54 protein-coding genes and 1 riboswitch are annotated in these 57,671 nt (G+C 62.1%); of the genes, 38 read left to right on the top strand and 16 right to left on the bottom strand.

What is annotated here, in order from left to right:
• Positions 1–31 precede the first annotated feature (31 nt).
• The 11 genes from B5D49_RS11210 to B5D49_RS11160 form a co-directional block, all read right to left on the bottom strand.
• Positions 32–1,333, bottom strand: coding sequence for an SPOR domain-containing protein (locus B5D49_RS11210; protein WP_159447213.1), 1,302 nt, complete (start codon positions 1,331–1,333; stop codon positions 32–34).
• Between the two features lie 44 nt (positions 1,334–1,377).
• Positions 1,378–2,319, bottom strand: a complete 942-nt coding sequence (locus B5D49_RS11205; RefSeq protein ID WP_234990712.1) for a type II secretion system F family protein — start codon at positions 2,317–2,319, stop codon at positions 1,378–1,380.
• 10 nt (positions 2,320–2,329) lie between these two features.
• Positions 2,330–3,355, bottom strand: a complete 1,026-nt coding sequence (locus tag B5D49_RS11200; RefSeq protein ID WP_078717791.1) for a type II secretion system F family protein — start codon at positions 3,353–3,355, stop codon at positions 2,330–2,332.
• A gap of 23 nt (positions 3,356–3,378) precedes the next feature.
• Positions 3,379–4,806 carry a CpaF family protein gene (locus B5D49_RS11195; RefSeq protein WP_078717790.1) on the bottom strand — a complete coding sequence of 476 codons (1,428 nt, stop codon included), beginning with the start codon at positions 4,804–4,806 and terminating at the stop codon, positions 3,379–3,381.
• Positions 4,803–6,014 carry an AAA family ATPase gene (locus B5D49_RS11190; protein WP_078717789.1) on the bottom strand — a complete coding sequence of 404 codons (1,212 nt, stop codon included), beginning with the start codon at positions 6,012–6,014 and terminating at the stop codon, positions 4,803–4,805. Before B5D49_RS11190 ends, B5D49_RS11195 begins: the two co-directional genes overlap by 4 nt.
• Positions 6,015–6,076: 62 nt before the next feature.
• Positions 6,077–6,382 (bottom strand): hypothetical protein, encoded by a 306-nt coding sequence (locus B5D49_RS11185; RefSeq protein WP_078717788.1) that lies wholly within the window; start codon positions 6,380–6,382, stop codon positions 6,077–6,079.
• Between the two features lie 19 nt (positions 6,383–6,401).
• On the bottom strand, positions 6,402–7,838 hold the full coding sequence (locus B5D49_RS11180; protein ID WP_078717787.1) for a type II and III secretion system protein family protein: 1,437 nt from the start codon (positions 7,836–7,838) through the stop codon (positions 6,402–6,404).
• Positions 7,839–7,850: 12 nt separating this feature from the next.
• Positions 7,851–8,678, bottom strand: a complete 828-nt coding sequence (cpaB, locus tag B5D49_RS11175; protein ID WP_078717786.1) for a Flp pilus assembly protein CpaB — start codon at positions 8,676–8,678, stop codon at positions 7,851–7,853.
• Positions 8,679–8,700: 22 nt separating this feature from the next.
• Entirely contained in the window at positions 8,701–9,282 is a 582-nt protein-coding gene (locus B5D49_RS11170) for an A24 family peptidase (RefSeq protein WP_078717785.1), read from the bottom strand.
• 153 nt (positions 9,283–9,435) lie between these two features.
• Positions 9,436–9,618 (bottom strand): Flp family type IVb pilin, encoded by a 183-nt coding sequence (locus tag B5D49_RS11165; RefSeq protein WP_078717784.1) that lies wholly within the window; start codon positions 9,616–9,618, stop codon positions 9,436–9,438.
• 317 nt (positions 9,619–9,935) lie between these two features.
• Positions 9,936–11,327 (bottom strand): sigma-54-dependent transcriptional regulator, encoded by a 1,392-nt coding sequence (locus tag B5D49_RS11160; protein ID WP_078717783.1) that lies wholly within the window; start codon positions 11,325–11,327, stop codon positions 9,936–9,938.
• A 277-nt stretch (positions 11,328–11,604) separates the two neighbouring features.
• Between B5D49_RS11160 and B5D49_RS11155 the strand changes: the two genes are divergently transcribed.
• The 7 genes from B5D49_RS11155 (at position 11,605) to B5D49_RS11125 (ending at position 22,692) form a co-directional block, all read left to right on the top strand.
• Positions 11,605–12,018 carry a TadE/TadG family type IV pilus assembly protein gene (locus B5D49_RS11155; protein WP_078717782.1) on the top strand — a complete coding sequence of 138 codons (414 nt, stop codon included), beginning with the start codon at positions 11,605–11,607 and terminating at the stop codon, positions 12,016–12,018.
• On the top strand, positions 12,015–12,422 hold the full coding sequence (locus B5D49_RS11150; protein WP_078717781.1) for a TadE/TadG family type IV pilus assembly protein: 408 nt from the start codon (positions 12,015–12,017) through the stop codon (positions 12,420–12,422). Before B5D49_RS11155 ends, B5D49_RS11150 begins: the two co-directional genes overlap by 4 nt.
• Positions 12,415–13,620 (top strand): pilus assembly protein TadG-related protein, encoded by a 1,206-nt coding sequence (locus tag B5D49_RS11145; RefSeq protein WP_078717780.1) that lies wholly within the window; start codon positions 12,415–12,417, stop codon positions 13,618–13,620. Before B5D49_RS11150 ends, B5D49_RS11145 begins: the two co-directional genes overlap by 8 nt.
• Positions 13,621–13,779: 159 nt before the next feature.
• Positions 13,780–17,388 carry a PAS domain S-box protein gene (locus B5D49_RS11140; RefSeq protein WP_144019439.1) on the top strand — a complete coding sequence of 1,203 codons (3,609 nt, stop codon included), beginning with the start codon at positions 13,780–13,782 and terminating at the stop codon, positions 17,386–17,388.
• Positions 17,385–18,803 carry a sigma-54-dependent transcriptional regulator gene (locus B5D49_RS11135; protein WP_234990710.1) on the top strand — a complete coding sequence of 473 codons (1,419 nt, stop codon included), beginning with the start codon at positions 17,385–17,387 and terminating at the stop codon, positions 18,801–18,803. The genes B5D49_RS11140 and B5D49_RS11135 overlap by 4 nt, the downstream gene beginning before the upstream one ends.
• A 251-nt stretch (positions 18,804–19,054) precedes the next feature.
• On the top strand, positions 19,055–20,287 hold the full coding sequence (locus tag B5D49_RS11130) for a PP2C family protein-serine/threonine phosphatase (protein WP_144019437.1): 1,233 nt from the start codon (positions 19,055–19,057) through the stop codon (positions 20,285–20,287).
• 146 nt (positions 20,288–20,433) lie between these two features.
• Complete coding sequence (locus tag B5D49_RS11125) at positions 20,434–22,692, top strand: methyl-accepting chemotaxis protein (RefSeq protein ID WP_078717777.1); 2,259 nt, start codon at positions 20,434–20,436, stop codon at positions 22,690–22,692.
• 359 nt (positions 22,693–23,051) lie between these two features.
• Here the strand turns inward: B5D49_RS11125 and B5D49_RS11120 are convergent, their stop codons facing one another.
• Positions 23,052–23,501: a hypothetical protein gene (locus B5D49_RS11120; protein WP_078717776.1), complete on the bottom strand. Its 450-nt coding sequence runs from the start codon at positions 23,499–23,501 to the stop codon at positions 23,052–23,054.
• Positions 23,502–23,700: 199 nt separating this feature from the next.
• A riboswitch (SAM riboswitch) is annotated at positions 23,701–23,800 on the bottom strand.
• A 215-nt stretch (positions 23,801–24,015) separates the two neighbouring features.
• Between B5D49_RS11120 and ffh the strand changes: the two genes are divergently transcribed.
• From ffh to B5D49_RS11065, 11 genes are all read left to right on the top strand, one after another.
• Entirely contained in the window at positions 24,016–25,548 is a 1,533-nt protein-coding gene (gene ffh / locus B5D49_RS11115; protein ID WP_078717775.1) for a signal recognition particle protein, read from the top strand.
• 85 nt (positions 25,549–25,633) lie between these two features.
• Positions 25,634–25,873, top strand: coding sequence for a 30S ribosomal protein S16 (gene rpsP / locus B5D49_RS11110; RefSeq protein ID WP_078717774.1), 240 nt, complete (start codon positions 25,634–25,636; stop codon positions 25,871–25,873).
• Between the two features lie 90 nt (positions 25,874–25,963).
• A complete protein-coding gene (locus B5D49_RS11105; RefSeq protein ID WP_078717773.1) occupies positions 25,964–26,197 on the top strand; it encodes a KH domain-containing protein in 234 nt (77 codons plus the stop codon).
• Between the two features lie 27 nt (positions 26,198–26,224).
• Complete coding sequence (gene rimM / locus B5D49_RS11100; protein ID WP_078717772.1) at positions 26,225–26,794, top strand: ribosome maturation factor RimM; 570 nt, start codon at positions 26,225–26,227, stop codon at positions 26,792–26,794.
• Positions 26,795–26,845: 51 nt separating this feature from the next.
• Entirely contained in the window at positions 26,846–28,132 is a 1,287-nt protein-coding gene (gene trmD / locus B5D49_RS11095; RefSeq protein ID WP_078717771.1) for a tRNA (guanosine(37)-N1)-methyltransferase TrmD, read from the top strand.
• 29 nt (positions 28,133–28,161) lie between these two features.
• Positions 28,162–28,512: a 50S ribosomal protein L19 gene (gene rplS, locus B5D49_RS11090; protein WP_078717770.1), complete on the top strand. Its 351-nt coding sequence runs from the start codon at positions 28,162–28,164 to the stop codon at positions 28,510–28,512.
• Positions 28,513–28,668: 156 nt separating this feature from the next.
• Positions 28,669–29,319, top strand: a complete 651-nt coding sequence (locus B5D49_RS11085; RefSeq protein WP_078717769.1) for a ribonuclease HII — start codon at positions 28,669–28,671, stop codon at positions 29,317–29,319.
• Positions 29,316–29,714: a YraN family protein gene (locus tag B5D49_RS11080; RefSeq protein WP_078717768.1), complete on the top strand. Its 399-nt coding sequence runs from the start codon at positions 29,316–29,318 to the stop codon at positions 29,712–29,714. The genes B5D49_RS11085 and B5D49_RS11080 overlap by 4 nt, the downstream gene beginning before the upstream one ends.
• 137 nt (positions 29,715–29,851) lie before the next feature.
• Entirely contained in the window at positions 29,852–30,481 is a 630-nt protein-coding gene (locus B5D49_RS11075) for a VPLPA-CTERM sorting domain-containing protein (RefSeq protein ID WP_078717767.1), read from the top strand.
• 332 nt (positions 30,482–30,813) lie between these two features.
• The gene (locus tag B5D49_RS11070) at positions 30,814–32,334 is read left to right on the top strand and encodes a sensor domain-containing diguanylate cyclase (protein ID WP_234990708.1); all 1,521 of its coding nucleotides are present in this window, start codon (positions 30,814–30,816) and stop codon (positions 32,332–32,334) included.
• Between the two features lie 280 nt (positions 32,335–32,614).
• On the top strand, positions 32,615–32,980 hold the full coding sequence (locus tag B5D49_RS11065) for a hypothetical protein (RefSeq protein WP_078717765.1): 366 nt from the start codon (positions 32,615–32,617) through the stop codon (positions 32,978–32,980).
• Between the two features lie 95 nt (positions 32,981–33,075).
• On the opposite strand, the gene B5D49_RS11060 is transcribed toward B5D49_RS11065, so the two are convergent.
• From B5D49_RS11060 to B5D49_RS11045, 4 genes are all read right to left on the bottom strand, one after another.
• Complete coding sequence (locus tag B5D49_RS11060) at positions 33,076–34,335, bottom strand: TRAP transporter large permease (RefSeq protein WP_078717764.1); 1,260 nt, start codon at positions 34,333–34,335, stop codon at positions 33,076–33,078.
• A complete protein-coding gene (locus B5D49_RS11055) occupies positions 34,332–34,904 on the bottom strand; it encodes a TRAP transporter small permease (protein WP_200806798.1) in 573 nt (190 codons plus the stop codon). Before B5D49_RS11055 ends, B5D49_RS11060 begins: the two co-directional genes overlap by 4 nt.
• A 9-nt stretch (positions 34,905–34,913) precedes the next feature.
• Positions 34,914–35,909 (bottom strand): TRAP transporter substrate-binding protein DctP, encoded by a 996-nt coding sequence (dctP, locus tag B5D49_RS11050; RefSeq protein ID WP_078717763.1) that lies wholly within the window; start codon positions 35,907–35,909, stop codon positions 34,914–34,916.
• A 92-nt stretch (positions 35,910–36,001) separates the two neighbouring features.
• Positions 36,002–36,877: a TRAP transporter TatT component family protein gene (locus tag B5D49_RS11045; protein ID WP_159447212.1), complete on the bottom strand. Its 876-nt coding sequence runs from the start codon at positions 36,875–36,877 to the stop codon at positions 36,002–36,004.
• 134 nt (positions 36,878–37,011) lie between these two features.
• Between B5D49_RS11045 and B5D49_RS11040 the strand changes: the two genes are divergently transcribed.
• The 20 genes from B5D49_RS11040 to B5D49_RS10945 form a co-directional block, all read left to right on the top strand.
• Positions 37,012–38,172 (top strand): (Fe-S)-binding protein, encoded by a 1,161-nt coding sequence (locus B5D49_RS11040; RefSeq protein WP_159447211.1) that lies wholly within the window; start codon positions 37,012–37,014, stop codon positions 38,170–38,172.
• 66 nt (positions 38,173–38,238) lie between these two features.
• Entirely contained in the window at positions 38,239–39,573 is a 1,335-nt protein-coding gene (locus B5D49_RS11035) for a hypothetical protein (protein WP_078717760.1), read from the top strand.
• Between the two features lie 99 nt (positions 39,574–39,672).
• Positions 39,673–40,836, top strand: coding sequence for a THUMP domain-containing class I SAM-dependent RNA methyltransferase (locus B5D49_RS11030; RefSeq protein ID WP_078717759.1), 1,164 nt, complete (start codon positions 39,673–39,675; stop codon positions 40,834–40,836).
• Position 40,837: 1 nt separating this feature from the next.
• Entirely contained in the window at positions 40,838–41,116 is a 279-nt protein-coding gene (locus B5D49_RS11025) for a hypothetical protein (protein ID WP_078717758.1), read from the top strand.
• Between the two features lie 115 nt (positions 41,117–41,231).
• Positions 41,232–41,480, top strand: coding sequence for a hypothetical protein (locus B5D49_RS11020; protein WP_078717757.1), 249 nt, complete (start codon positions 41,232–41,234; stop codon positions 41,478–41,480).
• The gene (locus B5D49_RS11015; protein WP_234990706.1) at positions 41,477–41,953 is read left to right on the top strand and encodes an acyl-CoA thioesterase; all 477 of its coding nucleotides are present in this window, start codon (positions 41,477–41,479) and stop codon (positions 41,951–41,953) included. Before B5D49_RS11020 ends, B5D49_RS11015 begins: the two co-directional genes overlap by 4 nt.
• A gap of 189 nt (positions 41,954–42,142) precedes the next feature.
• The gene (gene rsmI, locus B5D49_RS11010; protein ID WP_078717756.1) at positions 42,143–42,979 is read left to right on the top strand and encodes a 16S rRNA (cytidine(1402)-2'-O)-methyltransferase; all 837 of its coding nucleotides are present in this window, start codon (positions 42,143–42,145) and stop codon (positions 42,977–42,979) included.
• A gap of 26 nt (positions 42,980–43,005) precedes the next feature.
• On the top strand, positions 43,006–44,058 hold the full coding sequence (bioB, locus tag B5D49_RS11005) for a biotin synthase BioB (RefSeq protein WP_078717755.1): 1,053 nt from the start codon (positions 43,006–43,008) through the stop codon (positions 44,056–44,058).
• Complete coding sequence (locus B5D49_RS11000) at positions 44,055–44,600, top strand: biotin transporter BioY (protein WP_078717754.1); 546 nt, start codon at positions 44,055–44,057, stop codon at positions 44,598–44,600. The genes bioB and B5D49_RS11000 overlap by 4 nt, the downstream gene beginning before the upstream one ends.
• A gap of 154 nt (positions 44,601–44,754) precedes the next feature.
• Entirely contained in the window at positions 44,755–45,525 is a 771-nt protein-coding gene (locus B5D49_RS10995; protein WP_078717753.1) for a PTS system mannose/fructose/sorbose family transporter subunit IID, read from the top strand.
• 102 nt (positions 45,526–45,627) lie between these two features.
• Positions 45,628–45,945, top strand: coding sequence for an HPr family phosphocarrier protein (locus tag B5D49_RS10990; RefSeq protein ID WP_078717807.1), 318 nt, complete (start codon positions 45,628–45,630; stop codon positions 45,943–45,945).
• Positions 45,945–47,729, top strand: a complete 1,785-nt coding sequence (gene ptsP / locus B5D49_RS10985; RefSeq protein ID WP_078717752.1) for a phosphoenolpyruvate--protein phosphotransferase — start codon at positions 45,945–45,947, stop codon at positions 47,727–47,729. Before B5D49_RS10990 ends, ptsP begins: the two co-directional genes overlap by 1 nt.
• Positions 47,730–47,741: 12 nt before the next feature.
• On the top strand, positions 47,742–48,227 hold the full coding sequence (gene smpB, locus B5D49_RS10980; protein ID WP_078717751.1) for an SsrA-binding protein SmpB: 486 nt from the start codon (positions 47,742–47,744) through the stop codon (positions 48,225–48,227).
• A 248-nt stretch (positions 48,228–48,475) separates the two neighbouring features.
• Entirely contained in the window at positions 48,476–49,888 is a 1,413-nt protein-coding gene (locus B5D49_RS10975) for an FAD-binding oxidoreductase (protein WP_078717750.1), read from the top strand.
• The gene (locus tag B5D49_RS10970; protein WP_159447210.1) at positions 49,885–51,141 is read left to right on the top strand and encodes a (Fe-S)-binding protein; all 1,257 of its coding nucleotides are present in this window, start codon (positions 49,885–49,887) and stop codon (positions 51,139–51,141) included. Before B5D49_RS10975 ends, B5D49_RS10970 begins: the two co-directional genes overlap by 4 nt.
• Positions 51,142–51,161: 20 nt before the next feature.
• Positions 51,162–53,720, top strand: coding sequence for a preprotein translocase subunit SecA (gene secA / locus B5D49_RS10965; protein WP_078717748.1), 2,559 nt, complete (start codon positions 51,162–51,164; stop codon positions 53,718–53,720).
• Between the two features lie 269 nt (positions 53,721–53,989).
• Complete coding sequence (locus tag B5D49_RS10960) at positions 53,990–54,655, top strand: outer membrane protein (protein WP_078717747.1); 666 nt, start codon at positions 53,990–53,992, stop codon at positions 54,653–54,655.
• 256 nt (positions 54,656–54,911) lie between these two features.
• The gene (gene argJ / locus B5D49_RS10955) at positions 54,912–56,096 is read left to right on the top strand and encodes a bifunctional glutamate N-acetyltransferase/amino-acid acetyltransferase ArgJ (RefSeq protein WP_078717746.1); all 1,185 of its coding nucleotides are present in this window, start codon (positions 54,912–54,914) and stop codon (positions 56,094–56,096) included.
• Positions 56,097–56,139: 43 nt separating this feature from the next.
• A complete protein-coding gene (locus tag B5D49_RS10950) occupies positions 56,140–56,769 on the top strand; it encodes an HD domain-containing protein (RefSeq protein ID WP_078717745.1) in 630 nt (209 codons plus the stop codon).
• 222 nt (positions 56,770–56,991) lie between these two features.
• Positions 56,992–57,671 (top strand): MlaE family ABC transporter permease (locus tag B5D49_RS10945; RefSeq protein ID WP_078717806.1); only part of this gene is annotated, 680 nt, incomplete at its 3' end.

The raw sequence follows: 57,671 nt of genomic DNA, 5'->3' as shown, positions 1-57,671 counted from the left end.
GGCCGGGGAGCGCGGACGGCCGCGGGTGGGTTCAGAGTGCCCGACGAACCGGGGGGGATGGCCGAGGGGCGGTCTCGAACGATGTGACGAACAGGCGTTGCGGGTCATCCAACCCAAGGATGCCGGCCACGCGGGCAAGCTGTGCGCGAACCTGCTCCGGGTCGGCATGGCAGCCGGTCAGTACGCGGAACCAGATGCCCTTGGACGCGAGGTCGGTGCGGAGAACCCGGCATTCCAGCCCCAGCGTTGCCAGACGGTCGGCTTCAGCCCGGGCTGCGGACTCGGTCGGAAAGGAGGCCACGAGAATGCCCCAGGACCGGAGGGCTTCGGCGGGATGAATGTCTGCATTTCGTGGGGCCGAGGTCAGGGCCGGAACCGGCTGTAGCGGTTCGGAAGCCGCGGCTTGCGGCTCCTGCTCCGGACTGGACGCAAAGCGCATGGCCATGCGCGCCTGCTTGAGGTTTTCAAAGGCCTTGGCATAGTGGGTGGGGGATTGTTCCAATGCCTTGCGGAAGCAGTGGACCGCTTCTCGGAATTCACCCTGGAGAAGCAGGACGTATCCCAGATTGTTGTAGGCACCGGCCTCATCCCCGGCGTAGCGGAAGGCTTCCAGGGCTTGGTCGTGGTGGCCCATGCGTGCGAGCACCAGACCGAGATTGTTGTAGGTTTGCTGCTTGGGAGCGCCCGCGAGCAGCGCCTTGCGGAAGGCGTGCAGAGCGGTCTCGTGTTCCCCGAGCATGAGCCGGGCCATGCCCAGACTGTTCAGGGTCTCCGGCTGATCCGGCTGACGTTCCAGCGCGCGTTCCAGGGCGACGATGGCCTCCCGGGGCTGGCCTTCGCGGCTGAGCAATACACCCAGGAGCTGATACGCCCGCCAGTCCGCATCGTCAGAGGCCGTGGCCCGCTCCAGGTGGGTGCGGGCTTCGGGGTGCAGCCCGGCGTGCAGATACACCGCGCCCGCGCCCAGATTGGCCAGAACATGGTCCGGGTTTATGCGCAGCACGGCGCGAAACTCCGCGAGCGCGGCCTCGTGCCGTTCCTGGCGCAGCAGCACCCGGGCCTTGCGGGCGCGCAGATCCAGTCGGGCGGGATCGTCTTCCGGAGCACCGGCCAAGGCGTCCAATGCCTGCTGAAAATGCAGATACGCGGCCTGGTCCCGGCCCTCCTCGAGCAAGCGGTCCCCCAGGCGGCGGCGTTGGTCCGGGGTGAGTTCATTTCCGGACTGCGCCAGGCCGGGCATGGCGAGATCCTCCGCATCCGTTGTCATGGTCGCGCAGCCGTGCAGCGCGGCCAAAAGCAGCAGACCGATCAGGCTGATGAGGGTGGTACGCATGGCGCCTCCTTGATGGCGTTTCATTCGTTCAATCGGTGCGGCGTTCAGCGCATCCGGCTCATGACGTCCAGCATGCGGATGCCCGCCGGACCCATGATGGCGATGAACAGGGCGGGAAGGATGCAGGTGATCATGGGGATGAGCAGCTTGACGGGCAGCTTGGCCGCCTTTTCTTCCGCGCGCTGGTGCCGCTTGGTTCGCAGGGCGTCGGCGTAGACCCGCAACGTATGCGCCACGCTGATGCCGAAAATGTCTGCCTGGATGAGCAGGGTGGCCAGGCTGTTGAGGTCGTCCAGGCCCACGCGTCTGGCCAGTCCGCGCAGGGCGTCCTGCCGGGGGCGTCCGGCCCGGAGTTGCAGCGTCAGGGTCCGCAGCTCGTGGGCCATGATGGGAGCGGAATCGTGCATTTCGCGGCTCACGCGGTACACGGCCTGATCCAGGCCCATGCCTGCCTCCACGCAGACCACCAGCAGATCCAGGGCATCGGGCAGTTCGTCCCCGGCCCGTTGCTGCCGCGCCTTGACCTTGCGTTGCAACCACATCTCCGGCCCGAGCAGGCCCACGGCCGCGGGCAGGGCCACGCAAACGATGGTCCAGTGCAGGGGCAGTTCCGGCAGCACCAGGATGCGCAGCAGCAGTCCGCCGCCGGCCAGAAGCAGGGTCAGCCCCGCCTTGACGCCCTGAAAAACCAAAGGCGCTCCGGGGGACCGCAGCCCCGCATGGGTCAGGGCCAGCCGGGTGCGATCCACACGGTCCGCTTCCTTTGGTCCCAGGGCGCGGCCAAGCCGGGCCAGCCATTGGGCAACGTGTTGGGCCATGGTGAGCCGCTTTTGCTTGGCATTGCCCTCTCCGGGCGCGGCCTTGTTCAGCCGCTGGCGCAGTTCGGGGGTGCGGCTTCGGAAAAATACGGGAAACAATGCCGAGCAGAGCAGTAAAATGGAAAGCCCGCCCAGGATGGCGATGGTCACGGGAAGGGATACGTTCACGATTTCCTCCTCAGACCTTGATCTTGATCATGCGCCGGATCACCAGCACGCCGAGACCCATGCTTACCAACGCGCCCTGGATCAGGGTGCGGCCCGTTTCCGTGGTAAACAGCGTGGTCATGTATTCCGGGTTGAGCAGGTAGAGCACGCCGGAAATGAGAAAGGGCAGCGCCAGCAGAATCCAGGCGGACAAGCGGCCCTCGGCCGAGAGCACGCGAACGCGGCCCTGGAGCTTGAATCGTTCGCGTACCAGCGTGGCGATGTTGCCCACGATTTCCGCGAGATTGCCGCCGGTTTCGCGCTGCACGTTCACGGAAACCACGAAGAACTTGAGGTCGTCGCAATCCACGCGGTTCAGAAGGTTTTGCATGGCTTCTTCCACGGACACGCCGAAATTGATTTCCTCCATGGTCACGCGGAATTCACCGCCGATGGGATCGTCAAATTCATCGGCCACCATGCGCAGACCGCCCGCAAAGGTGTTGCCCGCCTTCATGGCCCGGGCCACCAGGTCCAAGGCTTCGGGCAATTGTTCCTGAAAGCGGCCCATGCGCTTGGCCTTGCGCCGCCGCAGCCACCAAAACGGCATCCAGGCGGGACCGGCCACACACACGCCGAGCAGCAGCACGCCATCCGTGAGCAGCAGACCAACATACAAACCGCAGACGCCCAGCAACAGGCAGAGCAGCAGGTAGCTACCGGGGTTGGCCGGGGAGCGGCCCTGGTGGATCAGGTCGCCCAGGGCGTGCGCCCAATGGGTGCGGGAGAGTAGGGAATGCAGCAGGGGAACGTCACTCATGGAGGAACGGCGTACAATGTCCGCGGAAAGATCCTGGGGGTCGGCATCGGGCAGGGCCATGGCCAGCGCGTCCAGACGTTCGCGCACGGCCCGTCCCGAGCGGTCGCCCATGCGCCGGACCAGGGTCATGCCGCCCAGCGCGAGCAGCAGAACCAGGGCCGAAAGCAAGGGCACGGCCACTTCGGGCGTGAGCAGGGTGCGGATGATATCGGTCAGGATGGACGGGTCGCTTTGCATGGTTCCTCCTTGTTGTGCCACGGTCAGAGTGCGCCGCCGCTTTGGAACATGCCGGGATCCAAAGGAATGCCCTTGGCTTCCAATGTCTTGGAAAACGCGGGGCGAATGCCCTCGGCGCGGAACGCGCCGCGCACCTTGCCGTCCGGACCCACGCCGGTCTGCGCGTAGGTGAAGATGTCCTGGATGGTGATCATGTCGCCTTCCATGCCCGTGATTTCCGTGAAGTGCGTGACCTTGCGACTGCCGTCCATGAGCCGGGACGCCTGGATGATCACGTCCACGGCCGAGGCGATATAGCGCCGCAGGGAAACGTCCGCGATCTTCAGCCCGGCCATGGAAACCATGGTTTCCAAACGCATCAGGCAGTCGCGGGGCGTGTTGGCGTGGATGGTGGTCAGGGAGCCGTCATGCCCGGTGTTCATGGCCTGGAGCATGTCCAGCGCCTCGGAGGAGCGCACCTCGCCTACGATGATGCGGTCGGGCCGCATGCGCAGGCAGTTTTTGACCAGATCCCGCTGGGTGACCTCGCCCCGGCCCTCTATGTTGGCGGGCCGCGTTTCCAGGCGCACCACATGTTCCTGCTTGAGTTGCAATTCCGCTGCGTCCTCAATGGTCACGATGCGTTCGTCCGTGGGAATGAACCGGGACAGGCAGTTCAGCAGGGTGGTCTTGCCCGAGCCGGTGCCGCCGGAGATGATCACGTTCAACCGGGCGCGCACCGCGCCTTCCATCAGTCTGGCGATCTGCGGGGTTAGGGAGCCGAAAGCGATAAGGTCTTCCACTTCCAGCGGATCCTTGGAAAATTTGCGGATGGAAAGGGATGGGCCGTCAATGGCCAGGGGCGGGATAACGGCGTTGACGCGGGAGCCGTCCTCCAGGCGGGCGTCCACCATGGGGGAGGATTCGTCAATGCGGCGGCCCACGCGGGACACAATGCGGTCGATGATCTTCTTGAGATGGTCGTTGTCCTTGAAGCGTGCGCGAGTGCTTTGCAGCTTGCCCCCGCGTTCCACGTAAATATGGCAGTAGGAGTTCACCAGGATGTCGTTCACCGTGGGATCCTGGATGAACGGTTCCAGCGGTCCCAGACCCAGCACCTCGTCCTGGATTTCCCGGATGAGCAGGTCGCGTTCGGCGCGGTTCAGGGGGGCGCCGGAAAAATCCTCGGCCAGCACGCGGCGGGACAGCCGGGCCACTTCGGTGCGGACTTCGTCCGCGGCCAGGGTTTCCAGCAGGCCCAGGTCCAGCAGGTCGATGAGCCGGGCATGCAGCTGGGTTTTGATTTCATAATACTGGTCGGACTGGGCCGGGCTTTCGGCCGGAGGCGGCGTGGCCTTGGGGCGCGAAGTCGGCAGAAGGGGCGCAGTGGACGCGGTGCTGGCGGCCGGGCGCGGCGGTGTGGGTTCCCGGCCGGGGCGCATGGTGCGTTGCAGACGGTCGGCCAGGCTCATGACGAAACCCCCAACCGACCGGAAACGGAAGGATCGGCTTGCTTGGCGGACTTGCGGCGCAGCAGCCCGAGCAGGCTCCGGACGGGGGCGGACGTGGGCGCGGAGCGGCGGGATAATCCTGCGGCCAGCTTTTGAATGGCCCTGGTCAAGGCGGACTTGGGCGCGGCCTGGAGCAAAGGGCGGCCCTGGTTCATGGCGCCGAGCGCGGCCGCGTAGTCATCGGGCAGGAGCGCGAACACCCGCTTTTGGAGAATTTCCTCCATCTCCCGGGAGCCGATGTCCCCATGCCGGGGGTGACGTGCGCTGATGACATGGGTCTTTTGTTCGGCCTGGCCCTTGCGGAGCGTGTCCAGCTGCTGCTTGGCCCGCGCCAGGCAGGGCAGCGAAGGATTCATGACCAGAAGCACGCGGTCCGCAGCTTCCGGCACCGAGGGCAGCAACCGGTCCAGGTGCGCGCCGCCGTCCACCACCACCTGGTCAAAACCAAGGGCCAGTTCCTGGAGAATGCGGCCCAACCCCTGGGACAGCGCCGCAGGATCCGCGGCCAGGGAAGGTGGCAGGGCGTGGCCCGGCGAGGCCAGCACGGCCGGGCCGTTTTCCGAGCGGGCCAGCAGGCTGTCCAGATAAGTGGTGTCCACGCGGTCCAGGTTTTGAATGGCGTCGCCCCACGTGTAGGCATATTCCATGTCCAGGAACAAAGGAATTTCCCCCATGGATCGGCCCAGATCGACAAGGACCGTGCGTTCACCGCGAGCATGCAACGCGCAGGCCAGGTTTACGGCCAGGGTGGTGACGCCGGTTCCGGCCTTGGCTCCGAGCACGAGGCGCACGCGTCCGCCCGCGCACTCCCGGGGTTCGACCGGAGCGCCTTGCCGGGCCTGAAAGCGCTTGACGGCCCGTACTAATTCCTGTTCCGGCACGGGCAGGGGAAGAAATTCATGGATACCGGCGCGCATGGCCTGGATCAGAAAATCCGGGGACGGTTCCGCGCAGGTGAGAAAAACCTCGCCGCGTGTCTGGCTCGTAAGCGTGCGTCCCAGGCGCAGGAAATCCTGCTCGCTCTCCGGGGTCACTTCGTAGATGAGGATGTCCGAGGCTTGCGGCTCGCGTTGCAGGCTCGCGCCGGGAATGCGGGACACGGCCTTTTCCAGGGCGTGCCGGGCCGGTTCATGGCGGACCGCCAGGGCGATGCGGATGGATTCGGACATGCGTTCCTCGCTGGTTCGGGTTGTCGGTATCGGCAGTGGTCGGTGCCGCTGGTCATGCCGGACTATTGCTTGGTTCCCACTTCAAAGAGGCTTTGCAGGTCCACGGCCTTGACCTCCCGCGCCGGTTGCGGCGTGTTCTTGTAATTTTCCATGGACTTGGCAGCCCAGGCACCGTCCAGCCCTTCCAGGGGCCGGTCGTCCCCGGCGTCCGGGTTCAGGGACTGGGAGCGCAGGGCATAGCTGGTGGACTCGCCAAATGCCGCGCCGCTGCGGTGGCCCGAGGCGCACCCCGAGACCAGGAGCAGGGCCAGGACCAGGCCGAGCACGCAACGTTCGGCAGTGGTGGAATCGGTGATGCGTATGGGCATGGGCTTGTCTCCGGTTTTTTTAGTTGGAAAGGGTGTGGCCAAAGGGACCGTCAAACCCGGTGTCCGCGTCGGGTACGGGCGCGGGCGTGCGTGCCGCTTCGGAATCGTATCCATCGGTCATGCCGAAGAGATAGAATTCCAGGTCGCTGGGATCGTTGAATCCGTCCGTGGGCAGGCTTTGTCCGGCCATGTTCGTGGGCTTGGCCAGATGCGGCGTGACCAGAATGACCAGCTCGCTCTGTTCCTTGAGATAGTCGCTGGACCGAAAGAGCATGCCCAGAACGGGCAGTTCCCCCAGGCCCGGCACCTTGTGGATGTTTTCGCGCACGTTGTCCTTGAGCAGTCCGGCCACGGCAAAGGTCTGGCCGTCGCGCAGCTCGATGGTGGTGGAGGCGCGACGGGTGGTCAGGGCGGGAACCGTGATGGATTCGATGGTCACGCCGTGGTCTGGATCCAGTTCCGAAACCTCGGGGCTGACCATCAGGTTGATGCGTCCCTCGCCCAGCACCGTGGGTGTGAATTCCAGCCACACGCCAAAGGGCTTGTATTCGATGGCCAGGGTTCCCAGACCGGACGGAACCGGGACTGGAATCTCGCCGCCGGCCAGGAAGTTGGCGGTTTCCCCGCTGAGGCAGACCAGATTGGGTTCGGCCAGAATCTTGGCCAGGCCGTTGGTCTTCAGCGCGTCCAGGAACAGATCAAAGGCCGTGGCACCGGCCACGGAACCGGAAATCCAGCCGGAAACGTTTTCGCCCAGGGTGCTGACCCCGTCGCTGATGCCGGTGAGGTTGTTCAGCAGGCTGTAGGCCACGTTGCTTCCATCCGTGAAGCGGAAGTTGAAGCCAAGACGACGGGTTACAGAGCGGGACATTTCCGCGATGCGCACTTCCAGCATGACCTGGTGAACCCCGCCCACCTGAAGCAGGTTGACCACGTGTTCCGGGGCAAAGTTTTCAGCCAGGGTCAGGGCCGTGTCCAGGTTGGCGGTGCTGGAAACCGTTCCGGCCAGGGTCACGCTGGAGGCCGTGGGCAGTACCTTAATGCCGGTTTCCGCGGGCAGCACCTGGTGCAGCATGCGCTTGAGTTCGGTCACGTCCGCATTCACGGCCAGGTCGTACACGCGCAGGATGCGTTCCTTCCCGCCCCAGAGGGTCAGGGTGGTGGTGGAGGGAGCCTTGCCGGAAAGATAGATTTGACGGGGGGAAACCACGATTACGTCGGCGGCTTCCGGGTTGGCCAGGGAAACGCGGGTCACGTCGCGGTCCGTGCGCAGGATCGTGGACTGGCCCACGGCAAGCTCCAGGGCCACGGTGCGTTCCATAACGGCGCCCGTGTTCGGCGCGGCCGGAGCCGCTTCCGGCGTCTGTGCCCGGGCCGGTGCAACGGCGCAGACCAGCAGGACCAGGAGCACAGGGGCAATCCGCCGGATGATGAAGTGGATGGAATGAATGGACATGAGGCATTCCCCCTAAAATTCCACGCGGGAACGTTCCCCGCCCGTGATAATCTCCACCGAGGTTCGGGACCGGGAACGTCCGGTGCTGGGCTTGGGTGCGGCGGCCGGGCGCAGGGAGGCCAGGGCCGCGTCCACGTCCACGCCCTGGGTGAGCACGCCGTCCGTGTCCGCGCCGTTGCGCAGGGCAAAGTGCAGGGTTCCCTGACTGGCGGCCAGGGCCAGGCGTTCGCTTTGATCCGGGGTCACTTCCAGGGTGTACACGTCCACGGAGGCCGGTTGCGCACCGTCCTGCGGGGACTGCCATTCCTGGCCCGTGGCCAGCACCAGCACGTTTTCCAGCACGATCTTGGTCACGGCGCGGGAGGCGTTTTCCCCGGCCATGAGCGTGACCAGCACGTCCACCCGGTTGCCGGGCCGTACGAATCCGGCCAGACCCATGACCTTGTTGCCCTTGACGGCCATGGCCCGGTGTCCCGGCGCGATCAGGGCGCTGACGCCGCCTTCGCCGGAGCCGGAGTCCGTGAGCCGTTGCCGGGTGACGGGTTCGTTGGCAGCCAGGGACGAGGCCAGCACGCGGCCCAGCAGGGGTTCGGCCTGCTGAAAGGTTCCCGAGGGCAGGCTCTGGGGCAGGAACGGGGCGGAATTGAGATGGTCCGTGGTCAGGGTGGTTCCCCGGGGCAGGTCGCGGGATGCCACCATGACGTTTGTGGTGGCGGGGCGCTGTCCGGCCGGGTTCTGGGGCGCGGCCTGGCGCATCCATTGATGCAGGAGCAGGCCCGAACCTCCTGCCAGGGCCAGGGCCAAAATGATTTGTAAAATGGTTCGTGCGGTGCGGCTCATGGGAATCCCCTTTTACGGCCCGTTAAAACAAGGCGGCCGTAAGGCCTTGGTCGTTCATGCCACGGAGCAAAGCCACGGCGGTTCCCGCGGCAATGGCGAGTCCGTAGCAGAGCCGGGGCAGGGCTTCGCCGCCCTGTACCGGGGCGTAGCGGCCCTTGTGGGACGCGCCCAGCAACCAGAGCGCGGTCCAGAAATTTTGCAGGATGCGGACCAGCATGCCGCGATGTCGGAAGAGCAACACGGCCAGGGCATAGGCTCCACCGGCCAGGCTGGTATAGAGGAAGGTATCCACGGTGAGCCGCCAGCCCAGGCACGCGCCGATGGCGGCCAGGAGCTTGACGTCGCCGCCGCCCATGACGCCGAAGAGATACGGCAGGAGCATCAGTCCCAGACCAACGCCCAGCCCGGCAAGGCTGAAGCGCAGTCCGTCCAGGGCGTGCGGCAGGGCCGAAGAGGGGAAAAACAGAGGGAGCAGGGTGTGGAAGCCCAGTCCCGTGAGCGCGATGGTTAGGTTCAGCGCGTTGGGAATGCGTTGTTCCTTGAGGTCGGTGTAAACGGCGACGCATAGCGCGGCACCAAGAAATACCAAAAGATAGGAATGCATGATTTCCCCCCCGGGAAAAGCGCGGCAAGCGGGCCGCTTCTGTTGCCTTGACGTGGCCGGCGTGCCTGGGCGCCCCCTCCCCGGGGCACCCGGCCGGGGTCCGTTTTGTTGTGCGGACCCCGGCCCGGCATGCTCTCCATGTCGTGGCTGCGGCTACTCAGCTGCGCCGGCGCCGGACATGTCGTCGGCAACGCCCTGGAAGGTGTCGCGGACGCTGGTACCCAAAGCCGTGACCGCGCCCACGATGAACGCAGCGATGAGGGCGGCGATAAGGCCGTATTCCAGTGCGGTGGCTCCCTGCTCGTCCTTCATCAGATTCTTGATACGGTTCAGCATGTCTCTCTCCTTCAAGATAGGGTTTGATGCATGGCATCATGGTTGTTCATGGAACTGACTCTGCTTGAGCAACCACTGTGCCAACGGCGTTCACAGCGAACAGCCTTGCGTCTAACGCACTTGTTTCGCAGTAGAAAAAAAACTGGAAGCGCGGCGCAAGAGTCGGAGAAAGCCTGTAATGGGGGCGTTCACTCCACGAAATGTGGGGCCGGGGAGATCACGGCAAGAGGGTAGGGAATGTTTTCGTCAAAACGGCAGGGGCTTAGTCGATCCACAAAAAATGGATAGACAGATACACGATGGTTGGACCTGAAGGATCAGTTGTGTGGATTGTTCGGGTCGATGTTGTGTTTTTGCAGCTTGTTCCAGAGATTTTTGGGGGTCACGCCCAGCTGCTTGGCCGCCTCGGTCTGCACTCCTCCGCTGCGGCGCAGAGCCGAGACAATGAGACCGCGTTCATATTCCATGAGCGCTTCCTTAAGTTGCAGGGATTCGTCCGGGAGCAACGGCGTCTGGGTCTGGCCCGGCTCCGCGGGAACACGTTGCAGGGCCGAGTCCACGTCGCGGTCCGTGATCAGGTCGTTGGTACAGAAAATGGCGGCACGTTCCAGGGTATTGGCCAGCTGGCGCACGTTGCCGGGCCAGTGGTGGCGCATCAGGGCTTGGGTTCCGGCCTTGGATACGCCGCGCACGTCAATGCCCAGCTTGCGGTTGATGGTCTGGAGAAAATGCTCGCACAGTTCGGGAATGTCCTCCAGGCGGTCGCGCAGGGGAGGCAGTTCAATGGTGGCCACGTTGAGCCGGTAAAAGAGGTCCGAACGGAACTCCCCGGCCTCCACGCGTTGGGCCAGGTTTTGGTTCGTGGCCGCGATGATGCGGGCGTCAAAGGCGATGGGTTTGTGGCCGCCCAGCCGTTCCACTTGTTTTTGTTCCACGGCGCGCAGTAGTTTGGGTTGCAGATGCAGGGGCATGTCCCCGATTTCATCTAAAAGGATGGTGCCTTCCGAGGCCAGCTCGAATTTTCCTTTTTTTGTTGAAGTCGCGCCGGTGAATGCGCCTTTTTCATGGCCGAACAACTCGGATTCCAGCAGGTTTTCCGGGATGGCCGCGCAGTTGAGCTTGACAAAGGGACCAGAGGCCCGGTCCGAAAGGGCGTGGATGGTGTCGGAGATGAGTTCCTTGCCCGTGCCTGTCTCGCCGGTGACCAGCACGCCCGCGTCCAGGGGAGCCACCTTTTCCACCAGCTCCACCACGCGGCGCATGGCCGGGCTTTGTCCGATGATCTTGGCGGACGGTCCGGTATCCTCCAGGGAGCGGCGTAATCGGCGCACTTCGTTTTGCAGCCGCCGTTTTTCCAAAACGCGGCGGATGACCACTTCCATTTCCGCCAGGCTGAACGGCTTGGTGAAGTAGTCGTAGGCTCCGTGTTGCAGGGCTTCCACGGCGCTGTCCCGCGTGGAGTGCGCGGTCATGACGATGATGTCCACCAGGGGATCGGCCCGGCGGATATGCTCCAGCGCCTCAATGCCGTCCATGCCCGGGAGCCGCACATCGTGCAGCACCAGGTCGTAGCCGCCCCGGCCAACCATGTCGATGCCGGTTTCCGCGTCTCCGGCCTCGGCCACTTCCCAGCCTCGTTCTTCCAGCGCCTCGCGCAGCATGCTGCGGAACGCGGTGTCGTCATCCACCACCAGAATGGTTTCCGCCATGTCGTCCCCCTTGGAACAGGAGTACAGGAATAATGGGGTGGAATCCACTTTTTGTGGAGAAGAAAGCGGCTGATCGGGGTATTTTGCGCGGCTTGCAAACAGCAGACGCGTCGGAATTTGGGGGGAATCATCTGCAAAAACAAAATGTTATGCAGTATGCAGAGAAGGAAGAGCGCACGAGGAAAATCCTGGCACGAGGCTTGCTTTTAAACCGGTGGAAGTATCCCACAAGTGAGGAAATCGACCTAACTGGTCAAATAACGAGACGGGAGAGAGCATGCAGAGCGGAGCGGCACACAAGACAACGGCACGGGCCGGGCGCACCCAGCGGGGCGCGGTGGCCGTGGAAGTGGGGTTCCTGCTTCCTTTGGTGCTGCTGGCGCTGCTCGCCATGATCGATTTCGGCCGCTACCTCTGGGTGCATGACGTGGTCGGCGAGGCGGCCGCGCAGAGTTTGCGCATGGCCGTGCTCACGGAAACGGACAATGCCCAGGTGGCTGAAGCGGCCCACCGGGAAATCGAGCGCGGCGGCCTGCATGCGCCCGCGTCCGTAAGCATCGGTCCCCGGGAGCCGGGTACCTATACGAACGTTTCCGTGAGCGTGGATTTTTCCTTTTTGTTTTTGCCGGACATTTCCAAGGCCAGCTCCTGGGTCGTGACCGCCTCGGCCGAAGGGATTTGCGAACGATGAACAGCACGCGTCGCCATACAACCGGGCCGCAGCATGACGGGCGGCAGGGCATGGTCACCCTGGAAGTGGCCGTAATGCTCTGTGTTTTCCTCCTGCCCTTTATTTTCGGTGTCGTGGATGCGGCCCGGTTCGTTTCCGCGGGCGGCGCGGTGTCCCGTGCGGCGCGCGAGGCCGCTGTTTGGGCGGCGCGGGGCCGGGATGCCGAGTCCGTGGCCCTGGCTTCGTTGCGTGCCTCGGGCCTGGACCAGGCCCGCGCCCAGGTGGTGCTGCTGTCCAACGGTTCAGAAAGCGGGGACCAGGTGCGCGTTCAGGTGCTTTACGACCTGGCCGGATACTCCGCATTGCCCTGGGAGAGCGTGTTTCCCTCCATGGCCAGGGCGGAAGTGGTGGTGCGCCATGAGTAGCCGACGCACCCTGCTTACCCGCCGACTGGCCGACTTTGGTCGCGATGAACGTGGCGTGGCCGCCCTGTTCTACGGATTGCTCATGGTGGCTCTGTTCGGATTCGCGGCCTTTGCCGTGGACACGGCCTACATGCATTTCAAGCGCACGAAGTTGCAAAATGCCGCTGATGCGGCGGCATTGGCCGGAGCGTCCTCGCTGCTGGCCCACGGCGAGGATCTGGCCCTGGTGCGCGCCGAGATGATCGAATACGCCCGCGCCAATCTTGACCCGACCGACGCCCCCCTCAGTGCGGTGGCCGAGGCGGACATCCTCTTCATGCGGGACGGCGTCCCCGTTGCCGAGAATCCCGACCAGGTGGAGATCACGGTGTATCGCCAGGCGACCCGGGGCAATGCCTTGTCCCTGTTCTTCGGTCCCGTTGTGGGCGTGGATCAGGTGGATTTGCAGGCCACGGCACGCGCCGGAGTGGTGGGAGCCTGCGACAGCAAGTGCGTCAAGCCTTTTATCGTCCCGGCCAAGTTCACCTGGAATGATTTTGCGTCCACGGACGGCAAGGCCCGTGGCAATGGCAAGCTGGATGTCTGGAGCGCCGAGGAAATGGCCTCGGTGCAGACATTGGGCTGGTCCGACGAGGACAAGGGAGCACAGATTCTGCTCAAGCCCGGTGATCCCGCGGATGCCGTAGTACCCAGCCAGTATAATCTAGTGGATCTGCCGCCCGTGAACAAGGGTGTGCCTGTGCCGGGCGGCGCCATGCTGCGCGAAAACATCCGGGGCTGTGAGGGCAGCAATGCTGAAACAACGGTTGCACCGGGCGATGAACTGCAATTGGAGCCGGGCAACACCGTGGGTCCGGTCAAGCAGGGTATCCGGGAATTGCTCAACGCGGACCCGGGCGCGTACTGGGATGCGGCCACCCTGTCCGTGAAGGGCAGTGTGCATACCGATCCCATGTCCAGTGAACGGGTGGTCGTCGTGGCCTTTTATGATCCACGATATCCTCCGGTTTCCGGGCGCACCACCCAGCGCGTCTACCAAGTGGGCGCGGTGTTCATCGAAGCCATGGACGGCAAGGGGACGGTCACGGCCCGGTTCATGGAGGCACTGGCCCGTTCACCTGAGGACACGGGCGGATCCTGCGGCGATCCGTTTCTTTTTCTTCCCCGTTTGATGCTTGATACGGATAGGGGCGGCTGATCCGCGTCCTTTCCATCGTCGTTGGGACCGCGTCTGGGCAGGACGCGGTCCTTTTTTTTAGGGGCCAAGAAGATGAAAACCTAGGCAAAAAGGGGGAAAGCGAGTATATGCCATACAAGTGGGAATGCTTTTCATGCGTATTTGATCTTGAGGGGCCAAGTGAAATCCGATTCCAAAACACGCACTGCATCCAGGCGGTTGTGGTCTGTCGTCACTCTCAGCTTGCTGGGGGTGGCCTGTCTGTATGTTCTGCTTTTTGCCCAGCTCACCCGTGAGCGACAACGGAGTTTGCTGGACCATCGGCGCGTGGGGCTAAAGCGGATCGTGAGCGTGGCCTACGGAGCATTGCAACCCGAGATGCAGGCGTTCCGCTCCGGGCGGTTGAGCAAGGACGAGGCGTTGGAGCGCATTGCTGAAAAGCTGTGGAGCATGCGCTACCCCGACGGAGGGCATACCAACTATCTTTTTTTGCTGACCATGGACGGCGTTCCCCTGGTGAATCCGGCCAATCCGGAACAGGTGCAGGTCAGCCAGTGGCATCGCCGGAGTCCGGATGGAAAGTTTCCGGTGCAGATTATGGTGGAGGCCATGCGCCGCAAGCCGGACGGCGCGTTCGTCCACTATATGCAATTTCGTCCCGGGCGTCGGGACGTCCCCGAAAACAAAGTTTCCTACATCATGGCCCTGCCCGGGCTGGATTGTTTCCTTGGGACGGGTGCCTACATGCCCGACCTTTGGAGCGAAGCCTGGGCCGACAACTTGCGCACGGGTGGGTTGGTGCTGTTGTTGTTTTCCCTGGCGGCCGCGCCTCTGGCTGTTTTGCTGCGCGATCGACATCGCCGCAACAGGGATCTGGAGGAGGAAATTCACCGTCGGGAACGTGTGGCGCGTTCCCAACGGAGCATGGCCTCGCGCTATCGCATGATCGTTTCCCGCCCCGGCCAGGTGGTCTACGATATGAACCTGAGCACCGGGGAAACCCATTGGTTTGGCGATTCCGAAGGGGTTTCCGGACACTCCCTGGAGGAGTACCGGCGTCTCGGCGGTCGGTTCTTCGAGTCCAACATCCATCCGAGTGAGCGGGAATCGATTCAGGCCCGCTGGAATCGGGCCGTGAAGGAGGCCCGGGAATGGTACGCCGTGTTCCGGCTGCAGACCGTGACGCCTGGAAAGTATGTCTATGTTGAAGATCACGCCGGATTTTTGCAGCCCGAGGAAGGCTCGTCCGGCGGGGTGCGCATGATCGGCAGCCTGCGCAATGTGGACCCGCTGGTGCGGGCCGGGGAGGAAGTGCGCCGCAGCGAGGCAAAGTACCGCATCCTGGCCCAAAACTTCCCCAACGGCGCGGTATTGCTGTTTGACGATGCCTTGCGTTTCGTCTTGGCCGACGGTTCGGATCTGCGCAGCGTGGGCGTGGCCGACGGCGGCATGATCGGCAGGACACCGGCCGAAGTATTTCCGCCCTCGGTGGCGCGCATGACGGAAAAACATTTTCGTCGGGCCTTGCAGGGGGAGGAGCACGTTTTTGAGATGACCTATGCCGGGCGCATCTTCAAGCTGCATGTCCTGCCCGTCCGCGGTGAACCTGTGGAAGGCGGGGCCGAAGGCATGGTTGTCATCCAGGACGTGACCTCCAACAAGCTCGCGGAAAAGGCGCTTTCCGAAAGCGAACGCCGTCTTTCCACCTTGATCATGAACATGCCGGGCATGGTTTACCGCAGCACCTTCCAATCGGACTGGACCCTGGAATTCGTAAGCCCGGGTTGCCGCGCTATCACGGGGTACGGCTCGGAATCCCTGCTCTACAACCGGGCCACCAGTTGGAGTGATCTGGTCCACCCGGAGGATCGGGAACATCTGAAACAGGAAATGAATCTGGCGTTGGCCGAAGGGCGTCCCTACGAGTTGATCTATCGGATCAATACCGCCGAAGGGCGCGAACGTTGGGTCTGGGAGCGCGGTGTAAGTGTGGGCAACGGCGAGGGCGTTCCCGTGATCGAGGGCATCGTGCTGGACGTGACGGACCGAAAGCATGCGGAAGAGGGGCTGGCCCGGAGTCTGGCGTATGAAACCGTACTCAACAGCTGTGCCACGCTGCTGCTTTCGGCGGACAGGCAAAAGGATGCCTTGGACGGCATTCTGCCGGAATTGCGGGCCGCTGTGTCCGCCTGTCGGGCCTATGTTTTTGAGAATTTTATGGATGCTGAGGACGGGCTTTGCTGCCGTCAGACCTTTGAGGCGGTGGGACCGGGCGTGGAACCGCAGCTCGAAAATCCGGATTTGCAGCACGTTCCATACGAGGTCGTGATTCCCCGCTGGCGGGAGGTGTTGGAACGGGGCGAATTGGTCGGGCTGGTACGCGACATGCCCGAGAATGAACGCATCATCCTTGAGTCGCAGAGCATCAAGTCCGTTCTCGTGCTCCCGTTGCGGGTGGGGGGCGAATGGAGCGGGTTTGTCGGCTTTGACGACACCCGTACCGAACGGACCTGGACCGAGGCGGAGCAATTGTTTTTGCGCACGGCCACGGACATGGTGGGCGCGTATCTGGAACGGCTGCACGCGGAGCAGCGCCTGCTGGCCGCGCACGGGGAGCTGGATCAGATTTTCAACAGCACCGGGGACGGCATGGCGCTCCTCAGCCTTGAGGGGACGGTTCTGCGCGTCAATCGCACCATGGGGCGCATGTTTGGCATTGATCCGGAATCCGTGACCGGGCAGCCGTGCAGTCTGGTCATGCACGATGACCAGTGCGGCGGGGAGCACTGTCCGCTCGGCTTGCTGCAGGAAGGCATGGAACGGTCGGACCATGTGTTCCAGCGGCCCGACCCCGGAGGAGGGGTGCGCCATTTCCGTTCCGTGACCACCCCGTTCCGCAACGTGGAAGGCGAGGCCGTGGGCGTGGTGGTCTCCACCCGAGAGATCACAGAACGGGTGCGCGCGCAGGAGGCGGCCAAGGAACGCGAACGGCAGCTCGTGCAGGCGGACAAGCTCGCGGCCCTGGGTACGCTGGTTTCGGGCGTGGCGCACGAGATCAACAATCCCAACGGGATCATAACCCTGAACGCCCCCACCTTGCGGGACATCTGGAAGGATGTGCGCACCCGGCTGGACGAGTATTACGACCGCAACGGCGAGTTTCTTTTGGCGGGCATGGAATACAGCCTGCTGCGCGATGAAGTGGACGGGTTGTATGAACAGATCGTGGAGTCGGCCCGACGCATCAAGCGCATTGTGTCCGAGCTGAAGGATTTTGCCCGGCAGGAATCCCCGGACCGGACCGCCATCGTGGACATGAACGAGGTGGCCGAGGCGGCGCGGGGCTTGGTGGACAACAAGATCCGCAAAAGTACGCACCGGTTCACGGCGTTGTCCAGCCCGGAGCCGGCTTTGGTGGAAGGAAATTTCCAGCGATTGGAACAAGTTCTTGTCAATGCGCTCATCAATGCCTGCGAGGCGTTGACCTCGCCGGAACAGGCCGTGACCATGGAGGTGCAGGTCCGGGGAAACAGTGTCGTGGTCACGGTCTCGGACGAGGGCAAGGGCATGGCAAGCGATGAGATCGGTCATGTGTTTGAGCCGTTTTTCACCACCAAGCGGGACAGCGGCGGCACCGGGCTGGGACTGTCGGTGTCTCATGGCATCATCGACGAGCATGGCGGAAGAATGGAATTTTCCTCCGAGGAGGAACAGGGCACTGTGTGCGTGGTGGAATTGCCCCGCTGGATCGAGGATGCCCCCAGGAAGAGGAAGGAGCTGAAATCGTGAGCAAATCCTGGCCGCATCATCCCGTGCTCATGGTGGATGACGACCCGGCATGGCTGCAAGCGCTGCAGCGCATCCTGACCCTGGCCGGAGTCACCCGGCTATTGCCCTGCGCGGACGGCCGCGAGGCCGAAGCCCTGCTGAAAAAGCACCAAGTGAGCGTGGTGCTGCTGGATTTGTGCATGCCGCACATTTCCGGCGAAGAGCTGCTGGGCCGTCTGGTGGAGCAGTATCCGGACCTGCCCGTGATCGTGCTTTCCGGTCGGGACGAGCTGGATACCGCGGTGCGCTGCATCAAGGCCGGAGCGTATGAATATTTTTTGAAAACAACGGAAAAAGAGCGGTTGATCACTTCGGTGCGGCGTGCCGTGGAGCTTTCCCAGGTGCGGGAGGAAATGGCCAAGCTCAAGTCTGCGTTTCTGGCCAGGGGACCGGAACACCCGGAAGCGTTTTCCGCCATGGTTACCCGCGACCCTAAAATGCGGTCGCTGTTCGGCTATGCCGAGGCCGTGGCCGGGACGGGCCTGCCGTTGTTGATCACCGGGGAAACCGGCACGGGCAAGGAATTGATGGCCCGGGCCGTACACACGCTCAGCGGTCGGAGCGGGCCGTTTGTGGCCGTCAATGCCGCGGGCCTGGACGATTCGGTTTTTTCCGACACCCTGTATGGCCACGTGAAGGGCGCGTTCACCGGGGCGGAGCAGCACCGCGAAGGTTTGGTGGCCCAGGCCGCCGAGGGGACGCTTTTTTTGGACGAGATCGGAGACTTGGATCCACCCTCCCAGATCAAGTTGCTTCGGCTCCTTCAGGAGGAGGAATATTTGCCCCTGGGATCGGACCGCCCCGCAAAATCCTCGGCTCGGGTGGTGGCCGCCACCATGGAGGATCCGGAACATCTGGTGGACCAGGGACGGATGCGGCGGGATCTGTATTACCGTCTTGCCGGGCATCGGATCCATCTCCCGCCTCTGCGGGAGCGGATCGGGGACATTCCCCTGCTGCTGGATTGTTTTCTGGACCGCGCCGCCGGAGAACTGCAACGCACGCGGCCCCCGGTGCCGCCCGGACTGGTGGCCCGGCTGGAGGGCCACGACTTTCCGGGCAATGTGCGGGAGTTGCGGTCCATGGTCTGGGATGCCGTGGCCGGGTATACCACGGGGTGGCTCTCGGTGCGCCCGTTTCAGCAGCAGATGCGTGGTCCCGGGAAAAAGGACGTAGCGGCTTCCTCATCCGAGAACAGCGTGGAAAGCTATGCCGAGCTACTGGAATTGTTGGACCGCCTGCCGGAATGGCGGGAAGCGGCCGGACTGCTGGCCGCGGAAGCGGTGCGCCGCACCGGAGGCAACCGGAGCGCTGCCGCAGAGCTGTTGGGCATCTCGCGTCAGGCCTTGGCGCGTCGCCTGCCCGAGAGCGTGTAGAGAGCCTGTTGCGTTTTGTGTCATGGACTGTTTTGTTGCAGAGAGAAAAAGCTTTTTTATCAGCATGTTGTGATTTCATCAAAAGAGGTGGTACAAAACGCAACAGGCTCTTTGCGAGGTGCTTCAGTGAAATTGGTAAAGAAAAGGGGGGAGTACTGGTATTGCCTGGATTGGCACGTATCTTTCATTACTTGGTCTGAAGGGCGGCGTTCGCCGCAACCGGAATAATTGTGGAACGTCCTGGGGGGGACATGGCGGAACATATACTTCTAGCCGAAGATGATACGGGGCTGCGGCTCTCGTTGACCTTTGTGCTCAAAAATAAGGGCTACAGAATTACCCAGGCCGCGGATGGTCAGGAGGCCTTGGACCTCCTGCGCGAGTGCGAGGCCCGGGACGACGCTGTGGACGCGCTGATTACGGATATCCAGATGCCGGTGGTCAACGGCATTGAGCTGATCCGCCGGATCAAGGATGACGGCCGGGACGTTCCGGTCATCGTCATCACCGGGCATGGGGACAAGGAAATGCTCATCGAGTTGTTGCGCCTGGGGTGTGACGACTATCTTTCCAAGCCCTTTGAGCCGGACGAGGTGCAGCGCAAGGTGGCCGAAGTGCTGGAGAAGCGCTACGCCAGTCTGCGTGAGCGTGAGCGTGAGGAACATCACCTGCGCAGCGCCAACCTGCGCTTGGACCGGGAGGTGCAGGCCTACCGGCGCGACCTGCGCGACCTGCGCGGGGAAATGGCCCAGGCCGTGCGCACGTATTCGGATCTCATGGATGTGGACCGCGAAGGCTTCCGCGTGGCGCTGGAATATCGGTTGCGCCCGTATCGGGATCTGGGCGGGGATTATTTCGGGGTCTGCGATACGCCCCAGGGCTGCAATATTATGGTGGCGGACGTGGCCGGACACGACCTGGCCGCTTCGTATCAGACCGTGCTCATCAAAGGGCAGTTCGACGAGCATTGCGCCAGCGGGCAGGAGCCTGCGGAGTTTTTTCATTCCCTGAACGAGAAGCTCAAGGCCCAGGGACACGAGGAACGCATGGTCACGGCCCAGTTCCTGGGCATGAATCTGGAAAACGGTACGGCCCGGGTGGTTTCCGCCGGGCATCCGCGATTATTGGTGCGCCGCTTCGGGGACACAGCATCCGAGAGCCTGGCCGCGTCCGGGTCCGTGTTGGGGATTATGGACAACGTGGAGTTCGGCGTGGTCAACCTGGAAATTCATCCCGGCGACCGATTCTATCTGTATACCGACGGGCTGCTGAACGCCAACAGCGTGGATGGTCCCTCCGGGGAGAAGCGGGTCTTGGGGGAGCGCGGCCTGTTGCGGGCGCTGGATATCTTTTCGGACTTGCCCTTGGCTGAACAGGTTCGGAGCGTGTGGCGCTTTGCGCGGAGCTTTTGCCGCTACCGCCAGAGCGACGACATGCTCCTGGTCGGTGTGGAAGTGCCGTTCGGCGTGGCCGGAAGCGAGTAGGGAACTTTGGTTTTTTTGTGACATTTCTTGCGCATCAACCTGGATTTTTGCGACCAAAGCGCCGATAAGAGGAGGAATTGCCGGAAAACCGGAATGAAAGCGTCACAAAGGGCGACGTTGGTGAGAATAAGCGAGGGAGAGTTGGTATGAAAATGTCCATTCGGCTGAAGGTTCGAGGAAAGCTGCTGGTTCCGATCCTCAGCATGGTTTTTTTGGGGATCATGGGGCTGGTGTTTTTCGTCTACTCCCAATCGGCAACACTGCTGGAAGAGGAGATTCGGTCCGGTATCGTGCGCGAGGCCGAGGCCGCGTCCCGATCCATGCAGGATTGGATCCAGGGGCGGGAGAGCGATCTGCGCAACTGGGCCAGGAATAGGGATCACGCGGCCGCCTTGCAGGGGCGTTTCAATGGAGTGCAAAACTCCATGAACAACCTTGCGGGCAAGGTTACGGATTTCGACTATTACGAGTCCGTGAACCTGATGGACATGACCGGGACCGTGATTTCGTCCGGTGATCCGGAGCGTATCGGGCTGGAGTTGGGGAGCCGCGAGTATTTTCAAACCGCCAAAAACGGTCAGATCGCTCTTTCCCCGCCGTTGCGGAGCAAGGTGTCCGGCAATCCCATTTTCGTCATTGCTGTGCCGGTGCGTTCCGAGAGCGGCGAAGTTCTCGGTGTGCTGGGCGGAGTAATCAAGATTGACCGCATGACGTCGATATTTACGGAGCAGGTCAAGATCGGCAAGACCGGATACGCCTTTGTGCTTGATTCGACAGGCACGGTCATCGGCCACCCGGACCGCAGTTTTATTCTGGAGCTGAATGTCGCGGACACGGAGTACGGCAAGGCAGCATTGCGGGAAAAGAACGGCTCCTACAAATATTGGTTCGAGCAACAAAACCAGTGGAAGATCATGGGCTACAACGAAGTGCCGATTTCCGGCTGGATCGTTGCTGTGACCGCGCCTCTGGGCGAAATAATGGCTCCGCTGGTGCAGGTGCGCAATCTGGCCTTGCTGGGCGGCCTGGTAACCTTGCTGCTGGTGGCGCTCGTGGTTTTTTATGCCGTGGGCAAGATTACCACGGTCCTCAGGGAATGCGTGGACTACCTCAAGGAATTGGCCCAGGGCAACGTGGACGAGGACGTGCCGGAAAATCGTTTGCGGCAGCGTGACGAGATGGGGGATTTGGCCCGTGGTTTCCAGGCCATGGTGGATGCTCAGCGCGCCAGGGCTGACTTGGCCCAGGCCATTGCCCAGGGTGAGCTGGCTCGCCGGGTGGACGTCAGCTCGGACAAGGACCGGCTGGGGCGGGCGCTGGATACCATGGTGCGCCGTCTCAATGAAATCATCGGGCAGATCGGCACGGCCGCGGCCCAGGTGCAGGACGGATCCGGCCAGGTGTCCGAATCCAGCCAGGCGCTTTCCCAGGGTGCTACGGAACAGGCGTCCTCCCTGGAGGAGATCACCAGTTCCATCACTGAGATCAGTTCCCAGACCCGGACCAACGCGGACAACGCGTCCCAGGCCAGTCGGCTGGCTTCCGAGGCGCGTGACGCGGCACAGACCGGGGATCGGGAAATGGGAAGCATGGTTTCGGCCATGGAGGATATCAACGAATCCAGCCAGGCCATCAGCAAAATTATTAAGGTCATCGATGAGATCGCCTTCCAGACCAATCTGCTGGCGCTGAACGCGGCCGTGGAAGCGGCCCGGGCCGGGAAGCACGGCAAGGGCTTTGCCGTGGTTGCCGAGGAAGTGCGCAACCTGGCCTCGCGCAGCGCCAAAGCCGCACAGGAAACCGCCCAGCTCATCGAAGGGTCCGTGGCCAAGGTGGGCAGCGGAAGCGAGATCGCCACGCAAACCGCGCAGTCGTTGCAGCAGATTGTGGAAAAAATCACCACTGTGGCGGATATCGTGGCGGAAATCGCCGCGGCCAGCGATGAGCAGGCCAAGGGCGTGACCCAGATCAACCAGGGTTTGAGCCAGATTGATCAGGTCACCCAGCAAAATACCGCCAACGCGGAGGAAACCGCATCCGCGGCAGAGGAGCTTTCCAGCCAGGCCGTGGAAATGCGGCGACTGGTGGGGCAGTTCCATCTGGCCGGCGACGGTCGGCCCGGACAGGGCGCACCGCGCAAGATGAGCGTCAGGCCAGCGCGGCCGACGCAGTCCCTGCCCCCTTCCGGTGGTCAGGGCGGCACAGCGCGGCCCAAGCCCGCGCCTGCGGCCGGGTCGGGGAACAAGCAGAGCCAGGGGAGCCGGGATGCTTCCAACGGCATCTGGGGCGCGGAAGCGGCCAAGCCTGCCGCGCCCAAGTCGGAGCCGGGTTCCCGCGTCGATACGGATACAGTGAATCCCGAGGAGATCATCTCCTTGGATGACGATGAATTTGGCCGCTATTAGCGGTCAAGAGGGCGCCCGGGAAGGGCGCGAGGGAATCGCTGTTCGCGGGCGGGTCGTTCGGGCACGACGGCCTGTCTCCTAAGCGAACGGCATGGCGCCGCCGGGAGCGGACGCCGAAAAACATGGGGCGGTCCCTTTGGGGGGGCCGCCCCATCCTATGGGGTGAAGGTGAAACGGTATAATGGAGGAAAAAATGCCGGGTGTCCCGGAGCCGCGGTCCAAAGCCTTGGCTCAAACGGCAATCCCGCCGATGCGTTGCAGCGCGAGGGCCGGTAGCGCATCTTGCTGGGACATTCGACCATGGGAATCAACCTGTGCCGTTGTCTGGCGCGGTTGCTTGGTGCTGCGAAACCCGTCCGCTATTTCGTGGCGGAATCGTCCGGCTCGGGATCGACCATGGCCAGCGCGCTTCCCGGGTGCAGGATCGGGGGGCGGCCCAGGCCGTCCACCAGTTCCGCAAGGGCATGCAGTCCCTGTGGTTCAAATTCCCTGGGTTCTTCCAGGAGCAGGAGCACAGGGCGATCCGCGGGCAAATTGATTTCGCGGCGGGCCAGACGTCCGGGCGCCGGAGTCCGGGCCACACGGTAGGCCGGTCCGTGGCCGTTGACGCGGATCAGGTACTCGGCGGCGTCCGAGGCTGCCAGCCGAAAGCTCACAACGGGTTTTTCGGTGCGTCCGGCTCGGGCCGGCGTGCTGACGGGGCGCACGGGTCCGGAAGAGAGCACCCTGCCGTTGGGTGTGTCCACAAACGCCAGTGCCTGGCTTCGCGTGTTCACCAGTTTTGCGGGGTCCAGCAGTTTCAAGGTCATGCGGAAGTTCTCCTTGCGAGGAGGGCGGCTTCGCCCTCAAGCGCTTTAGCGTTGTTGTTTACCGTGGGCCGCAATCGCTACAAATCGCCCACAGGCTGCCGTTTTCATCCTGCCGATCCCGTGTTCGGGCGCTGTCTGGCGCGCCGAAAACAAAAAACCTCTCACAAAAGGAGAGGTGGCTGGATTTGGGGTGAATCCCCCCACATCGTTCCCTTGCGGGTCGGCATGGGCACCTTGCCGAGGGGCAGGTTGCCGTGGCGGTCGTGGAGCCGAATCTCTCTCGCCACTCTGAATGAAAAAGGCAAAGAACTGCCGAAAATCATACCCGGGTGCGCCAAGGGAGTCAAGGGGCAAATCACGGCTCTTGACTTGCGGCACGTTCTCCTTTAACACACAGTCCCTTTGTCCAGCCTTGACGGGTCGGGGGTGCGTTGAAATATTCCGTGCGCCCGGGCGTCCCTCAATGGGGACGAAGCTAATAGTACTGTGAACGCAGCCGTTTGGAGGGATCGCGTTGTTCGATAATCTGTCAGACCGACTGACCGGAGCCTTTCAGAAGATCAGGGGGCAAAAGCGCCTGGATGAGTCCAATGTCCAGGCGGGCCTGCGCGAGGTTCGTCTCGCCCTGCTCGAGGCCGACGTCAACTTCAAGGTGGTCAAGCAGTTTGTCGATCAGGTGCGTGACCGCGCCCTTGGCGAGGATGTGCTCAAAGGTCTTGATCCTGGTCAGCAGGTGGTCAAGATCGTTCACGAAGAGCTGGTGGAATTGCTCGGCGGCGAACAGCAGGGCGTGGATACGTCCGGTGCCAGGCCGCTGAAGATCATGATGGTGGGTCTCCAGGGATCGGGTAAGACGACCTCCTCGGGTAAGATCGCCATCTGGCTGCGCGACCAGGGCTTCAAGCCCTATCTGGTCCCGGCGGACGTGTACCGCCCCGCGGCCATTGACCAGCTCGTGACCCTGGCCGGCCAGATCGACGTGCCTGTGTATCCGTCCACTACGGAAATGAATCCGGTGGACATCTGTCGGGACGCCATGGAAAAGGCCGCGGAAGCCGGGTGCGACGCGATTTTGTTCGATACCGCGGGCCGCCTGCATGTGGATGAACCGCTCATGCAGGAGCTGGCAGGCATCAAGGAAGCCTGCACCCCGCAGGAAATTTTGTTCGTGGCCGACGCCATGACCGGGCAGGACGCGGTTACCGTGGCCGAGAGCTTCAACGAGCGTCTGGATATTTCCGGCGTGGTTCTGACCAAGATGGACGGCGATGCCCGCGGCGGCGCGGCCCTGTCCATCAAATCCGTCACCGGCAAGAGCGTCAAGTTCGTGGGCCTGGGCGAAAAGCTCACGGACATGGAACTCTTTCACCCGGATCGCGTGGCCTCACGCATCCTGGGCATGGGCGACGTGCTCACCCTCATTGAAAAGGCCCAAACCGCCTTTGACGAGGAAGACGCCGAGCGCATGGCCAAAAAGATGCAGAAGGCCCAGTTCGATCTGGAGGACTTCCGCACCAACATGCGCCGACTCAAGAAGCTCGGCTCCATGGAAGGATTGCTGAAGATGATCCCGGGCATGGGCGGCATGCTCAAGCAGCTCGGGGACGTGCAGATGCCGGAAAAGGAACTGGCCCGCACGGAAGCCATCATCAATTCCATGACCCTGCAGGAGCGGCGGCAGCCCAAGCTGCTCAACGCCGGACGCAAGGAGCGCATCGCGCGCGGCTGCGGCATGCAGGTGGCGGATGTGAACAAGCTCATCAAGCACTTTGAGCAGATGAGCAAGGTGATGCAAAAAATGATGGGCGGGAAAAAAGGCAAGCTGCCCAAGATGCCCAAGTTGCCCGAAGGGGCCGATCCCATGGACGGCATGGGCGGCATGCCCGGAATGGGGATGCCGGGAATGCCCGGTATGCCGGGAATGGACGGCATGGGCGGCGAGGCACCGGCTCCCGGAGCCGGCCGATCCGCCAAGCGCGTGGCCGCGGACCGCAAGAAAAAGAAACTCGCCAAGAAACAAAAGAAGAAACAGCGCAAAAAGCGGTGATGTTATATTTGCCTCGAAATGGGGCAGTCGGTATTGATTTTTTTGTGACAACAACATATCTAGGAATAATTGGGGGTAAAGACGAATGGCTCTTACTATCAGACTGACTCGGATGGGTTCCAAAAAGCGTCCCTTCTACCGCATCGTGGCAACCAATACGGCTACCCGTCGCGACGGACGCCCCCTGGAATACCTGGGCTACTACAATCCCATGACCGAGCCTGCCGAGATCAAAATTGATCGCGAAAAGCTGGACAAGTGGCTGGCCGACGGCGCCAAACCTTCGGACACGGTTCGGTCCCTGCTCAACAAGCAGGCCGACTAGCCGCGCCGAATGACGCGCCCGCCCAGGCCGGATTTCGCCTCCCCCAATGAATGCGCCCATTCCTTATCAGCCGAGAGCGGAGGTGGAGTCATGCTGAGAGAGATGATCGAGTACATCGCCAAGTCGTTGGTGGATTATCCTGATGAGGTCGAGGTCTCGGAAATCGAAGGCGAGCAGACATCCGTGATTGAACTCAAGGTGGCCAAGGCGGATCTCGGTAAGGTCATCGGCAAGCAGGGACGCACGGCCCGTGCCATGCGCACCCTCTTGGGAGCGGTTTCCACCAAGGCGAAAAAACGCGCCGTGCTGGAAATCCTCGAGTAGCCAATCACGGAAAAGCCCAGCGCAACCATGAGCGACCGCAACGAAGCGGGACGCGGAATGGTCCTGGTGGGCACGGTTGTCAAGCCGCATGGAATTCGCGGGGAAGTCTGCGTGGAGCACTACGCGGACTCCCCCGAATTGTTTCAGCGGGGGCAAATCGTGTTCCTAGGGCAGCCGCGCAAAAAAAACACCCGCCTCAGCATCCGCACCGTACGTCAGCACAAGGGACGGCTCCTGCTTACGCTTCAGGGCGTGGACGACAGGAATGCCGCGGAATTGTTGCGTGGCGCGGAACTGTACGTGCCTGAGTCGCAGTTGCCGGAATTGGACGATGGGGATTTTTACCTGCGCGACCTGCTGGGGCTGACCGTGCAGCAGGCTGACGGCACGGAATTAGGCGTGCTGGAACGGTTTTTTGAGGCACCGGGGCAGATTACCTGGGTGGTGATCCATCCCTCGGGCCGGGAAATTCTGCTCCCTGCCGTGGATGCCTTTGTGGACGATATTGACCTGGAATCCGGCATCATCACCGTGCAGCCGCCCGAAGGGCTGGTGGAACTCTACCTGGCGCCGCGTTCCGCTCAAAAAGACGAGTAGCCTTCCCGCAACCAATGCGTTTCGCCCTCCGGCGCCGCAACGAGGAATACCGTGCATTTCAATATCGTGACCATTTTTCCCGAGTTTTTTGACTCGGCTCTTTCCGTGGGCTTGCTGGGCAAGGCCGTGGATAAGGGATTGGTCACGTTTGAGCGTGTTTCTCCGCGCAGCCAAACAACGGACCGGCACCAGACCGTGGACGACAAGCCCTACGGCGGCGGAGCCGGGCTGGTCATGCTGCCCGATCCCTTGACCAAGACCCTGCGGGCGCTCAAGCGGCCCGGCCGCATGCTCATGCTCTCCCCGAGAGGGCGCAGGCTGACCCAGGAATATGCCGGGGAATTGGCGCAGGAAGAGGCGCTGACCCTGATCTGTGGCCGGTACGAAGGCATTGACGAACGTATTCTGGATCTTTTCCCCGTGGAGCTGGTCAATGTGGGCGACGCCGTGCTCAACGGCGGCGAAGCCGCGGCCCAATGCGTGGTGGAGGCGGTTTCCCGGCTGTTGCCCGAGTTCATGCACAAGGAAGAATCCCTGGAAGAGGAAAGTTTTTCTTCAGGGCTTCTGGAGTATCCGCACTACACCCGGCCGGATGTCTTTGAAGGGCATGCGGCACCGGCCGTGCTGCTTTCCGGCGACCACGGCAAGGTGGCCTCCTGGCGGCGCGAACAATCTGTATTGAACACCTTGCGCCATCGGCCGGAACTGCTGGCGTCCGCCCCCCTGGAACCCAAGGACGTGGATACCCTGAAATCCGCGCCACGCGCCACTTGCGGGCGGAATTTGCACCTCGCCCTGGTGCACTATCCAGTGCTGAATAAATTTGGGGACACCGTGGCCGTGTCTTTGACAAATCTCGACATACACGATATGTCCCGCGTTTCCCGCTCCTACGCATTGGGCGGCCTGCTTTTGGCCACACCCATCGAGGACCAGCGGGAACTGGCCGCCAATCTGCTGCGTCACTGGACCGGCGGAGCTGGCGGAAAGGCCAACCCGGACCGTGCCGAGGCCATGCGTCAGGCGCGGGTGGTCTCGGATCTTTCCGAGGCCGTGGCCCACGTGGAGGAGCGCACCGGGCAACGCCCGCGCATCGTGGCCACGTCCGCACGGATCGACCCCAAGGGCGGTCCCATGTTGACGCCGGAGGCGGTGCGCCGCATGCTGGACCAGGAGCCTGTGCTGCTGGTCTTTGGAACAGGATCGGGCCTTGCGCCGCAGGCGCTCGAAGGGGCGGAAATGTTGCGTCCCCTCCGCTGCCTGGACGACTACAACCACCTGTCCGTCAGGTCCGCGGTCGCCATTACGGTGGACCGCATCCTGGGGGACGTGTACTGAGCAAAATATTGATTGAAGGAGCAGGAAACATGGAAATCATCAAAAAGATCGAACAGGAGCACATGCGCCTGGACGTGCCCGCGTTCAAGGCTGGTGACACCGTCAAGGTGCACCTGCGTATCATCGAGGGCGAAAAAGAGCGCATCCAGGTCTTCCAGGGTGCGGTGCTTCGCGTGCGCCGCGGTACCACCGATTCCACCTTCACCGTGCGCAAGGTGTCCGACGGCATCGGCGTGGAGCGTGTGTTCCCCATGCACTCGCCCTACATCGAGCGCGTGGAGGTGGTTTCCGAAGGCAAGGTCCGCCGCAGCCGCATCTACTACCTGCGCGGCCTGCGCGGTAAGGCCGCCCGCATCAAGTCCAAGCAGATTTGGGAGTAACCGGACTCCGGTCCCCGCTTGCGGACAGGACGCCCAAGAGCGCAACCCCCGCTCCTGTACACGAAATGCAGGACGGGGCTTGCGTTTTTGGTGCTTTTGCATGGTGCGGGGGACACCCGCCCTCTGCAGTCTGCTCAATGGACGGACGAGGAATGGATGAACGCGCTTCTCTATGATTCCCTTCCCTTGGAGGTGGTGGCCGGCGTGGACGAGGCCGGTCGCGGCTGCCTGGCCGGGCCTGTGGTGGCCGGAGCCGCTATGCTGCCGGATTCCGCCGACCTGCCCGGACTCACCGATTCCAAAGCCCTGTCCGAAAAAAAAAGAGAAGTCCTTTATCCATTGGTGCGCCGCGAGGCGCTGGCCTTTGGTATCGGCTTGGCCTGGCCTTGGGAAATCGACGAGCTGAATATCCTCCAGGCCACGTTTTTGGCCATGGCCCGGGCCGTGGCCGCCATGCGCCGACCCGCCCGGCTGCTGCTGGTGGACGGCAACAAGACGATTCCCGGCCACGCCCTGGCCGCGGCAGGGCTTGACCCACTGCCACAGCGGTTCGAGATCAAGGGGGACGCCCGTTTCCCGAATATCTCTGCCGCATCCGTGCTGGCCAAGGTCTGGCGCGACCGGTTCATGGTCGCCATGGATCGACGCTATCCCGGCTACGGCTTTGCCGAGCACAAAGGGTATGGGGCCAAGCCGCATTTTCAGGCCATTCAGGAACTCGGTCCGTGTCGCATGCATCGGCGTACCTTTCGTGGAGTGCGTGCGGAGCCGGAACCCCAACGCCAGTTCGGACTTCCCGGCCTATGAGTTTTACGGCACGGCATCTCCTGCTTGGCCGCTCCGGTGAGGATGCGGCCGCCCGCTACCTGCGCGGCCAGGGCATGCGCATTCTGCATCGCAACTGGCGAAGCCGCGGCCTGGAATTGGACATTGTCTGCCGTGATCAAAAGACCCTGGTCTTTGCCGAGGTCAAAACGCGTTCGCCCAACGCCCGTGGCGTTCCAGGCCAGGCCTTGACCCGGGCCAAGCGGTCCTCCCTGGCACGGGCTGCCTGCCTGTATCTTTCCGAGCATGACCTTTGGGAAAGTCCCTGCCGTTTTGACCTGCTCTCGGTCACACCCGTGGATGGTTCCTTTTCCGTGGACCACCTTAAGAATGCGTTCACTTTGGACGATACAGCGTTCAACAGCCAGAACTGGTAACTGCCCATCCACAGCACACCATACCTCAACGGATCGGTCAGACAAAAAAGTAGACTTTTTTGGTAGAAAACACTTGCATAAAATAGAAATGATAACTATTATTGAAAATAATAGTTTTGAAAGCAAGGGGGGACATCATGACGAGGAATATATTCACCAATTTTATTATGGCATTGGCAGTTGTTCTGTTTGCCGGATCCGCCATGGCCGCCGTTATGCCGGTTGGCTTCAGTTCGTACTCTCCCGTGGGCGTCTCAGATGCGTTGCGGATCGATCCCAACAACGCCCTGGTGTACGACCCGGCAGGGGACGATCAGTCCGGCAACTACAACTTCACCTCCTTGGGATTCGGCGGGAGCATTGTCCTGAACTTTGCCAACCCGATCATCAATGGAGCCGGAGCCGACCTGCAGGTCTTTGAGACCTCCTGGGGCGGCGGGACCGATAACTGGGCTGCCTACCCGGAAACCGCCGAAGTGTGGGCGTTTCAGGGTAATTATTCCGGCCAGGCCTATGGCGATCCCGGTTGGGTGCGCCTTGGCTATGCCCAACAAGATGGCAGCTTTGATTTCGACGGACTGATTACCGGAACCAGCGCCATTCTCGTGCGCGATGTGAGCCGGGATTTCGGCTTTACCGGAAGCGGAGACGGTTTTGACCTCGACGGTGTGGTGGCGAATTATGCCACGCCGCTTCCCGCAGGAATCTGGCTGCTGGGGGGTGGACTTATCGGTCTTATCGGCCTTCGGCATCGTCGTCGTGGATGACGGCTGAAAAAAAAAATGACATGATGCCCTCTACGAAGTAGAGGGCTTTTTTTTGCACGGATGGCCAATGGGAAGGTCTTTTTAAAGAAGCCTCCGGCGGCCAAAGGGTCGATGGCCCTTTGGAATCCCGTTTACCTCCCGCGCTTTGCGCGGTCGGGATGTTATGGGGCGCTCTATGTGCAAACGGTTTTGCAGGGGGGTGCGACCATTCCGAGCGGCGTCAGCCGCGAGTAGGGAACGGTCTTTGGGAAGGGGAGCTTGAGGGGAACCCCCTTTCTGCAAAAAGGGGTACCCCTCGAAATCATCGGCCACCGAGAAGGAAGAGAGGGCAAGTGCGGGGATTAACTATCCGGGCCAAATTGATTTTGGCGCTTAGTTTGATTTTGCTCACGGCGTTTGTGGTATTGAGCGTGGTGAACTATCAGACGTCTCGCAAGTCCGTGCGGCACGAGATCATGACCTCGTCGTTGCCGCTCATTCGTGAGAACATCTATTCTGCGATTCACGGCAGCCTGATTCAGCCTATTTTGGTTTCCAGCACCATGGCCAACGATGCGTTTTTGCGAACCTGGGCCAGGGACGGGGAGCGGGACCAGCAAGCGATCGTCCAGTATTTGCAGGATATTCGTGACAGGTATGATTTTTTTTCCGTGTTTTTTGTTTCTGACAAGACGAACCGCTATTATCATTACGAAGGGGTGCAAAAGCGCATCAGTCCTGAAGACGACCACGACGTCTGGTACTACAAATTTTTGGGTACGGGCCTGGATTACCAGCTCGACGTGGACACGGACGAGGTTACGGGCGGCATCCTGACCATTTTCATGAACCACCGGCTTGAGGATTACGACGGGCGTCTTTTGGGCGTTACGGGCGTTGGTGTCCGCATGGACCATGTGGCGGAACTGTTGCGCGAGACGCAGGAAAAGTATGACCGCCGGGTGTACATGGTGGATGGACGCGGGCTGGTGCAGGCCCATTCAAATTTGTCCCTGGTGGAGCGGATGAATATTCGTGAAACCGAAGGGATTCGTTCCATTGCCGACGAGATTCTTTCCAATCAGGGGGCGCCGCGCAACTATGAATATGACAGTTCGCATGGGCGGGTGCTGCTTACGGCCAGTTATGTGCCGGAGCTGGATTGGTTCTTGTTGGTTGAACAGGATGAAGACGCGGTGCTTTCCACAGTGCGGGGCAACCTTGCCCGGACGCTGGGCGGCGGCCTGTTGGCGACGATTTTGGTGATCCTGGTCAGTGTCTTTGCGGTGGATCATTTTCAAAAGCGGCTGGAGCGTATGGCCGTGACCGACGAACTGACCGGGGTGGCGAACCGGCGTCGGCTGGACGAGCAGTTTGAACAGGCCCGGGCCAGGCATGAAAGGGACGGTACGTCTTTTTCCATCATGTTGATTGATCTGGACGGGTTCAAACTTGTGAACGACCGTTCAGGCCATCTGGAGGGCGATCGGGTTTTGTGCTCGGTGGCAAAGCTGATCAGCAAGTATATCCGGCCCATGGATCTGGTGGCACGCTGGGGCGGCGACGAGTTTATGGTCTTGGCCGAGAGCGGGCTGAAGCAAACCGGAGGCATGGCCGAGCGCATTCGCAGTGCCGTGGAGCGCGCCCAGCTTCAGGGAGCCGACGGCAGCACGTTGACGCTCAGTGCCGGGGTTGCGGAATATCGGGATGGCGATACCCTGGACAGCTTGACCTGCAGGGCGGATGACGCGTTATATTTGGTTAAAAACTCCGGACGAAACGCCGTGGGCCTGGCACGTAGTGACAAGGCGGACCAAGCCGGGGATGCCGGGGGCGGCGCGGCGGATGCCGGTCAGAATAAAAATATAGAATAAGTCTTTACCAAAAAGTTTTTCTTGTGATAGACTGGTAGAAACCAGTGCAGGACGAGTGGCCTGTCCGAGTTTTGTTTTTAGGGTTTCTTGCCGGTTGTCCCGAACGCGGCGAAAACAGACCCAAAAGCATAAGGCCATAGCCATTCCTCCATTCCTTTAGAAAGGGCGCGTCAACTCCTCGCGCCCTTTCTTGCGTTTGAAGCAAAAATATAGATGCGGTGGGCCTGCTGGTGTGGTAGGGATGTTGTGTGGGAGTGTCTATCCTACCAGGAGGGCGAACATGCGAGGGATTTTGTTAGGCTTGGCATTGGTTGTGCTGCTGGTCGGTACTTCGTGGGCCGGGCAGCGGTATTCGGTGCGGGCCAGTGTGGCCCATGGCTCCGGGGCGATCCATGCGAAACTTGTTCCCGGGGAGTTTGAGGTGCCTGCGGGCAAGACAGCCATGAACCTGAAATGCTTCCGCACCGATCCCGCATCGGGGTGGACTTCGGACAAGTTGTGCAGCGTGTATTCCGTGACCCAGGGCGTGGATATGAAGGACGCCAACGGCAATCCGCTGACCCAGCTTCCGCCCGGAGTGTATCGGTTCGCGGTGGGCGGCAAGCCCGGAGCGTACGGCACGTTTTCGTATGAATTGGTCCCCTGAGCAAGGGGACGCACCCAAAAGGAAACTGCCCCGGGCTTTGTGGTCCGGGGCGGTTTTTTTTATCAGGGTGTCCTGTTTTGCTCCGCATTGCTAGGCTAAAGAAGCCCGGGCAGCCAGAGCGAGAGCGCCGGGACATACGTGACAAGAAGCACCACCACCGCCAAAATTGCCAGAAACGGCAGCGAGGCGCGGCAGGTGTGCAGGATGGGCTGCTTGAAGCGGTAGCTGGCAATGAACAGGTTCAGGCCCACAGGCGGCGTACAGTAGCCGATTTCCATGTTGGCCAGGAAGATGACGCCCAGGTGAACGGGATGCACGCCATACCCCGCGGCGATGGGCAGCAGCAGGGGAACCACCAGCACAGTGGCGGAAAAGATATCCAGCACAGCACCCAGCATGAGCAGAAACAGGTTCAGCGCCATGAGGAACGACCATTTGCTGGTGAACCAGCCCTGCACAAACTCAAACAGACGTTGCGGAATTTCCCGGTCGATGAGCAGGTTGGTGGATGCCTGGGAAACGGCCAGAATGATGAGGATGCCGCCCACCAGGGTCATGCTCCGGCGCATGACTCTGCCCAGTTCCCGCCAGGGAACGTCGCGGTAGATGAGCACTTCCACCACCAGCACATAGGCGGCGGTAACAGCCGCGGCCTCGCCCAGGGCGAACCAGCCGGAATAGATCCCCCCCAGCACGATGACCGGCAACGGCAGCTCCCAAATGGCTTTTCGTGCGGCGCGGAGCAGGGGACCGGCCTGGAACGGAGTGAGTTCGAGGCGGCTTTTCCATCCCTGGCGAACGCACCACAGAGCCAGGAGCAGAATCATCAATGCGCCGGGTACGATGCCGGCGAGAAAGAGATTGTTGATGTCTTCCCGGGCGATGATGCCGAACAGGATTAAGGGAATGGCCGGGGGGAAAAGCAGGCCCAGGCTGCCCGATGTGGTCACCAGCCCCAGGCTGAACCGCTCGGGGTAGCCCTCCCGCGTCAGGGACGGGTAGAGCAGGGCGCCCAGGGCGATGATGGTCACGCCGGAAGCGCCGGTCAGCGCGGTAAACGCGGCGCACACGAGCAGTGTCACGATGCCGAGTCCCCCGGGCATCCAGCCGAGGAGGGCGCGGGAAACGCCCACCAGCCGTTCCGAGGTATTGGCCCGGGCCATGAGTTCCCCGGCAAAGGTGAAGAGCGGAATGGAAACGAGTACGGGCGTATCCACCAGACGGTGGATTTCCATGGCCACCAGGGAGGCATCCAGGCCGTCGGCCATGAACCCCAGAATGGCCGTGGCCGCGATAAGGGCGAACAAGGGGGTACCCATGAGGGCGAACAGGCCAAGGACGATTTTGCCGATCATGGGCGGACTCCCGTGACATGGCCGCGCAGGAGTTGCAGCCCGAGGCGTGTTCCGGCCAGCAGATAGCGCAGGCCCATGACCGCAAAGGCCAGGGGCATGATCAGGGCAAAGGGCCAGGACGGCACGCCCTGCATGGCTTCCATGCCGTATTCCATTTCATCCAGCAGAAACAGGACCGAGGAATGTGCCAGGGCCGCGCAGACCAGCCCCGTGAACAGCCAGGCCAGGGTACGGCTCAGCGCGGTGAGTCGCGGGGGCAGAAAGTGGTTGAGCACGTCGATGGAGAGGTGGTTTTGGTCCCGGGCCGCCACCATGGCGCCAAGCAAGGCGATCCAGAGCACGAGCCGCCGCAGCAGCGGATCAATCCAAACCAGTCCGGTCTGGGCCGCGTTGCGTAAAAAAATTTGCAGCACGGCCAGGGTGATCATGCCGGTCAGCGCCAGCACCAGGGCGCTGGTTTCCAGGCCGAGCAGCCAGCGCACCACGGCCGGATCCCGGCGTTGGGGCGGCTCTACAGTAACGAGCGGCGGTTGCGGCGCGGCCGGATTGGTTGGATCGGGAATGTCCACAGCGCGCTCCTACCCGGCGTCGCGCACGGCGTTGCGCACGGTTTCCAGCAGTTTCGCATCCAGCTCCCCGATGTCGCGGTAGTGGTCCACGAGTTTGCGGGCTTCGGCCGCAAAGTGCTCCCGGCCTTCCGGGGTCACGCTTACCAGCTGCACGCCCTGGGCCAGCAGCACCTGCATGGCCTCGTTGTTTTCCGTGCGTACCTGCTTGTCCACCTGGTCCATGTGCCGGGTGAACACTTCCTGCACGGTTTGGCGATCCTCGGCCGAGAGGCGCTTGAAGGCGCGGTCGGAAAAGGCCAGGGTTCCGTAGGCGTAGAGAAGCGGTTCGTCCGTGATCCGGCTGATGCGCGTGAACCATTGCAGAGCCAGGGCGGCCACGGGCGAGGATACCACGGTGTCGATCACGCCGGTCTGCAATCCCGTGAGCACGTCAGGCAAGGGCAGGGGAATGGGTGTCACGCCAAAGGCGCTGAACATGTCCTGGCCCATGCGGGAACCCTCGGGCAGCCAGGGTTTGGTTTTGGTCATGTCCTGGGGGCTGGTCACGGGGACGTTGCCCATGATGTGGATGAAGCCCACTTCGATCAGCCCGGTACAGTAGAGGTGATGCTTGTGCATGCGGTCCAGGAGCTGCTGCTCCACGGCGGCGCGCGCGGCGTCGGCCTGGGCCGGGGTGGTCACAAGCATGGGCAGGCCCAGTACGGAGAAGTTGAAGTCCAGGTGGGCCAGGGAACCGGCACCCAGGGTGGCGGCATGGAGCTGGCCTGCGCGCAGTTTGCGCATGACCTGGGCATCCGACCCCATCACGCCGCCGGAGTAGATTTTGACGTTCACGCGTCCCTGCGTGGCGGTTTCCACTTCATCGGCGGCCGCGCGCAGGGCGTTGGTGGCGGTGGCACCGTCCGGTGCCAGGGTGGCGACCTTCAGGGTGAACGCGGAGGCAGGGCCGCAAAGCAGACCCAGGACCAAGCCGACAACGGCGTAGGAAAGGAGGCGATGTTTCATGGTGTTTCCCTTATGGAGCGGATCCGTAGAGCGGACCCGGGCAGGTTGGATCGGACGATGCGCGGACCGAAAGTGCCGGACCGCTCGGACCGCTAAAAATATTCATCGGCCTCGGCCTGGAGCTGGGCGGCTTGCTGCTTGGCCAGGGCATTTTGCAGGGTCAGCTCGGGCACGGCGTCCACCGGGGCGTCGAGCACTTCCTGAAGCAGCTTGTCATGCAGTTCGCGGTTTCGCAGGGGGCGGGCGTAGTTCTTGGCGTAGGTGACCATGGTGAGCAGGTCGGCGCGGTGGGAAATTTCCAGGGCGCGTTCAAAGTGTTCGCGGGCAAGTTCGGGTTTGCCGCCATACGCAGGCGGGAGCAGGGTGTAGAGCACGCCCATGAGGGCGTGCGGCGCGCCGTGGGCGTGGGTTTCATCCAGCTCAAGCAGCCGCTCGGCCAGTGCCTGGAGTTTGGGTACGTCCGCAATGTCCGCCCAGGAGCCGGGCCGGGCCTTGATGTAGGCACCCCAGGCCGTGATGGCGGCATGCAGGTATTTTACGTCATCCCGGTCCAGATCTGCCGCAACGGTCCCGAATTCCGCGGCGGGCTTGTCCCAAAGCCGGGCGAATTCGTCACTGCGTTCGGCCAGGGCGCGAATGGCGTAATCCTTGGCCTTGGCAGTCATGATCCGGGCGCGGTCGGGCTGGTCATCCAGGGTAAAGGCCACGGCATAGGCCGTGAGCAGGGTGGAGGCGGAGGTCAGGGTGTCCTCGTCCTGCGGCGAACCTTGAACCAAGGCGTCCATGAACAGGAGATACGAGGGAATGCCCTGGCGCACGGTCTCTAAATCTTGTTGTTTTTTGATGGAAAGGGCCAGATTGTCCATGACCGGACCCGTGGCCGAACGCATGAGCGCGCCGCAGCCCGAAAGCGTGAGTCCGCTCAAGACAAGGATTACGGTCAAAAAGGCAAGTCGACGATGTTTCATGACCCTCTCGTTGCACGTGTTTGCGAATGGGGGATATAGCAAAAAAAAACAGTGGGTGGAACCGCTTTGAAGTGAGTTGTGGATTTCTTGCCATTTCCGCATGTTGTGAGTAGCCTATGGGGATGACGAAAAGTGTGCAAAACAAAGAAATGGCGGGGACCGCGCCGGACACGGCAGAAAATACGGCCCTGGAAGAGCTTGACCAAAACGTGCGCCAATTGGCCCAGGACATGGACGGGCAGTGCAAGCGCTGCAAAATGTGCGAAAAGGAATGCCCGCTGCTTAAGCGATGGGGCATGCCCGGCGATTTTGCCCGCGCCTTGCTCTCCGGGGAATTGGACCCGGCCCGGGCCGGGGATGCGGCCTTTGAATGCACCTTGTGCGGTCTGTGTACCCAGCTTTGCCCGGTGCGGGGCTTGCAGCCCCATGCCCTGTTTCAGGCATTGCGGGAGCAGGCTGCCGCGCGCGAACCGGAGCGTTTGCACCCCTATGCGCGTCTTTTGCGGCACGAACGCGTGGGCCTGAGCCGGACGTTTTCCTTTTTTGGTATTCCCAAGGGGGCGCGCCGTGTTTTTTTTCCGGGATGCGCCCTGCCCGCCGCCCGTCCGGAAACCACCTGGCGCACCCTGGAACGGCTGTGCGAGCTGGACCCGGACACCGGGTTCGTGCTGCATTGCTGCGCCAAATCGTCGCTCATGCTGGGACAGCAGGATGTTTTCCAGGCCAACGGCCGCGATCTGCTGGAGCGGTTGGAGCGCGCCGGGATAGAGGAACTCCTTGTGGCCTGTCCCGATTGTTACAGCGCCCTGACCCGGTTTGCATCCTCGCTGACCATCCGTACCGTGTACGATGTGCTGGCCGAGGTGGATCCCGAACCCGGACCCGGGCTGGAACGGATCAAGACCGCGGTGCATGATCCCTGCGTGCTGCGGGGTGAAAAAAACGTGCACCAGGATGTGCGGACCCTGCTCTGGAACCACGGCTGTTCCGTGTCGGAAATGCGCCACGCCCACCACAAGGCCTTGTGTTGCGGGAGGGGCGGCGGCCTGGCCGAGGCCCGGCCCGAGCTGGCGGACGAATGGCTGCGCACCCGGCTGGACGAGGCCAAGGGCCGCGATCTGGCCGTGTATTGCGCCGGATGCCTGCAACGGCTGGCTCCGCATGCTCCCACGCGGCATGTGCTGGACATTCTGCTGGACGGCGCTCAAGCTGAGTCAGCCCGGCCCGTGGGCGTGCTTGAGGGCTATCTCAACCGGTTGCGCCTGAAGCGCTGCGCCGCCCGGAAGTACGCCTGATGCAAAATGCCGGTTGTTGCTCCCGAAAATATTCCCCACCACGCGCAAGTAAGGTACGATAGGGCCATGCATGAGCGATCCCGTTCCGAACCATTTCTTCCCGATATGCTGACCGGCGGGTTGGTGGCCGCGCCGCTGCTGCTGGCCTATGTGGTGCTGCCGTTGTTGGACATGGGTTCGACCCTGGGCTGGATTCCGTCCATGGAGTTGACCGCGTTTCAGGGCTGGCCGTGGTTGGCGCTCTCCGGCGGCGGATTGGTCGTGGCTTTGGCCACCGGAAAAACAGTGCCTGAGCGTGGGCGCTCCGTGCGGACTTTGCTGGCGCTGCTGGCTGGAGCGGCCTTGGCCCTGGGCGCGTTGTTTTTGATGATGCCCCGGGTTCAGGGACCGTTTTTCTCCAGGGAGCGGTTTTGGCTCACGCTGCTGCCCCAACTGGCGCCGCTGGCGTATCTGTTTTTGGCCGGGTTGTGGCTGCACACCTTTGGAGCGCCCGGCCGACGCTGGTTCCATACCCTGGGGGCGGTGCTCGGCGCTCTTGTCCTGGCAGAAACAGTGCGCAGCGGCATGGCTCCGGGATTGTCCCTTTCCAGTGGCGTCTTGCTGGACCCGGAAGGCCGCGCGGTGCGGGCTTTTTTGCTTGCCGTGGCGTTGCTGGTCCCGCTGGATGCGCAAAGCCGGGTTCGAACCAACCCGGATGCGCGGGAACTGCTGATTGTTGCCGGCCTGCTGGCCTGCCATGTGGCCTCGGCCCTGGTCGTGGCCGGTGCCGCGTACCTGTTGCTCGGCCGTCGAAATCTGGGGGCGCGGCTCGGCGTGGCCCTGGCCTGCGTCATGGTCGTGGTCTTGCCGTTGCAGAGCGGATCAGTAAACGCGCTCGGCGAACGCGTGCAAATGTACATGACCTGGCTCGCCGGGGTGGAGGCGTTTTCTTCGGATCCATCGGCCCTGCTCACCGGTTTTGGCCCGGGACCACTGGATTTGCAGCTGCCTGAGTCCACGGCCGTGCTCCTGGGCATGCCGGACATGCGCTTTACCCTGCCGCCGCAGGCCATCCCTTCCTTTTGGATGCGGATGACCCTGGTTTGGGGGGCGCTGCCGGGACTGCTTTTGTTGCTCACCGGGGTGGGGCTGACCGCGCTGGCTTCGGGCCGCGCCGTGGCCGCGCTCATGACCCTGGCCATGGGCATGGGGTTGGTTTCTCCATTGCTGTATAGTGGCTCCGTGGCCATGGTGCTTTGTCTTGCCGCAGGGCATGCATGGCGAGCCGCCCGCGACGCAACATCCGACCAAAACGCCGACCAAAACGCCGAGCATCAGGGCGACGAATCGGGAAAGACCGTGGAGTCCCCGGCACAATCGCCCTTGCCGGACGAAACAGAATCAAATCAATCCACGCAATAGCCGCGTGTTGGGATTTTTCGACGCTGCAAGCCCCGACAGGCGCGCCAGCGAACGGTTTTCCGGCTTGCCAAGCCGCGCCCCGCATCGTACTACCGCTGCATGTCCGAAACCTATCCTCTGTTGATCACCTGCCCCAAGGGGCTGTCTCCCTGGCTGGCCAAGGAAATTCAGGAACTGGGCCTGCCCGTGGAACGGGAACTTCCCCTGGGTGTACAGACCCGGGGTAGCCTGCGCGAGGCCATGCGCCTGAATCTCCACTTGCGAATCGGGCATCGCGTGCTCCTGGAACTGAAATATTTCAACGCGCCCAACGCGGCCATGCTTCATGCCAGGGCCGTGAAAATTCCCTGGGAGGAGTGGATTCCTTCGGATGGGTACGTGACGGTGCATGCCAGCGTAAGCGCCAGAGGACGTGAGCATTCCGGCCACGCCGCCCTCAAGGTCAAGGACGCGGTGGTGGATCGCATCCGCAAACGCACGGGCCGTCGGCCCGATGCCGGACCCGAACAACGCGGGGCCGCCGTGTTTCTCCACTGGCAGGGCGACCGGGCCACCGTGTATCTCGATACCTCGGGCGAACCGCTCTCCAAACGGGGCTACCGCCTACAACCGCACAAGGCGCCGCTCCAGGAAACCCTGGCCGCCGCCATTGTCGTGGCTTCCGGATATCGGGACGGGCATTTCGTGAATCCCATGTGCGGCAGCGGTTCCCTGGCCTGCGAAGCCGCACTTCTGGCCTGCAACGTCGCCCCTGGATTGTTGCGGGAGCGCTTCGCCTTCATGGGATTGCTCGGGTACGATGCCTGCTTGTTCAACCGATTGCGTGAGCAGGCCGAAGCAGCCCGGCGCCACGCCCCCAAGGGCCGCATCGTGGTGACGGATCATGATCCCGCAGCTGTGGAAGCGGCCCGGGCCAACGCACAGCGGGCCGGAATGGAAAAATATATGGAATTCGCGGTCTGCGATTTTCAGGAAACCACGGTCCCCTCTGTTTCGTCCGAACTCCCCGGCACCATCTTGCTCAACCCGGAATACGGCATGCGCCTGGGCGAGGAAGAAGCCCTGGCCGAGACCTACGCCGCCATTGGGGATTTTTTCAAGCAGCATTGCCCCGGATACACGGGCGGCGTGTTCACGGGCAATCCCGTATTGAGCAAGCGCGTGGGGCTGAAGACCCGCCGCCGCATCCCGTTTTTCAATGCCAAGATCGAATGCCGTCTCCTGCTGTACGAACTGTATTCCGGGAGCCGCAAAGGGAGCTGACATGGCCTTTTGGTCCGCCATCGCCCGTTATGTTGCCGTGGAAAAACTCAAGACCATGGGGCAGGAAACCCTGCGTCATGGTCAGCAGGTCTTTGCCCGGGAACTGGCCCAGGGAAAGGATCAAAAACAGGCCGCGAAAATCGCGGCCAAGGCCATGGCCGAACATGCGGCCGGCCGTACCAGGCATCTGAGCCGCTGGGCCGGTCGTGCCGGAGAACTTGCCCGCTCCAAGGCCGGGGACATGGCCCGCACCGTGCGCGCCCGTCTGCGTCGAAAATAACACGTCCCCACCCCGGCCCTGCCGCGCTTCACTTGACATCCCCCATACGAAGCGACATCAAAATGTAATGCGCCCCGCCGTACGGAATGGCGCGTCCACAACCCCGGGGGGAATCATGAGCCGTAAGGTCAAGTCCGTTCGTGTGCCTAAAGAACTCGAAACCATCGATCTGTCGGGCGTCATTCGGGAATGCGAAGCCTATCTGCGTGACCTGGAATCCGCGACATTGCTCAAGGCCCAGGGAAACCGCGACGCCGCCGAAGCCCTGATCAAAACCCGGGAACGCGACCTGGGAAAACGCATCGGCATGATGGTCTACAAAGCCCGCGTGGAATACGGCCGCAGCCGTGGAGAAAAAGAGTGAAAGCAAAAGCCGCATCCCAATCCGCCGTGATCATGAGCCACATCGCCCTGCCCGAGGACGCCAACCCGTCCGGGAATCTTCACGGCGGCGTGATCCTCAAGCATGTGGATACCGCCGGGGGCGTCGTGGCCATGCGCCACGCCCGCGCCAACGTGGTCACCGCCTCGTTTGAACGCATGGATTTTCTCCTGCCCGCCTATGTGGGCGAATTGCTGACCATCAAGGCCAGCCTCAACTATGTTGGACACACCAGCATGGAAGTGGGCGTGCGTGTGGAAGCTGAAAATCCCATTACCGGGGAAGTGCGGCACACCAATTCCGCTTACGTCACCTACGTGGCCCTGGATGAAAACGGCAAACCCCGGTCCGTGCCGCCCCTGGATCTGGACTCCGATACGGCCCGCCGACGGTGGACCGAAGCCGAAAACCGACGCAAAATGCGGGAAGATATTCTCGCGGCGGAAAGCCGCTAAAAAAGGAAAAGCATGCCTTTGGCAACCAGGAGGCCCGCAGCCCCTGGACTCCTGTTTCCCGGTCTCGTGCTGCGCACGGCCGGGGGCCGATAAAAGTCTTTGGAAAGGGGGTCCGGGGGAAGAACCTTTCTTCAGAAAGGTTTTCCCCTGGTGCTTTTTCCTCCATCAATTCCGCCGAAAGAGGAGCGTATGTCTCTGGTACCCGCCTTATATATTGTGGCCACCCCGTTGGGAAACACGGGTGATCTGTCGCCGCGTGCGGCCGGTGTGTTGACGGACGCGGATCTGGTTTTGGCCGAGGACACCCGGCGAACCGGGGCGCTGTTTGTTCGTTTGGGCATTGCCCGGCGTGACGGTTTGGGGTTTACGAGCTTTCACGAGCACAACGAGGAGCGTCGCACGCCTGCGGTGGTGGAGCGATTGCAGGCCGGGGAGAGTGTGGCGCTGGTTTCGGACGCGGGCACTCCGTTGTTGTCGGATCCGGGGTATCGTTTGGTGCGGGCCTGCCGCGAGGCCGGGGTACCCGTGCATCCCGTACCCGGACCGAGCGCGCCGCTGGCCGCGTTGTCCGCGTGTGGATTGCCGCCGTATCCGTTCACGTTTTTGGGGTTTCCGCCGCGCAAGTCGGGCCAGGCCGAAACATTTTTTTCCGCGCACCGGGACACGGGCGCCACGCTGGTCTTTTTTGAACGCAAATCGCGTTTGCTGGAGAGCTTGCAGGCGGCGCACGCGGCCTTGGGTGACCGGGAATTTTGTATTGCCCGGGAGCTGACCAAGGATTTTGAGGAATTCGTGTTCGGGCGATTGGGTGATCTGTCTTTGCTGGAGGTGGAGCTTCGGGGGGAGTTCACGGTGGTGGTGGCCCCGCCCGACGCGCAGGGCCGCACGGCCGAGTCCGAGGTTTTGCGGATATTGGATGAGGAACAGGCGCTGGGTGGCAAACCCAAGGACGTGGCGCGGCGTGTTGCCGGGCGTGTCACTGGCTGGACACCCAAGCAGGTCTATGCCATGCAGACCGCCTCGTGAACAGCGCATTTTCAAGGAGAGGCGGCATGTGTGAATCGGTGCGGCATGGTGGGGATGTGCCGCTGGATCTTGAAGAGCTGGTGGCCCGGGCGTGCTCGGGTGAGCCGCTGGATGCGGATTGGTTGCGCGCAGTGGCGGCCTGGCCCGGGGAGCGGGTCGGGGAACTGGCCCGTGCCGCGGAACAGGTGCGCGCCTATTGGTTTGGATCGTCAGTGGGGTTTTGCGGCATCGTCAATGCGCGGTCCGGGGCATGCTCCGAAGACTGCGCGTTTTGCGCCCAATCCGCGCACCATCATGGTGATGCGCCGCAGCATGGTTTTCTCCCGTTGCAGGCCATCCGTGAGGCGGCGGAAAGGCTCCGGCAGGCCGGTGCCACGCGGTTTTCCCTGGTGACCAGCGGCAAACGACTTTCAGATGAAGATTTTGCGCGACTGCTGGACGCGGTGCACGTGGTTTCGGCGTTGGGCCTGCGTGCGGACTGTTCGCCCGGGATACTGGACCGAGCGCGACTCATGGCCTTTCGGGATGCCGGGGGCGGAGCGTACCATCACAATCTGGAAACCGGCCGCAGCTTTTTCCCGCGCATTTGCAGCACGCATGCGTATGCCGAGGATGTCCGGGCCGTGCGCGAGGCCGTGGAACTGGGACTGGAGGTCTGTTCGGGCGGGATTTTTGGTCTGGGCGAATCCTGGGAGGATCGCCTGGAGCTGGCTTTGGAGTTGCGGGAGCTGGGCGTCTGTTCGGTGCCGATCAATTTTTTGCATCCCGTGGCGGGAACGCCTCTGGAGGACCGGCCCGTGCTGACGAAAGGCGAGGCCGTGAAGATCGTGGCCTTGTTCCGTTTCGCCCTTCCGGACCGGCATGTACGGCTCTGCGGAGGGCGGCACGACGTGCTGGGTCCGCAGGATCGCGGCTTGGCGTTCAAATGCGGAGCGAGCGGGGTGATGATAGGGGATTATCTGACGTTGCAGGGGCGTGATGCGGAAACGGACGCGGCGTTGGCTCGTCGGGCCGGACGGGTTCCGGACGTTGCCGGGCCGCATGTCAACGGCGCAATGCGAACCATGGAGGAATTATGAGCCGGATGGCTTTGGGGGATTTGCACAAATTGGTCTGGACCGCATTGTTGGCGGCCATGATTGCGGCGGGCGCCTATCTGATCGTACCCATCGGCCCGGTGCCGGTATCCATGCAGGTGTTGTTCATTACCCTGGCCGGTCTGGTGCTCGGGCCGAGACGCGGCATGGCGTGTTTTCTGCTGTATCTGGCCGTGGGTGCGGCGGGTCTGCCGGTGTTTGCGGGCGGGGCTTCGGGCGTGGGCGTGCTCATGGGACCGACGGCCGGATATCTGTACGGCTTTGTGGTCATGATCGGCATCGTTGGTCTGGCCACGGGCGGCCGGAGCCGGATGGTCTCATTTGTTCGCGGCTTTTTGTTCGGGGTGTTGGGGCTTGGCGCGGCCTACCTGGGCGGTGTGGGCTGGCTGATGTATTCGTTGGAAATGTCCCTGCACAAAGCCATGGCCGTGGGGTTTTATCCCTTTATTCTCTGGGATCTGCTCAAGATCGTGTTTGCAACGGCTTGCTATCGGATTCTTGTTCGGTATAGCATCCTGCGCTAGCAGGCTGGTTCACAGCCGGGCGGTGATGGTTTTGCGGCCGGGGAGCCGGAAAGCCGCACGCATGGCCGGTGCCGGTTGCCGTGTGGACGCCGGGGGCGGCCTGCGTGCCGAGGGAATCGTAACCTTCGGCTGACCACCTTCACAGGGAGGCTGTTTGGCGGATCGGAATCGTTCCGGCCAGGGCCGGGAACTGATCAAGTGCTACTTGCGCTGTTATTTCGCGGGAGCGTGCTTCAACGCCCGGGGATACTACAGTGTGGGGCTTGCGTACGCCATGGACCCCGGGCTGGCCGTGATCCATCGCGACCCGGATGCCCTGCGCGAGGCGCGCCAACGCTACGTGGGCCATTTCAACACGCATCTTTTCTGGCTGCCCTGCCTTGTGGCCATTTTCCTTTCTGCAGAACGCCATGTGGCCTCCGGACACATGCCTGCCCGGATGATCGAGCGGCTCAAGGACACGGCCGCGTATACGCTTTCCGGAATCGGGGATTCTGTCTTTGCGGGCAGTCTCTTGATTTTCTGGGCTTTGTCATCTATCTGCCTCCTGCTTGCCGGTCATTTCCTTTTGCCCTTGCTGTTGGGGATCGGCTTTTTTCTGGGCCTGCAATGTTTTCGAATTTATACGTTTTGGGCCGGGCATCGACTGGGATTGGCTTTTTTGGAGCGACTGCGCCGATGGGATCTGATCAACTGGGGGCAGCGCATCAAGCTCCTGAACGGCGGGTTGTTGCTCGGCATCTGGATTCTGGCCTGGCCTCGGCCCATGCTTTGGACGGCCTGGACCGGCGTTGCCCTGAGCATGGCACTGTTTGCCCGGGGACTGCATTACCGAAATATACCGAGGGAAATCGTCCTGGTAGCGTTCCTGGCGGCCATGTGGGGATTGCCATGGATCGTGAACAGCGTGCGGCAATTGTTTTAGACCCGGTCGCATCGCCTGTGATTTGGCAGGGGAGCGTGGCTGACGAAGGGGTCGATATCTGGTAGGAGTCGTGCGTTGGGCACGAGCAAAGGGGAAGGGATCATGGAACAGACCGCAAGTGTCTCGAACGAAGGCGGACCTGCCGACGGGGTCGTTACCCGGCCGGTGGTGGTGGCCAATCAGTTGGGGCTGCACGCCCGGCCCGCCGGTGTCCTTGCGCAGGAGGCCCAGAAGTTCGTAAGCGAAATATATTTTGAGGTGGACGGACAGCGAGTGGATGCCAAGAGCATTCTGGACGTGTTGACCCTGGCCGCGGCCCAGGGAACCCGTCTGCATCTGCATGCCGTTGGTGATGATGCCGAGGCCGCCCTGGACCGTATTGAAACGTTGTTCAAGGAGCGCTTCGGCGAAGGGAAATAGTGGCCGACAAGATCATTACCGGGATTCCGGTCTCTTCGGGCATAGCTATCGGCAAGGCGGTTTTCGTGAACCGCAGCCATCGGTCCCTGCTGCCCCGACACACCGTGCCCGGCCATCTGCTTGAGGCGGAAAAAAGCCGGCTGGAAAACGCGTTCCTCATGACCGGACAGGAAATGGAGAGCGTTCGGGACAAAGTTCCCGGCGAGCTGGAACAGCACCGCCTTATTCTCGACTCCCATCTGATGATGCTCCGCGACCCCAAACTCATGGGCCGCGCCAAGGAGCACATCGAAATCCTGCACGTGAACGCGGAATGGGCGCTGGAAAAGGCTGTATCCGAGCTGGCCCAGGCGTTTCTCGGCTTTGACGACGCCTATCTCAAGGAGCGCTTTCAGGACGTGCGCCAGGTGGCGGATCGGGTCCAGGGTCACATGCTCGGGACGGACCAGGAAATTTCCGCCATTGGGGGGCGGGCCATCATCATGGCCCATGACCTCACGCCGGCCGATACCGTGGAGTTGGACGTTTCCCGCATTCTGGCCTTTGCCACCACCCGGGGCGGCAAGACCTCGCACACCGGGATCATGGCACGGACCCTGGGCATTCCCGCACTGGTGGGCGTGCAGGAGCTGGAAAATTTCGTGGCCGACGGGGACATGGTGGTCATTGACGGGCTTAAGGGCCGGGTTGTGGTCAACCCGGACGAGGAAGAGCTGTTCGAATATAATGACCTGGCCACCCGGTTCGAGACCTACCAGAAAAAGATCATCCGCCGCTGCCTGCTGCCCGCTGAAACCAGCGACGGGTTCCGTGTCAAGGTGCTGGCCAATATCGAACTCATCGAAGAGGTCACCTCGGTCATCGACCACGGGGGCGAGGGCATCGGCCTGTATCGCACCGAATATTCCTACCTCAACCGCACGACCCTGCCCACGGAAGAAGAACTCACCGAAAAATATATTGATCTTGCGAGCATCATGTCGCCGCGCAAGGTGGTGTTCCGCTCGCTGGACCTGGGGTCGGACAAGATTATTTCCGAATTCGGCCAGCTGGACGAGGCCAACCCGGCCATGGGCCTGCGCGCCATCCGCTTCTGCCTGCGGCATCCCGAGCTGTTCAAGACCCAGTTGCGGGCCATCCTGCGGGCCAGCGTGTACGGCAACGTGGCCATGATGTTCCCCATGATTTCCGGCCTGCGCGAACTGCGCCGGGCCAAGGCGCGCCTCAAGGAAGCCCAGCTGGACCTCGCCAGGGAGGGCGTACCCTACAACCCGGATATGCCCGTGGGCATCATGATCGAGGTGCCAAGCGCCGTGATGATTGCGGAACTGCTGGCCCGGGAAGTGGACTTCTTCTCCATCGGCACCAACGATCTGATCCAGTACAGCCTGGGTATCGACCGCACCAATCCCAACGTGTCCTACCTTTACCAACCGCTGCATCCGGCGGTGCTGCGGTCCATCAAGCAGGTGGTGGACGCGGCGCACCAGGTGGGCATTGAGGTGAGCCTCTGCGGGGAGGTGGCCTCGGATCCTTTCTGCGTCCCCATCCTCATGGGTATGCAGATCGACTGCATTTCCCTTTCCCCCCAGGCCATTCCGGGCATCAAGCGGATCATCCGCCAGACGCGCATGGACGAATGCCGCAACCTGCTGCGCGATGTGATCAGCCAGCAGACTGTCGGCAAAATTAACCGCATGGTAAAAGATTCCATTTTTAAGAAATATCCCGAAGAGTTGACGTTCTTCGCCTCCCTGCTGGACAGTGAAGAGCTTCCCGGCTAGCGTGCAAATCCCATGGGCAAGAAAAAAAAGACATCCGCACCCGGCGGCCGCAAGACCATCGGCGTGAACAAGCAGGCCCGGCGCCTGTATGAGTTTATGGAAACCCTGGAAGCCGGGCTTTCCCTGGTGGGCACGGAAGTGAAGTCCCTGCGCGAGGGACGTGTGTCCTTCAAGGACGGCTACGTGCGACTCAAGGACGGTGAGGCCTGGCTCGTGGGGGTGCATATCGCGCCCTGGGACCATACCGGCGCGTTTGATCAGCATGATCCCGAGCGGCCGCGCAAATTGCTGCTGCACAAATACGAAATCCAGCGTCTTCAGGCCCGGGTGGATCAAAAGGGTCTCACTGTGGTGCCTGTGGCCCTGTATTTCAAGCAGGGCCGCGTCAAACTGGAAATCGCCCTGGGCCGGGGCAAAAACGTGCACGACCGCCGTCAGGACATCAAGGATCGGGACATGGCCAGGGACACGGCCCGGCAATTGGCCGCGTACAAGTAGGCCGGAGGCGGACGGGGATTCTTCCCCGGTGCGCACCGGACCAATCCACCGCCCGGAAATACTGTGCCGGGGCGATCGCACAGGCGGGGTCGCGGGGTCCGGTCTGGGCTGTTGCCGCAGGCTTGCGGACCGTTGTTTTCGTTTCGACCGGATGATTCGCCGGATTTGCCCCAAGCATCGCGCCCGTTGCCCAAGCACAACACAGGAGCGGGCCGACACCAGGCAGGCCAACGCCGAGGACAGCCGCCATGCAGACTCTTTTTCCCAGCCTCACCGCGTCCGGAAGGCGGTTTTTACGCGGATTGTTTCCCGGAGACGGCGCGTTGTTCGCTCCGGAAGAACTGGTGGGGTTCAGCGGGGATGCCGGACAGGAGCAGGCCTTGCCCGGAGCCGTGGTGCGTCCGGAGCAGGAGGAGCAGATTCAGGACTTGCTGCGCTGGGCGCATTTGGAGCGGATTCCCGTCTATGCCCGCGCCCGGGCCACCAACAAGGTGGGCCAGACCGTTCCGGTTCGGGGCGGGGTAGTGGTTTCGTTCCTGCGCATGGACCGCGTTCTGGACGTGGATGAGCAGGATTTTGTGGCCGTGGTCCAGCCGGGCGTGGTTACCGGGGCGTTTCAGCGCGGGCTGGAGGCCCGGGGGCTGTTTTATCCGCCGGATCCCGCTTCCGTGAATATTTCCACCCTGGGCGGCAACGTGGCCACCTGCGCCGGAGGCATGCGCGCCCTGAAATACGGCGTGACCCGGGACCATGTCCTGGGCATGCGGGCGGTGTTGCCCGGGGGCGAGGTGCTTGCCCTGGGTTCGCGTTGTCATAAGGATGTGGCCGGATTGGACCTGACCCGGTTGCTGGCCGGTTCTGCCGGAACCCTGGCCCTGTTTTCCGAACTGACCCTCAAACTCCTGCCCAAGCCCGAGGCTTCGGTTTCCGTGTTGGCGGGATTTCGTGATTTTTCCGAGGCGCTCCAGGCTGCGGCCCAGGTGTTTCGCGCCGGACTCTTGCCGTCCGCGTTGGAGTTTATGGACCGCGTGACCCTGGAGGCTTTGGCCGTGGAATATGCCGAGAAGCCAGGGGATCACGACTGGTTGAACAGGGCCGGTGCTGCGTTGCTGTTTCGCCTGGACGGGTCGGGCGTGGCCGTGGAAACGGAAGGCCGCACCCTGGAAACGGCCCTGCGCGGTTCTGCGGGGCAGGGACCGCTTTTTCTGGAGCGGGCGTCCGGTGTGGACGAGGAAGGTCTGTGGGAGGTGCGCCGCTCCATCAGCCCGAGCCTGTTTCATCTGGCGCCGGACAAGAGCGGGGAAGACGTGGCCGTCCCCCGGGGGCGCGTGCTCGAAGCCGTGCAGGGGCTGCATGCCATTGGGGAACGCCTGGGCCTGCGTACCGCCTGCTTTGGCCATCTCGGGGACGGCAATCTGCACGCCAATATCTTATACGACCGTTCCAAGGGGCAGGCTGAAGCCGCGCAACAGGCCAAGTCCGCGTTGTTCGATCTGGTGCTTTCCCTGGGCGGCACCCTCACGGGCGAGCACGGTATCGGCCTGTCCAAACGGGCATGGATGTCCCGTCAGCTCGGGCCAGCGGAACAGGACGTGATGCGCCGCATGAAGGATGTTTTTGATCCGCACGGGATCATGAATCCGGGCAAGGAATGGGAATGAGCCGGCACAAGGAGGAACGCGGACCAGAGTGCATCCTTTGCGGCAAATGTCTTTCGGTTTGCCCGTTGGTGGCAGCCACGGGCCGCGAGGAGCTGGCTCCGCGCTCCAAAGCACTGTTGGCAAGCATGCTCCGGCAGCGACCCGATGCGTTGAACGGCGTGGCTGCGGCGCGGCTGGCCTCGCTTTGTCTGGGCTGCGAGCGGTGTGCTGAAGTCTGCGCCCAGGGACTGCGTCCGGCCGAGACCGTGGCCCGGCTACGCGCCGAGCATCCGGGCTGGCGGGAATGGCTCTGGAAACAATGGATTCAGCGTGCGGAAACGCTCTGGCCCCTGGCCCGGCGCACTGCCGGAAGTCTGGACCGTTCGCCCCTGCGCCTCCTGGCCCAAAAGCCCGAACCGGGGCGGCTCGGATTGATGGTAAAATCCCTTTGTGGTCTGGACCGATCGCCCATGCGTGCCTATTTGTCCTTGCGGGACGTTCCGGAACCGCAGGACGTCATGGTCCGGTCCGGGCTGGACATGGCCGTGCCGGAAGGCGGGCCTACCGCGGTTGCCGCGGATGCGTTGACCAGCGGGGTGCTGCTGTTTTCCGGGTGCGCCGGCCGGCACCTGCGGCCCGAGTGGGACGACACGGCCCGGGCGCTTCTGGCGGCCATGGGCCTGCAACGGATCCATGCGGACTTTGCCTGTTGCGGCTCCACGCTCGGCACGGCGGGGTTGTTTGCCGAGCAGCGCGCCGCCAGGGAACGCAACCTGGAAATCTGGCGGGCCGGTGGGCGCGGCTTGGTGCTCACCTATTGCGCGTCCTGTCTGCATGGCCTGCGTGCCTATGCGGATGAGCCGGAGTTGTTTCATGGTCCGGCCGAAGTTGCGCTGTGGCGCAGGCGGGTGGCGCCCCTGTCCCGGCTTTTGAAATCGGTTCGCTTTATGGTATCGGATGACGCACCCCAAAGTGTGGGATACCACCGTCCCTGTCATACGCGGGGAACGGATCATGACGCGGCGTTGTTGCGCGCCGTGCTGGGCGGGCGGTTCCGGGCGTTGCCGGACCGCTGTTGCGGGTTCGGCGGACCCCTGCGGCTGGCCGATCCCGAGTCGGCTGACAAGGTCGCCCGGCAACGCGTTCTGGATCTGGACGGTTTGCCCCAGGTGCTTACGGGGTGTACGGCCTGCGCGCTGCAACTGGCGGCCTCGGCCCCCAAAACGACCATTACGGGCCATTGGCTCGATAGTATTTCCCAGCCACTTCCCTAAGGGACAAATTGGAGAAACGCATGTTCAAGAAAATTTTCGGCTCCAAAAACGACCGCTACCTTAAAAAATGCCGCCCCATGGTCAAGCGCATCAACGACCTGGAAGAGCGGATGCAGGCGCTTTCCGACGACGCCATGCGCGCGCAGGTGGCTTCCTGGCGCGAGGAAGTGCAAAACGGTCGCAGCCTGGACGATCTTTTACCCGAATGCTTTGCCCTGGTGCGGGAGGCGGGTGTCCGCTCCCTGGAAATGCGGCACTTTGACGTGCAGCTCATTGGCGGCATGGCCCTGCACGAAGGCAACATCGCGGAGATGCGTACCGGTGAGGGCAAGACCCTGGTGGCCACGCTGCCCGTGGTGCTCAACGCCCTGTCCGGCAAGGGCGTGCACGTGGTCACGGTGAACGACTATCTGGCCAGCCGCGATGCGGAGTGGATGGGGCAGTTGTACAATTTCCTGGGCCTGAGCGTGGGCGTCATCGTGCACGGCCTCACGGACGAGGAACGCCAGCAGGCCTACGGCGCGGACATTACCTACGGCACCAACAACGAATTCGGGTTCGACTACCTGCGCGACAACATGAAGTTCTACAAAGAGCAGCTCGTGCAGCGCGAACTCAACTTCGCCATCGTTGACGAGGTGGACTCCATCCTCATTGACGAAGCCCGGACCCCGTTGATCATTTCCGGCGCGGTGCAGCAGTCCACCCGGCTCTATGGCCAGATCGACCAGATCATTCCCCGGCTCAAGCGCTGGAACAAGACCGACGAGGAAATCGCCATGGAAAAGGACGGGCAAAAGCCCGAGCCTCGCGGCGATTTCGAGATCGACGAAAAGGGCCGCACCGTGACCCTCACGGACCCGGGCGTGGAAAAGGTGGAAGAGCTGCTCGGCATCGACAACCTTTTTGATCCCCAGAATATCACGGCCCAGCACCATGTGCTCCAGGCGCTCAAGGCCCATCACATTTTCAAGCGCGACGTGGATTATGTGGTCAATGAAGGGCAGGTGGTCATCGTTGATGAGTTCACGGGCCGCCTCATGCCGGGCCGCCGGTTTTCCGATGGATTGCACCAGGCGTTGGAAGCCAAGGAGCATGTCAAGGTGGAAAGCGAGAACCAGACCCTCGCCTCCATTACCTTCCAGAACTATTTCCGTATGTATGACAAGCTGTCGGGCATGACCGGCACCGCGGACACCGAGTCCGTGGAATTCAACGAAATCTACGAACTGAACGTGGTGGTCATCCCCACGCATCGGGACATGGTCCGCAAGGACCACCCGGACCTGATCTTCCGTACGCAGGAAGAAAAGTACGACGCCATTGTGGAAGAGATTGCGGAAAAGCATCAGAAGGGACAGCCTTGCCTTGTGGGTACGGTCTCCATTGAAAAATCCGAACTGCTCTCAAAGCTGTTGAAAAAACGCCGCGTCCCGCATGACGTGCTCAACGCCAAACAACACGATAAAGAAGCCGAGATCGTGGCCGAGGCCGGTTTTGCCGGGCATGTGACCATCGCCACCAACATGGCCGGGCGTGGTACGGACATCAAGTTGGGTGAAGGCGTCAAGGAATTGGGCGGCCTGCATATCATCGGCACGGAGCGCCACGAGTCCCGCCGCATCGATAACCAGTTGCGCGGCCGTTCCGGCCGACAGGGCGACCCCGGCTCCTCCCGCTTCTACCTGGCCATGGACGACGATCTCATGCGTCTGTTCGGGTCCGACCGCATTTCCGGCATCATGGAACGCATCGGCATGCCCGAAGGCGAGCCAATCGAAAATAAAATGGTTTCCAAGGCCATTGAAAATTCCCAGCGCCGCGTGGAAAACCACAACTTTGAAATCCGCAAGCAGTTGCTGGACTTTGACAACGTCATGAACCAGCAGCGCGAGGTCATCTATTCCCAGCGCCGGGAGATCATGACCGCCGAGACCATGGACGAGATCGTGGCCGACTTCTGCGCCGAACTCCTGGACGACATCTACGCCGGACTGGAGGAAGGCAAGAAGCGCGGCGATGACGAAGCCGAGACCGAAGCCCGCAAGCGCATGGAAGAAGTGTTCAACTTCGACCGCTTCGAATCCTTCCAGAACGAGTTGCCCGACCGCGAAACAGCGGATCGATGGGTCAAGCAGGTCTTTGAAACCCTGGAGGGTATGGCAAAGCAGGCCTACCAGGAAATCATGCGCTATTTCGTGCTGGAGGCGCTGGACCGCAATTGGAAGGAACACCTTCTGAACATGGACCACCTGCGCGACGGCATCGGTCTGCGCGGCTACGGGCAGAAGGATCCCAAGCAGGAATACAAGCGCGAGGGATTCGCCCTGTTCCAGGAAATGCTGTTTGTATTGCGCGAGAATGCCATCCGCTCCCTGACCCATGTGCGCATCCGCGACGAAGTGAGCGAAGAGGAATTCCAGCACGAGGACCGGGAAAAGCTCAACTACGTCGGAGCCGGGGATCAGGCGCCCGAGAAAAAGGGCAAGCAGCCCGTGGTCAAGGAAGCCAAGGTGGGCCGTAATGATCCCTGCCCCTGCGGTTCCGGGAAGAAATACAAGAAGTGCTGCGGGAAATAGGGATTCCAGGCGGACTCCCGCCGGATAGCCGTGGCGTTTTGCGGACCTGCGTCCCTGGATAACGCCCACAGCATGCTGGGGAGTAGGGAACCCATGGTCCCTGTCGTGTCCCCCCTCGGATTCGGAAATTGGGATTATTCGTGGCCAGCGGTGGGGATTCCTAAGAAAAAAGGATGAAAACTGGCTCGTCTTCCTATTAACATTGTTTATGAATTGACCGCAAAAGTATTGAAGGGGTACCCAGGAAAAAAATTCCAGGAGTACCCATAATGAAGAAGATTCTTGTTCTAACGATGATGCTGATTTTGGCCATGTCCTCCATGGCCGTAGCCTCCGGTCCGAATTACGTTGGTGTGCGCGGTGGGGGGATGCTCATGGATTACAGTGATATCCATGTCAGCGATACGGAACTCTACCACGATGAGGACGACGTCGTGTTTGGAGCCGGGCTGGTGCTGGGCCGGAGCCTGGAAGACGACCTTGGCGTGCCGTTGCGCGCGGAACTGGAGTACATGTACCGTAGCGATTTCGAGTACGGCTGGAGCGAAACCGGCGGTGGCGACAACGTGGACGTGGATGTTGAAAGCAACGTGCAGACCTTGTTTGCCAATATGTACTACGACATCGACACGGACACGGACTTTACCCCGTTTGTGGGCTTCGGACTCGGCTTGGCCCGGGTGGAAACGGAATGGTCCGGCAACGGCACCATCGGCGGTGCGGCCTTTAACGAGGGCGAAGAGGACACCGAGTACAACTTCGCCTGGAACCTCGGCCTGGGCTGCGCCTACGACTTCAACAAGAACTGGACCATGGAAGCGGGTTACCGCTATGTGGACTTCGGTCAGGGCAAGGTCAAGGTGCTGAACGGCTCCCACATTCGCGGCGACGGCACCTCCAACGAATTCCTGCTGGGCGTGCGCTATAATTTTTAGCGGCATTGCCTGAAACAATGATTGCCATGGGGCGGGGGAGTGATCCTCCGCCTCTCTTTTTGGGCGAACTACCGCGATTCGCTGTCAGGAACCCGGGAAGCGGTCCGGAAAAGCAACGGAAAAGCCTGTTGCCCGGAATCGTTATCTGGACCGCTCCCCCCCAAAAGTTCGCTTCACTGGAAATGGGTTTTGAAAACCGGTTCGGAAACGGGTAAGACCAAGTCCGCTTGTCCGCATTCTTTGCAAGGAGTCGATCATGCACGAGTTGCCCAAAGGATATACATATGCTGTGGCCGCTGCCGGATTTAAGAAAAAGGACCGCCTGGATCTGGGGTTGATCGTGAGCGGGCCGCCTGCGGTGTGCGCCGGTGTGTTCACGACCAATTTGTTTCAGGCCGCTCCGGTGCGCGTGTGTCGGAATGCTCTGGCTTCGTCCGCAACGGTCCGGGCCATTGTGGTCAATTCCGGCCAGGCCAATGCGTGTACCGGAGAGCAGGGCGTCCGCGACTGCGAGACCGTGCGCGGCATGGTGGGCGATTTGGCCGGTGTGCCGGCGCGGGATGTCTTGCCCGCGTCCACAGGCGTGATCGGCCCACGGCTTAAACTGGAGTTGTGGCGCGCGGCTTTGCCTGCGTTGCAGGAGTCATTGGGGCAGGCTGGTCCCGAGGACGTGGCCCAGGCCATGATGACCACGGATACCCGGCACAAGGTGGCTTCCAGGGTCGTGGAGCTTTCCGGGGGCCGGGTTCGGCTGCTGGGCATGGCCAAGGGGGCGGGCATGATTGGTCCAAACATGGCCACCATGCTGTCGTTTCTGGTTTGCGATGCCCAGGTGGATGCGGCCTGGTGGAGCGGGGTGCTTTCCCGCGAGGCGGATCGGTCCTTCAACCGGGTGATCGTGGACGGCGACACCAGCACCAATGACACGTCCCTGGCCCTGGCCAACGGCGCGTCCGGCGTGAACGCGGATTCGGCCGCGGACCGGGAGATTCTGGCCCAGGCCGTGCGCGACGTGCTGCATGCCCTGGCGTATGAACTGGTGCGAGACGCCGAGGGCGGCACCAAGGTGGCGCGCATTTGCGTGACCGGTGCGGCAAGCGATGCGGATGCCGAGCTGGTGGCCCGCGCCGTGGGTACGTCGCCCCTGGTCAAAACCGCGTTGTTCGGTCAGGATGCCAACTGGGGTCGCGTGGTCTGTGCGGCCGGGCGGAGCGGCGCCGTGTTCCCGCCGGAAAAATTGACCCTGCGGTTCGGCGACGTGCTTGTCTTTGCGCAGGGCCGACCCGAATCCGGGGATCTGGACGCGCTGCTCGAACCGGTCATGAAGGCCTCGGACATTCCCATTGCCATTGATCTTGGTGCGGGAACCGGATCGTTCGAGGTGTTGGCTTCGGACCTGACCCGTGAATATGTTTCCATCAATGCGGATTATCGCAGTTAGGCCGAACAGGGCCGTAAACCAGGCAACAAGGTGGCGTGGTCGCATGTCGGATGAACCGTTGAAGAATTTGAATGGTCGGGATCGGTTGACCCGTTTGGCCGATTTGGTTTTTGAAGCCGGAATGCTGCGTCGCACGCCCCGTAGCGGGTATCAGTTCCTTGGCACCGGGCAGGAAAACGTGGCCGAGCACAGCTTCCGCACGGCCATGATCGGCTGGATGCTGGCCATGCGTGCCGGGGCGGATGCCGGGCATGTGGCCGTGATGTGCCTGTTTCATGACCTGCATGAGGCCCGCACCGGGGACTTTAACTACGTGAATAAGCTCTACAACGGAACGGACGCGGGCGAGGCTTTGGCCCATGCCCTGAGCGGCACCGGCCTGGAAGAGGATGTGTTGCCGCTATGGGAGGAGCTGGAGGCTGCCGATACGCTGGAATCGCGTCTGGCTCAGGATGCGGATCAGATAGACTTTATCGCCAATCTGAAGGAGCAACTGGATCTCGGCAACCGCTACGCCGGGGATTGGATTCCTCCGGCCCTGGAACGGCTGCGCACCGAGCAGGGACGGGAACTGGCTAAAACCATAGTGGAAACAGACCACAAGGAATGGTGGTTCTTAGGGCCGGATCGCCAATGGTGGGCCAAAAAGAACGGCAGACGCCGAACGGATTGATCCGCTGCTGGTTTTGCAGGCGACCCCCGGCATGGGGGAAACTCCCGATCCATGGTGATATCCCCGATATTTCAGCTGAACAGGGAATAAATCTTGCTGTTTGCCGTTTGGTCATGTAGAAATTCCATTGCTTGAGGAGTCGCCTTGCGCGGACTCCCCAACGCCGGGATCGCCGTGGACACGCGCCGGTCCGGCTTTTCTGTTGGCATGGAGGGAGGCAACATGGAAGGACGAGCCGCAGGCGAGGGTGCGGTCAACGCGCTCACGCCGTTGACGCTGTTGGGACGGCATTTCCTGAAGATTGTGGACGAGATGGGAGCCATGTTCCTGTTTTGTCTGCATGCCATGCGCCTGATTTTTTCCTCCCTGGGGCAATTCCCCAAGATCGTTCGCCAAGTCTACTTCATCGGCGTTAAATCCATTACCGTTATTGCCTTGATCGGCCTGTTCACGGGCATGGTCATGGGCATGCAGCTCTACTTCGCGCTGTCCCTGTTCGGGGCGGACGGATTTTTGGGAACAGGCGTGGCCCTCTCCATGGTTCGCGAGCTGGCCCCCGTGCTTACGGCCATCATGGTCACGGGCCGGGCCGGATCCGCCATGACCGCGGAAATCGGGGTCATGCGCATTTCCGAGCAGATCGACGCCCTGGAGATCATGGGCATCAATTCCATGAGCTACCTGGTCAGCCCCAAGATGGCGGCGTCCATCATCAGTTTTCCCATCCTGACCTGTTTTTTCAATCTCATCGCCCTGTTTGGTGGCTGGCTCACGGGCGTACTGCTCTTGGGTGCCAATGAGGGTGTCTATTTCTACCGCGTGCAGCAGTCGCTGGAGTGGAGCGACATTTCCGGCGGGTTCATCAAGGCGTTGGTGTTCGGAATCGTTGTTTGCACCGTGAG

The organism is Paucidesulfovibrio gracilis DSM 16080 (assembly GCF_900167125.1).
GTDB classification, from domain to species: domain Bacteria; phylum Desulfobacterota; class Desulfovibrionia; order Desulfovibrionales; family Desulfovibrionaceae; genus Paucidesulfovibrio; species Paucidesulfovibrio gracilis.
The sequence above is the reverse complement of the archived record's forward strand: the minus strand, read 5'-3'. Positions and strand labels throughout refer to the sequence as shown.

Excerpts from the sequence above, each read along its gene's own strand:
- B5D49_RS11190 (WP_078717789.1), bottom strand. The coding sequence starts at position 6,014 with ATGTCCGAATCCATCCGCATCGCCCTGGCGGTCCGCCATGAACCGGCC.
- B5D49_RS11020 (WP_078717757.1), top strand. The coding sequence starts at position 41,232 with ATGAGCCGTAAGGTCAAGTCCGTTCGTGTGCCTAAAGAACTCGAAACC.
- rsmI (WP_078717756.1), top strand. The coding sequence starts at position 42,143 with ATGTCTCTGGTACCCGCCTTATATATTGTGGCCACCCCGTTGGGAAAC.
- B5D49_RS11080 (WP_078717768.1), top strand. The coding sequence starts at position 29,316 with ATGAGTTTTACGGCACGGCATCTCCTGCTTGGCCGCTCCGGTGAGGAT.
- B5D49_RS11200 (WP_078717791.1), bottom strand. The coding sequence starts at position 3,355 with ATGCAAAGCGACCCGTCCATCCTGACCGATATCATCCGCACCCTGCTC.
- B5D49_RS11075 (WP_078717767.1), top strand. The coding sequence starts at position 29,852 with ATGACGAGGAATATATTCACCAATTTTATTATGGCATTGGCAGTTGTT.
- B5D49_RS11035 (WP_078717760.1), top strand. The coding sequence starts at position 38,239 with ATGCATGAGCGATCCCGTTCCGAACCATTTCTTCCCGATATGCTGACC.
- rimM (WP_078717772.1), top strand. The coding sequence starts at position 26,225 with ATGAGCGACCGCAACGAAGCGGGACGCGGAATGGTCCTGGTGGGCACG.
- argJ (WP_078717746.1), top strand. The coding sequence starts at position 54,912 with ATGCACGAGTTGCCCAAAGGATATACATATGCTGTGGCCGCTGCCGGA.
- B5D49_RS10970 (WP_159447210.1), top strand. The coding sequence starts at position 49,885 with ATGAGCCGGCACAAGGAGGAACGCGGACCAGAGTGCATCCTTTGCGGC.
- B5D49_RS11130 (WP_144019437.1), top strand. The coding sequence starts at position 19,055 with ATGGCGGAACATATACTTCTAGCCGAAGATGATACGGGGCTGCGGCTC.
- B5D49_RS11045 (WP_159447212.1), bottom strand. The coding sequence starts at position 36,877 with ATGAAACATCGTCGACTTGCCTTTTTGACCGTAATCCTTGTCTTGAGC.
- B5D49_RS10990 (WP_078717807.1), top strand. The coding sequence starts at position 45,628 with ATGGAACAGACCGCAAGTGTCTCGAACGAAGGCGGACCTGCCGACGGG.
- bioB (WP_078717755.1), top strand. The coding sequence starts at position 43,006 with ATGTGTGAATCGGTGCGGCATGGTGGGGATGTGCCGCTGGATCTTGAA.
- B5D49_RS11160 (WP_078717783.1), bottom strand. The coding sequence starts at position 11,327 with ATGGCGGAAACCATTCTGGTGGTGGATGACGACACCGCGTTCCGCAGC.
- B5D49_RS11180 (WP_078717787.1), bottom strand. The coding sequence starts at position 7,838 with ATGTCCATTCATTCCATCCACTTCATCATCCGGCGGATTGCCCCTGTG.
- secA (WP_078717748.1), top strand. The coding sequence starts at position 51,162 with ATGTTCAAGAAAATTTTCGGCTCCAAAAACGACCGCTACCTTAAAAAA.
- B5D49_RS11030 (WP_078717759.1), top strand. The coding sequence starts at position 39,673 with ATGTCCGAAACCTATCCTCTGTTGATCACCTGCCCCAAGGGGCTGTCT.
- smpB (WP_078717751.1), top strand. The coding sequence starts at position 47,742 with ATGGGCAAGAAAAAAAAGACATCCGCACCCGGCGGCCGCAAGACCATC.
- B5D49_RS11150 (WP_078717781.1), top strand. The coding sequence starts at position 12,015 with ATGAACAGCACGCGTCGCCATACAACCGGGCCGCAGCATGACGGGCGG.
- cpaB (WP_078717786.1), bottom strand. The coding sequence starts at position 8,678 with ATGAGCCGCACCGCACGAACCATTTTACAAATCATTTTGGCCCTGGCC.
- B5D49_RS11145 (WP_078717780.1), top strand. The coding sequence starts at position 12,415 with ATGAGTAGCCGACGCACCCTGCTTACCCGCCGACTGGCCGACTTTGGT.
- rpsP (WP_078717774.1), top strand. The coding sequence starts at position 25,634 with ATGGCTCTTACTATCAGACTGACTCGGATGGGTTCCAAAAAGCGTCCC.
- B5D49_RS11085 (WP_078717769.1), top strand. The coding sequence starts at position 28,669 with ATGAACGCGCTTCTCTATGATTCCCTTCCCTTGGAGGTGGTGGCCGGC.
- B5D49_RS11155 (WP_078717782.1), top strand. The coding sequence starts at position 11,605 with ATGCAGAGCGGAGCGGCACACAAGACAACGGCACGGGCCGGGCGCACC.
- dctP (WP_078717763.1), bottom strand. The coding sequence starts at position 35,909 with ATGAAACATCGCCTCCTTTCCTACGCCGTTGTCGGCTTGGTCCTGGGT.
- B5D49_RS11170 (WP_078717785.1), bottom strand. The coding sequence starts at position 9,282 with ATGCATTCCTATCTTTTGGTATTTCTTGGTGCCGCGCTATGCGTCGCC.
- B5D49_RS11210 (WP_159447213.1), bottom strand. The coding sequence starts at position 1,333 with ATGCGTACCACCCTCATCAGCCTGATCGGTCTGCTGCTTTTGGCCGCG.
- B5D49_RS10975 (WP_078717750.1), top strand. The coding sequence starts at position 48,476 with ATGCAGACTCTTTTTCCCAGCCTCACCGCGTCCGGAAGGCGGTTTTTA.
- rplS (WP_078717770.1), top strand. The coding sequence starts at position 28,162 with ATGGAAATCATCAAAAAGATCGAACAGGAGCACATGCGCCTGGACGTG.
- B5D49_RS11105 (WP_078717773.1), top strand. The coding sequence starts at position 25,964 with ATGCTGAGAGAGATGATCGAGTACATCGCCAAGTCGTTGGTGGATTAT.
- B5D49_RS11120 (WP_078717776.1), bottom strand. The coding sequence starts at position 23,501 with ATGACCTTGAAACTGCTGGACCCCGCAAAACTGGTGAACACGCGAAGC.
- B5D49_RS11065 (WP_078717765.1), top strand. The coding sequence starts at position 32,615 with ATGCGAGGGATTTTGTTAGGCTTGGCATTGGTTGTGCTGCTGGTCGGT.
- B5D49_RS10960 (WP_078717747.1), top strand. The coding sequence starts at position 53,990 with ATGAAGAAGATTCTTGTTCTAACGATGATGCTGATTTTGGCCATGTCC.
- B5D49_RS11185 (WP_078717788.1), bottom strand. The coding sequence starts at position 6,382 with ATGCCCATACGCATCACCGATTCCACCACTGCCGAACGTTGCGTGCTC.
- B5D49_RS11000 (WP_078717754.1), top strand. The coding sequence starts at position 44,055 with ATGAGCCGGATGGCTTTGGGGGATTTGCACAAATTGGTCTGGACCGCA.
- B5D49_RS11025 (WP_078717758.1), top strand. The coding sequence starts at position 40,838 with ATGGCCTTTTGGTCCGCCATCGCCCGTTATGTTGCCGTGGAAAAACTC.
- B5D49_RS10950 (WP_078717745.1), top strand. The coding sequence starts at position 56,140 with ATGTCGGATGAACCGTTGAAGAATTTGAATGGTCGGGATCGGTTGACC.
- B5D49_RS11165 (WP_078717784.1), bottom strand. The coding sequence starts at position 9,618 with ATGCTGAACCGTATCAAGAATCTGATGAAGGACGAGCAGGGAGCCACC.
- B5D49_RS11060 (WP_078717764.1), bottom strand. The coding sequence starts at position 34,335 with ATGATCGGCAAAATCGTCCTTGGCCTGTTCGCCCTCATGGGTACCCCC.
- B5D49_RS11125 (WP_078717777.1), top strand. The coding sequence starts at position 20,434 with ATGAAAATGTCCATTCGGCTGAAGGTTCGAGGAAAGCTGCTGGTTCCG.
- B5D49_RS11195 (WP_078717790.1), bottom strand. The coding sequence starts at position 4,806 with ATGAGCCTGGCCGACCGTCTGCAACGCACCATGCGCCCCGGCCGGGAA.